Raw genomic sequence first — 41,223 nt, forward strand, 5'->3', positions numbered from 1 at the left:
AAGCCCGGGACGACGCTGGAAATGCTGAGGGACGCCTGCGAACGTGGCAAGAGCAAGGACCTGCTTTACCGGTTTCACCCGAAACGCGGCGAGGCAATTTTTGTGCCGCCTGGTACGGTGCATGCGCTGGGACCGGGATTGGTCCTTTTTGAGGCCGAGGAACATTCCGACATGACCTACCGGCTGGACGATTTTGGTCGGGCTGGCCTCGATGGAAAGCCGCGGCCGCTTCATCTGGATAAAGGGTTCGGGGTAATCAGGCCGGATGCGGAGCCATTACGCAATCTGCCGAGAGCTGTGGTTAGTGAGCCTTTTGGTAGCCACAGATATCTTCTGGGTTGTCAATACTTTGCGGTGGAGGAATTAAAGTTACGGATGACAGCGCATTTTAAGTCCTCGCCGGACCGCGTGGAAACCCTATCCATCGTGGCGGGCAGAGGGCGGGTTGAGAGCGCGACAGGATGGCTGGGATACCAGGCAGGGGACACCTGGGTAATCCCACCCGGAGCGGGGCGGTATCGTCTTGCTCCGGTTGAGAAAACGCGCCTCCTCAAATTTTACGTGCCGAACCTTGACAAGGATTTCAGGCGTCCGCTTTCGCGCCGTGGCAAGGCCGCGCAAGTCAGAAAGATTCTCTTCGACTGAAAGAATCATGGGCAGCACAGAGAAATCGCGGGCCTCACTTTACCATCACGTTTACGTGGTCATCATGGCCGGCGGCAGCGGGACTCGGTTCTGGCCGCTGAGCCGCCGCAGGACTCCCAAGCAGTTGTTGAACCTGTTTGGGGACACAACGCTCCTTGAACAGACGGTCGAACGCGTCAAGGGGATTGTGCCGCCGGAGCGGACCTATATTTTTGCCAATGATATGGTGCGATCCGAAATAGTGCGACTGCTGCCGCATATTCCGGAACGCCAGATCATTGCAGAACCGGCGCAGCGCAACACAGCGCCCACCATCGGCCTGGCCGCCTATGAGATTCTGCGCCGTGACCCGGAAGGCATCATGGTGATATTGCCTGCCGACCACGTGATCCGCAAGCCGGGAGCATTCCGGGCGGCGCTGAAAGCGGGCTGTCGCTGGGCCGCGACGGAAGGCCGCTCGGTGGTCCTGGGAATTCAACCTACGCGCCCGGAAACGGGATACGGGTACATCCGGCTGGGTGGGCTGGCAGAGAACACGGGACAAGAAAAGATCTTTCGCGTGGAAGCCTTCACGGAGAAGCCCGGACTCACGGCCGCTAGACGCTATGTGGCCTCTAAACGCTACTTGTGGAATGCCGGGATGTTCATCTGGAGGGCATCAACGCTCCTTACCCATCTCCGTAGATTTCAGCCGGCGATGGCGGCGAGTCTGGACCGGATCGCCGCGAGAGGAGGCATCGACGGCCCACAAGCACTGAAGCGCCTGTTTCCAAGGCTTGAGAAGATCTCCATTGATTATGCCTTGATGGAAAAGATCGACAACGTATTCGCCGTGGCGGCCGACATGGGCTGGAGTGACGTGGGAAGCTGGGCCGTGGCCTACGACCTGCACGCGAAGGACAGTGACGGGAACGTGCGGCCGGAAGGTTCACTTTGCCTCGATTCCAGAGGAAACATGGTGGTAAACGGCGGGAAATTTGTTGTGACCATCGGCGTGGAAAACCTGGTGATTGTTGAGACAGGCGAAGCGCTGCTAATCTGCGCGCGTGAGCAATCCCAGAAAGTGGGCAAGGCCGTCCAGGAACTCGAACGACAGGGCAGAAAGAATCTGCTGTAGCGCGGAGGTTGTTCTGACCAGAGAGGCTGACCAGATCAAATTCGGGACGGACGGCTGGCGCGGAATTATTGGCGACACATTTACTTTCGAAAACGTGCGCCGTGTGGCGACGGCTGTCGCCCGCTATGTTTGTCAGGAAGGACGGCCTGAGCGCGGCCTGATAGTTGGCTATGACGCACGCTTTCTTTCGCCCGAAGCCGCTCATGTGGCCGCTCACCAGGTCGCGGCGCAAGGGATTCCGGTGCTGCTGGCTGACCGCGTGACTCCGACCCCCGCCGTCAGTTACGCCGTGGTGGCACGGAAGACTGCGGGCGCCCTGATGGTGACGGCGAGTCACAATCCATACGTATGGAATGGAATCAAGCTCAAAGCTCCTTACGGGGGATCAGCCTCTCCGGAGATCATGCAACGGGTTGAGACCTGCGTGCCTGCGGACGACCCGGCGAGGGAGGGGAGTTCAAATAAAGGCGCCGCCAATGTCAAAACGGCCGATCTGGTCAGCCCCTACCTTGACCGTATTAGAACTCTGGTTTCGCTAGATCGCATTCGCGAGAGCGGCAGAAGGTTCGTGATCGATCCGATGTATGGTGCAGCGCGCGGATGCCTGGCGCGGTTGTTTGAAGAGGCCGGCATCAGGTTCATCGAGATCCACGGTGAGCACAATCCGCTGTTTCCTGGAATCAACCCCGAGCCGATTGATCCGCACCTGGCCGACTTGAGCCAGGCCGTTGTGAAAAGCAAATCAGATGCCGGTTTCGCTACGGACGGCGACGCCGATCGCATTGGGGCCGTTGACGCCCAGGGAAACACCGTGGATTCGCACAAGGTGTTTTCTATTTTGCTCAGGCATCTGGTTGCGGAACGCGGGCTGAAAGGTGAAGTGGTCAAAACGGTCTCGACCACCGAGATGGTTGCCAAGATTGCGTCAAAATATGGCCTGCCGCTCCACGTTACTCCCATCGGTTTCAAATACGTCTGTGACCTGATGCTGGCGCGGGACATTCTGATTGGCGGCGAGGAGAGCGGAGGCATTGCGGTCCGCGGACATCTGCCGGAGCGCGATGGCATCCTGAATTCACTTTACCTAGCGGACATCATCGCGCAGCGGGGGAAAAACCTGGGTGAACTGGTCCAGGAACTTCAGGGCGAATTCGGCCCGCACTATTACCGACGCCTGGATCTCGAAATTGACAAGAAAGCGGCGCAGCGCGTGGTGGAGCGGGTACGGCAGGGCAAGCTGAGCTCTGTAGCGAATTTCAAAGTGCTTTCCCTGGATGACCGGGACGGCGTCAAAATGATTCTGGGGAATTCTGAGTGGGTGCTGGTTCGGACCTCCGGGACGGAAAACGTTCTTCGCCTTTACGCCGAGGCGCCTTCGAAGGAGCAGGTGACGGCCCTTCTGGACGCCATCGCGGAGTTTGCGCGCCAGCAATCTCACTAACGGGGAAGTCCGGAAAAGTTGACCATGGATGAAGCTAAGCGTGCCAAAGCGTATCATCGCGCCGGGCGCATTCTGGGGATTGCGGGATTCGCGCTCGATGTTGCGTTGCTGGCTGCTCTGCTTTTTGCTGGCTGGACGATCGGCCTGCGAACCTTCGCGGAAAGCGTGACGCCGCACCCTGCCCTTGCCTTGTTGGTTTACTTCATCCTGTTCGGCCTGATCGTTCAATTACCCGGCGTTCCCCTGAGCTACGCGAAAGGCTACCGGCTGGAGCACCGTTACGGCCTGTCAAACCAGACCCTCTGGAGCTGGGTGAAGGACGAGATAAAGGGCCTGGCAGTGGGAGGCGCGCTGGGCCTGCTCGGAGTTGAATTCGTATACTGGACCATGAGGGATTGGCCGGCCGCGTGGTGGGTGATTTCGGCCACGGCCTTCATTGCGTTTTTCGTCCTGCTGGCCAATCTGGCTCCGGTGCTCCTGTTTCCCATATTTTTCAAGTTCAAGCCGGTGGAAGATGAGAATTTGACCGGACGGCTGCTGGAGCTTTCGCGCCGCGCGGACACACGGGTGCGCGGGGTGTTCGAATGGAAGCTAAGCGAGAAGAGCAAGAAGGCCAACGCCGCGCTGGTAGGGCTGGGGAATACGCGACGCATCATCCTGTCTGACACGCTGCTGGAAAAATTCAGCGCGGACGAAGTTGAAGCCGTTCTTGCACACGAATTCGGGCACCACGTTCGCCACCACATCCTTCGCATGATCCTCGTCCAGGCGCTGACGACATATCTTGGCTTCTATCTAGCCGATGTCTGCCTGCTGGCGTGGGGGAAGACGCTGGGTTTCACGGGCGTGGCGGACTTTGCAAACCTGCCGCTCCTGATTCTGGTTAGCATGGGGCTTTCCTTGCTTCTTCTTCCGTGCGTCAACAGCCACTCGCGCTGGCTGGAAAGGCAAGCGGATGATTACGCGTTGAAGGCCATTCCAAGCACAATGGCATTCATCACCAGCATGGAAAAACTTGCGGAAATCAATCTGGCGGAGCGCCGGCCGGCCGCCTGGATCGAATTCATATTCCATTCCCACCCATCCATTGAAAAGCGCATCGCATACGCCCGAAGCGCTGCGGCTTAGTCGGGACTTCAGTGTCCGCTTCCTCGTCTGGGCGCTTCCGGGAGTATTCCGATAAAGTTTGGAAAACACCCTGCAGTCTCGGAGCGTTCACGCCTTGGGCTGGGGTTGAGGTAATGACTTCCAGATTGCATCCAGAACGCCATTCACAAATTCCACGGAGTCTTCGCTGGCGAAGCGGCGGGCGAGTTCAAGAGCTTCATTGATGACGACCGTGCCCGGAGTTTCCGGGTGGTGAAGTATTTCATGGAGGGCCATCCGGAGAATATTGCGGTCGATTGCGGGCATACGATCTGTTCGCCAGTGCTCGGCATGCTGGGTGATGGTGCGGTCGAGTGTTGAAACTTCGAGGACAGTCCCTTCGAACAGGCTGCGTGCAAAGTTGTCAACGTCTGGCGCGAGATTGCGCCCCTGCAGGAAAGTCTGCACAACATAGGCAGGAGCGTGCTTGCCGACCTCCCACTGAAAAAGCATCTGGAGGGCTAATTCACGAGATTTTGTTCTAGAACCCATCGATAATTTGGGTCTCCGCGCGCTCCGGTGCGACGGTGCAATCTGCCTACTCGCCCGTGAATTTCGCCAGGCGTTTTTCCAGAAATGCGCGCGTTCCTTCTTTCATATCGGTCGTCGCACAGCAGAGTCCGAAAAGGCTGGCCTCGAGTTGCTCTGCCTCTGCTTCTGCCATTTCCAACCCGCGGTTGACAGCTTCAATAGCATAACGGACAGCGATGGGGCCGTTGGCCAGAATTCTCTGGAGCAGATTCTCAGAGGCCGATATCAGCTCAGTTGAGTTTACCACCTTGTTCACGAGCCCGATCAGCCAGGCTTCCTGGGCGCCGATGGGCTCGCCCGAAAGAATCAACTCGAGGGCCCGGCCCTTACCCACCAGGCGCGGCAGGCGTTGCGTTCCGGCGTAGCCGGGAATGATTCCCAGCCTGACCTCCGGCTGGCCGAAGCGCGCGTTCTCTGATGCAATCCGGAAGGTGCATGCCATGGCGAGTTCGCAGCCGCCGCCCAGCGCGAAGCCGTTCACGGCGGCGACAACGGGTTTTCCCAGGCTTTCAATCCTATTCATAAGCGCCTGTCCTTCGAGTGCCTTCTTGCGCGCTTCGATTGGAGTGAGTGCCGCCAGCTCACTGATGTCCGCGCCAGCCACGAAGGCTTTTTTGCCCACGCCGGTCAGGATGACGCCGCGCGCCTCAGGCTCCCTGGCAATCCGGTCAATGCAGTCACTGAGCTCGTGAATGGCTTTGTGGTTGAGAGCGTTGAGCTTTTGCGGCCGGTTAATCGTCACATAGGCGATTGCAGCCCGCGTTTCAAAAAGCAACGTTTCGTAACCCATCCTGGCATACTCCTGAAGATCACAACAACTGTTCGCGGTTTGCAGGGATCATTCGGCGCGGAAGCATGCACTATGCACACCTGACCGATTCCATTCATGTCTATGATAGCAGGAAGACGTGGAGGCTGATCGGCGCTAAATTGACAGAACAGCATCGCTTTGTTAGATTTTCAAAGGGTCCACAATGACAGCTTTAGACAAAAAACCTGCCATCGATGCCACCCCGCGAGTTGTTTAGCTTCCTGTCTGCCAGAGGCAATCACTGACAAGATGACCCAAGCACGTTATATTCGCAATTTTTCGATTGTCGCCCACATTGACCACGGCAAATCCACGCTTGCCGACCGATTACTGGAGTTGACGGGGACGGTTGCTAAGCGGGACATGGAAGCTCAGTTGCTCGACTCGATGGACCTGGAACGAGAGCGGGGCATCACCATCAAGGCCCATTCGGTGCGGCTGAACTACAGGGCGCGGGACGGAAACGAGTATCAGTTAAATCTGATCGATACTCCCGGACATGTCGACTTTTCCTACGAAGTGTCCAGAAGCCTGTCCGCATGCGAAGGGGCATTGCTGGTGATTGACGCCTCCCAGGGAGTTGAGGCCCAGACACTGGCCAACGCGCAGCTCGCGATGAATAACAATCTGGAAATCGTGCCGGTTATCAATAAGATTGACCTGCCCGGAGCAAACATCGAGGAAACCCGGCGGCAGATTGAGCAGACGCTGGCCATCGACTCGAGCGAGGCCCTCCTGATCAGCGCCAAGCAGGGCACTGGGGTCGAGGAAGTGCTGGAAGCAATTGTGGCGAAAATCCCCGCGCCGGCGGGATCTCCGGAAGCTCCTTTGCAGGCCTTGATTTTTGATTCCTGGTTTGACAGCTACCGAGGTGTAGTGGTGCTGGCGCGGGTGGTGCAGGGGACCGTTGTGCCTGGCATGAAGGTCCGCCTCTGGTCCAACAGCCAAACCTATACGGTGGAGCAATTGGGGATCTTGACGCCTTCCGCGGTCCCCGTAGAAAGCTTGCAGGCCGGCGAAGTGGGTTTTGTGATTGCCAACATCAAGCGCGTGTCTGACACGAAGATCGGCGACACGATCACCCAGGACGATCGCCCCGCAGCGGAACCGCTTCCCGGATTCGAGGACATTAAGCCTATGGTGTTCGCGGGGCTTTATCCGGTGGAATCCAGCGAATACGAGTCCCTGCGAGATGCGCTTGAAAAACTGCGATTGAACGATTCATCTCTCTTCTACGAGCCGGAAAACTCCGCGGCGCTCGGTTTCGGCTTCCGGTGCGGCTTCCTGGGCCTGCTCCACATGGAGATTGTCCAGGAACGCTTGGAGCGGGAATTCAAGCTGAACCTGATCACCACGGCGCCGGGCGTCCGCTATCGCGTTACAACAAAAGATGGGAATGTCCATGAAATCGATAACCCCACGCGGTTTCCCGAGCCTAACGAAATTTCCAAAATCGAAGAACCCGTCATTACTGCGATGATCTTGACCCACGACGACTACCTGGGCGGCATTCTGGCGCTGGCGGAGGAAAAACGCGGAATCCAGAAAGGCTTTGAGTACGTCGCGCAGAAGCGCGTGCTGCTGACGTATGAGCTGCCTTTGAACGAAGTTGTCCTGGATTTTTATGACCGGCTCAAATCTGTTTCGCGCGGCTATGCCTCGCTCGATTACCATTTTTCGGGATACTGGGATTCCAATCTGGTTAAAGTTGACCTGCTGGTGGCTGGCGAGCCGGTCGATGCGCTCTCGTTTGTCTGCCATCGCGATCACGCCCAGCCACGGGCGCGCACACTCTGTGAGCGAATGCGAAAACTGATCCCTCGCCAGCTTTTCGAAGTAGCCATACAGGCTTCCATCGGCTCCAAGATTATCGCCCGTGAAAACGTTCCCGCCATGCGAAAGAACGTGCTGGCCAAGTGCTACGGCGGTGACATCACGCGCAAGCGCAAGCTCCTCGAAAAGCAGAAAGAAGGGAAGCGCCGTATGAAGCGCGTCGGTAAAGTGGACATCCCTCAGGAAGCTTTCCTTGCGGTCCTGCGCGTCAATGAATAGAATCTTCCTGCTTAACCTCATGCGAGGTCCCGGTGCTCACAAGTATCTTTAGAGGCCCCGACGGCGTTCGGTCGGGCTGGCGGCTGCTGATTTTTATTGCTCTGGCAGCGGTTCCTTTCGTCACCATCCAAGTTCTGTTGGCGGCTGGCGGATTTCGGCCGGATATTGTACACGAGCTGCCGCCGACGGTGATTCTGGTGGGCGAAGGCCTGGAGTTTCTTTGCCCACTTTTTGCGGCCTGGGTGATGAGCCACTTGGAGGACAGGGCGTTCAGTGATTATGGATTGCCAGGTCGGGGAGCCTTTGGACGCAACTTCTGGGTGGGGGCGGGCATCGGGCTGATCGCTTTGTCGGTCCTGCTGGTCGGAATTCGGGTCGGCCACGGTTTTTATTTCGGCAGCGTTGCCCTCCACGCGCGTGGAGCGTTTTACTTCGGCGTGATGTGGGCCGTCGCATTTCTTGTGGTTGGCTTCGCGGAAGAATTTTTGTTTCGCGGCTATGCGCTGACTACACTTACTGACGGAATCGGGTTCTGGCCTGCGGCGATCGTGCTCTCGGCTATATTTGGCGCTGTCCACCTTTCAAATCTTCGCGAGAACCCGACGGGAGCTCTATCGGCCGGGCTGGTCGGACTGCTGTTCTGCTTCAGCCTTCACCGAACAGGGAGCCTGTGGTTTGCGATCGGGTTCCACGCCGCCTGGGATTATGGCCAGAGCTTTATCTATTCGGTCCCGAACAGCGGTGTGCTGGCCCAGGGACACTTGCTGAATTCTCACTTGAATTCCGGTGCTCCGGCCTGGCTGACGGGCGGGGCTGTGGGGCCTGAAGGTAGCGTGTTCGTCTTCATCGTACTGGCGATGATATTCATTCTGATCGACCGGATGTATCCTGAAGTCAGGTTTCCCTCGCGTGTTGTCGCCGCTGAGCAGATTCCGCCAGGGGCAGGCGCGGTTTCAAGCGTGCCCGAGACTGCCCCAGGGAGGGACTGAATGGAACTGAAAATCGTAAAGATCGACAAGCCTGGCGACATGAACTTTATCCTCGGGCAGTCCCACTTTATTAAAACCGTCGAGGACCTGTATGAGGCGCTTGTCCAGACAGTCCCTGAAATTAAGTTCGGTATCGGATTCTGCGAGTCGTCCGGCCCGGCGCTGGTGCGCTGGGCGGGCAACGACCTGAACCTGGTCCGGCTGGCCCAGGAGAACGCCTTTGCCCTTTCCTGCGGGCATTCGTTCATCATCTTCATGGAAAAGGCTTACCCCATCAACATCCTCAATGTGGTGAAGAACGTGCCTGAGGTCTGCCGGATTTTTTGTGCTACTGCGAATCCCGTAGAAGTGATTGTGGCTGAAACAGAGCAGGGGCGCGGCATTCTGGGCGTGATCGACGGCGCCAAGCCCAAGGGCATCGAAACCGAAGCCGACATCAAGGCGCGCAAAGAATTTCTGCGGAAGATTGGCTACAAGTTGTAGGTCTCCAAGGGAATTCTGAGATTGCCGGAGCGTACCTGCGATGTCCCTGCCGGCCTGATCGTTTTGAGCCCTATTTTCTCTTCTCGCTTACCGTCGCTCCAAGCTCTCCACCCGCCAGACGAATTGATAGCTGATCTCCAACGTTAACAGCGGCGGCGTCGCGGACGATCCTGTTTTCGGTGTCGCGCGTAATCGAATAGCCGCGGTTCAGGATGGTGAGCGGGCTGCGCTCTTCAAGCAGTGAGTGATAATGTTCCAGAAGGTGGCGGCGCTCAGTAACGATTCGGCCTATCCTGCCTTGAAGTTCCATGTCTCGTTGATGAACTGACGCAAGCCGCAGCCGCAGCGTTCCACGGAGGTTATTGCGCAGAACGCCGGAGGAAGCGTCCATCCAGGCAATCTGACTGGCGTGCAACCGCTCTCCGATCATCATGCTCAGTTCAGTTTCCACCCTGCCCAGCCGGGATTTGCTCCGCTGGATTTCGATCCATCGGATTTCCAGCAGCCGCGTGGGCTCGAATCGAAGCAGGCGGGCTGTGAGTTCGAGGAACTGCCCCCGCGCCGCCTCCAGCCTGCCGCGAAGCGACCGTTCCATTTCACCCAGGAACTCATCGATCCGCTGGCTGCGTTCCTGGACCCGCGCTGGGAATTGTTGGATCGCGCGGTGCATGCGAAGCTCTGCCAATTCGCCCCGCGCTTCGGAAATCCTGAGCCGGATGTTCTGGGACATGTGTCGAACGCGATTTGCAAGCTCAAGTATAAAATCTTCTCTGCGGTGGACCACCATTTCAGCGGCGGCAGAGGGCGTGGGCGCGCGCAGATCGGCGACGAAATCGGAAATGGTGAAGTCGGTTTCGTGCCCGACAGCAGAAATGACCGGGACCTTTGAAGCGGCAATGGCGCGTGCAACGATCTCCTCATTAAAGGGCCACAGATCTTCCATCGATCCCCCGCCGCGGCCGACGATGAGCACCTCAACCAGGGGATGCTGGTTGAAGTATTCGATACCTTCCACGATCTCTCCCGCTGCAGGCGCACCCTGGACCGCTGCCGGGTAAAGGAAAATGCTCATGTTCGGGAAACGGCGCTTGAGCACACGCAGGATATCGCGAATCGCTGCGCCGCTGGGCGACGTTACAATACCAATGGCCCGCGGGAGCACAGGCAGGGGCTTTTTACGAGCCTGGTCGAAAATCCCCTCGGCGGCCAACCGCTGCCTCAGTTGCTCAAAGGCAAGCTGAAGGGCTCCCACGCCCGCCGGTTCAAGATATTCGACAGAGAGTTGATATTCGCCGCGTGCCTCATAAACGCCCAGGTGTCCTCTGGCAATGACGGCAAGGCCATCCTGCGGCCTAAATTTGAGATAACGCGCCTGGTTCCGAAAACATACGGCTTTGAGCTGCGCGGACGCATCTTTCAAGGTGAAGTAGCAGTGCCCTGATGGGGCTGCCCGGAAATTTGACACCTCACCCGTAACCCAAACGTCTGGATAGCTCGTCTCGAGCAGGTTTTTGACCGCAAAACTGAGCTCTGCGACGGTATAAATCTTCCTCTGCGGCACCAGGTTCAGCGGGATTTGGCTCATCTTCTCCTCGGGCGGGGGTTGTTCCTATGCTAATGACGCATGAAACGGGAAATCAACCACAAGATCAAAGTGACCACCGCACTCACTAGAATGCAGGTGGTCAACGGGAAATAAAAGCTTGTGTGCTTGCCCTTGTAACGGAAGTCGCCTGGAAGGTGCCCAAGTCCAAGCGCGGAAAACTTTGGGGCCAGCATGAACAGCAGCCCAAGGACAACAAGCACGCCGCCCAGGATCACCAGCGCTTTTCCAATGTCGCCAGGGAGTCCAGAGTTCATCGCGGTCCTGCACAGAAAGGGCTAGTCTTTCTCGGCTTCTTCGCCTTCCTGCAAGAACAGGCTGGCGGCGCCGAAGACGCCCACGTCCTTTTGGAGCTTGGCGGGCAACACGGGCGTATTTTTTGCCTGACGATTAACAGTGTAATGGGGAATCGTTTTACGGATCATATCGAACAGTGGCTTGCCGATTCGGGAAACTCCTCCCCCGATGACTATGGCGTCGGGATCCAGCAGGGTGATCATCGACGCCAGCCACACTCCGAGGAGATAGCCTGTCTCTTCGACGATCGCCTTGGCCACTCCATCGCCTGTAGCGGCGCACTCCGCGATTATTTCCGGCGTAAGCCGGCGGAGATCGTTCTGGGTCCGTTCGCGCAGCAGGCTCTGGACCGTATGTTCCTGCTCCAGTCTCACGATGGTCCGCCGGACGATGGCAGGACCAGCCGTGAGCGCCTCAACATCACCCGGAGTCCCGCAACCGCAGATATACGGGCTGCGGTAGTCAATGGTGACGTGGCCTCCCTCCGCAGCAAAGCCATTCTTGCCGTGATAGATCTTCTTGTTGATGATGATTCCAGTACCCACACCGGTTGAAACAGTGACGTAAAAGACGTCGGTATACCCAACTGCAGCCCCGAACAACACCTCTGCCAATCCTGCGGCGTTCGCATCGTTTTCAAGGCGGGTAGGGACCTGGAATTCCTTCTCCACGCGTTCGGCAACAGGGATATTGACCCAGCCAGGCAGATTGGGGGGGTTAATCACCATTCCAGTGCGCGGGTTCAGCGGGCCAGGGCAACAGATCCCGATTCCTTTGATGTGATCGGGGCCGCCTGCCTGATTGAGCAGCCGCTTAATGAGGGTTAGTACCTGGCTGAAGCTGACCTCGAACCCGTCGCCGGCCTTGGTAGGGAGAGTAACCGCTCTGGCGAGCCGACACTTCCTGTCCACCAAACCCCCAGCGACTTTTGTTCCGCCAATATCAATTCCAATGATCATCTTGTCCATAGAGGAGAACCCCGAAATGGCGACTGAAGTAACACGCCTTTTAGTATTCGCTGCTCCATTGTACCTCATCCTAAACCAGTGGTGTATCGAGGGTTGGGAGCAAAATCCAGAGCCAGGCGCCTGGGGGCCAGCGTCTGCAACTCCGTGTGGTCCAAGCGGGACTGCCGCCTTACGCTGGCTCGTTGCTTGCAGTAAAACGACACGGTGACGGAATTTTTGATCTGCCGGTTGCACTATAGTAGGGATGCCTCTCGAGGATATGCATGGGCGGCTTTATTGCTTGGGAGCATTAACCGGCCGGCAGGGATTTCAGTATTGGACGCTGAGTAATTAACTACCGAAAAAATAGGGAAGATAACCTATTGTGCAGTTCCTAAACCTCCGGTAACATGCGGGGCATACGACTGGCTTTCAGCTTCGCGTTGACCGATGGTAACTGGGTCCACCGGATGATGCGGACGAATCAAAGCTCTGGGATGCAGGGGGGATTCCGAGAGATTATTCTCTTACTCTATACAGCGACGGGCTGCGCATCGCCATCAGTGGGAATTGTGGCAGCGCCAAAACGGAAGCTCACTCGCCGAAGAGCTACGTACGTTTCGGAATGGAGGGATACTGGCATGATCTTCAAACAGGCGTCCGACACAAAAGAGGTTGACCGCCCTTGGCAGGCGGATATTGACCGATTGCAGCAAACTCTTCAGGAAGTGCTCTCAACCGTATCGAGCATCCCGAGCGTGGAACTTTCAGGAGGAACGCCTGATTCTCACACCTCCGAAAGTGTACATCCCCCGCCGGATTGCACGACCCTTAAGGACCGCATCCGCGATGACCTTGAGACGTTTGCCACCACGACTGCCGCTGAAATGGCCCGCCTGGCGGAAAGGCAGACTCGCCTTGCCCTGGAGGCAATCCGTTCCGAGGCAAGCGGGCAGGTGGACCAGGTGGCGAGGGAGCTTCGAGAGAAACTGGAGGGACAGTTCGAGCCGGGTCATTTTGACCTCGGCATTACGCAGCAAACGCAGGACCGCGTTGCCGAACTCGTTCAGAGACGGACCGACGAGTTTGCCCGCTGGGTCTGGCTGATGTGCAAGGGGACCGGGACCTCTATCCCGGTGCAGATCGAGAAACTGATGGAACCTTATGTCGAGGAAGCGACGGGCCGATTTCTGGAATCCTTTCGGCAGCGGTTTGACACCCAGCTTTCAGAACTGGGGCAGAAAGCGCAGGAACGGCTTCAGGCGCCTTCGAGCCTGCTGGAACAGCGGATCAATGAGCTGGAACAGACTGCCAACACGATCTGCCAGCAAAGCGCCGAATCGATTGCTGGAGCGGCGGCGGGCCGCGTGAATAGCATGGCTAACGACGCTGCAAATAACTTTGAAAAGAGAATACGGGAACAGTTGGAAGGTGATCTTCTCGAATTCCGGGGCCGGTTGGAAAAAACGGCGGAGTCCTTGCAGCAAAGCATGCAGATGAGAGAGGAGCAGAAGACCAACGATCTTGATGGAAGGATTGCGAACCTGGAAGCCGAGATTGAAAACAAGGTCTTATTTCAAATCGGAGGGCGCATCGAACAGACTGCGGCCAACGCGATCGAATCCTCTATTCAGCACCTGCACCAGCAGGCGGGTGACACTCTCGATCATTCCAAAGAGGAACTGAAAAGTTTTTTGCAATCACAGATGGAGGAGGCTCGTGCGACCATTCATCAACTGGCCGAGTCTGTGAATGAGAAGCTGTCGCAGGAAGCGGAGCAACGGACCGATCTTCTCAAAAAATTGGACCAGGAGATCGCCGGTATGCGGGACAGAAATATCGCTGTCTCGAAGGACCAGCTTTCTGCAATGGTCCAGGTCACTTTGGAAATGATGAAAGATCGGATCACTCAGATTTCCACCGAGCAAGTCGAAGAAATAGACAAGTTACTCCGCGGATGCCGGGAGAAAGAAACCTCACAGTACGAATCGCAATTGCGGGAAATCAAGGACAGTTGGCAGGAAAACCTTTTACAGCGTCTTCAGGGGGAGGCCGAGGGGGCGGCCGCTAAAGTTGCGGCTGAGGTTAAGGCCAATGCGGAGTCAGTAATGCAGGAATTCTCGGATAAAGTTGACGCATCCGCGTTGCTGCTCAGAAGTGAGACGGTCCAGGCAACGGCGCGGATTGAATCGACGGTCAAGAATTCAGTTGATGCTTACGAAAAGCAAATTGCCGACATTGCCGACGGCCGGCTCGAAGAGCACCGCCGGGTCATCCGCAAGAGCCTGTCCGACCTGCAGGCGCGTCTGGAGAGGTCTGCTCAAATCCTGCGGCAAGAAATTGCCGGCCCACTTGGATCTGAGGCAAAGGAGCCATCGTCGCCTGAAGGGACCGAACCGCCGAAGGCGCAGTCCGCTTTCTGAGGGTTGGCGGCGGCCCGTTTCGCGGCAATGGTTTGGTGCCGTATCATCAGGCTTATCGGTTTCAGGGCTTGATCGGCAGGCGGCCTTCGCCCTCTGATTTGTCGTGTTTCTGGACTGTACTTTGTTACCGACGTTCTTTTCAGAAGTCGCGTTCGCGGGTGCGCCGGCGCCGAGCCGTCTTTTTCCCAGTGCCGACTTATGCCGGAAGCTGGAGTTAATCCTGGTCAATCGCTTCCGCGACGCGGCGGGCTGAGCGCGTTCCGGCTTCCTGGCCCCAGTTCAAGTTGTCTGCGTAGGCTCCCGCGAAATGGACACGGCCAACCGGCTCGATGATGCTGGGCCAAATCTTCATCAGTTCACCAGGAGAGTATGAGACCGTTTCGCACGCCATGGCCCAGGGATCCTTGGCCCAGTTGTGTACGATAAGCTTCTCGATTTCTCCTGATCTTCCTGGATACAGATTGTTGAAGGCGGTAAGAGCGCCCTCGCGCGAGGTGCTTGCTTCAGCCCAGCCCATTAGCGCCGTGCGGGTGGTATGAACTTCTTCCGCGATCCGCCAGAGCAGTTCCAGGCTGGGGTCGGGAGTTTCCCAGTTAATGCTGCGGCCGTCGTTTTCCCAGAACGGCGTTTTCGCCTGAAAGACCAGGCGCGCTACGGAATAATAAGGCACACGATTGATCGCGAATGTTTTCGATTCGGGCCAGGCTGGCTTGACGGGAATAATCCGGAGCATCACTGCTGACATGCAGCAGACCAGGTAATCGCCCTCCATTTGTTTTTCCTGGTCGGACTCTCGGAACGTGACACGCACTCCTTTGTCGCTGTGCTCGATTCCAGTGAGCGGCGCATTCAGCCGGACGCGATCGCCAAGCTTTGAGGCAAGCGTATCGGGCATCACCTGATTGCCGCCTTTCAGACGGTAAACGTCGGGCGGGGCCAGAGGCACGCCGCGTAAATTCAAGATTGCGGCATGCCAGATGAAATGAAGGGCCGAGGCATTGGTGTCCCCGATAGTGCGAATTGCCTGGTCCGAGGCGCCATTTTCCCGAAGCAGGTCTCCCAGCTTTGTCTGGTCCAGGTGATTCAGTCCCGCTTCGTAAGGCTTGTACTCGTCTTTGAATTTCTCGAGATATGGGCGAAAGTACAGCATTGGGAGGTTCCACCATGCGTTCGTTGCAAGGAAGTCAACTTCTCGCTGGTTGAATCCCATTTTGCTGAGGAAGGCGCGGGCATGGAGGTCCTCCTCCGTGCGAAACTTGCCCTCAATAAACCGAACCAGGCCCATGCGTCGAGGGTAGTAAAGATAGGGCAGGTCAAACTCTTTCACGTACCCCCAGTAAAGGTCGTAACCTGGTTTTGTGAATTGTTCGGCGCCAAGATCCGCATAAAGGCCATCGGAAAGCCCCTCATGAAGAGTACGAACATGCCCGCCGGCGCGCCCGGCCGCTTCAAGAACAACGACATCATGACCTCGTTTCATCAACTCGTAACCGCATGACAGTCCGGTGATTCCGCCTCCCGCGATAACGACTTTTTTCGGCCGCGCCGTTTGAGGACGAGCAGCACTGAGTGGCGCTGCCAATCCCCCGGCGAGGACCGTTGCGCCCATCTTGAGTACGTCGCGGCGATGAATAGTGTGCGGCGAAGATGACTCCGCCGTGCGGGAATGGAGTTGATTCAGCCGGGTGCTGCCAGAGCGTTCCGCGTTTGCATCCCGATCTTCAGTAGCCATCAAGGTTCTCCTTAAGAACTTTGGCGGTCCGTTTAGCGTCCATCCAAGCCAATTCGGCCCGAGTTCGTTTTGTTTCCTTCAGCGTGCGAAAGCTTCTTCTTTATATCCAAATTCTGTGTTCGTCAAGGCAAGAAATGAGATCCTCCACCCAAACGAGGGGCGAAGACAGTGGGCTGGCTGGTATTCAGCCGGTCCGTTGTAGCAGTCCCAAGCAGTTACAGTGCAGGATTGGACACCGTGAGCGGTATAAGCTTGAGTTTTTAGGGCAGCTTGGTGGCGGGTCCGGATTTCCAGACCGCGCCTACTGGTCGGCGAGCGCCAAGGCCGTTTGGAGGAATTGCTGCCGAGCCTGGGCTGAGAGCACCGTCGGCGCGTTCGCGGCAGGCTTCCGAGCGGGCGCCGCGGCCAACGCTTGTTCAATTCGTGACACGTTCAACGCCCCTCGTGGACCGTTTTGGAGAAATTCGTTGAGCGTCTCACGCACCTTGTCAATCTGTCCAGTTTGATAGTAAAGCACCCCGAGTGCAGAATATCCGGCCGGCCATTCAGGAAGCAGTTCAACTGACCTCTTCAAATAGCTTTCAGCCCGTCCGAATTGTCCCTCCACGGCGGCAAGGACGCCTATGCTCCAGAAAAGTTCACCCGAATCCGGAATGCGGGCAAGTCCCTGCTCAAGCGTCTGACGTGCCTGCTGGTTGTCACCGGAACGCAGATAGGCCAAGGCGAGCGAAAGGTAGTTCTGATCTCTGTCTGGATTTTCGATCGTTAATTGCTGAAAAATCTTGATGGCCTCCTGGGTATTCCCGAGGTGGGCGTTTACGTCGCCTCCTTGGCACGGTGCTCTGCGAGCAACGCGATTCCCAAATTATAATTGGCGTCGCGGTTCGATGGGTTGAGGCCCAACGTGGCGCGAAACTCATTTTCTGCTTCCTTGAACTTGTGCTCCAGCAGGTAAGTGTTGCCGAGGTTGTTATGGATTTCGGCCGAGCGTGGTGCAAATCGCAGCGCTTTCTTGAATGAATCGGCAGAGAGCTCATACTTCTTTTCGCTTCCATAAATCAATCCGAGCAGATTGAGCCCCGCTGCACTTTGCGGCTGGAGTTTCAACCCTTCAACCGTCTTCTCACGCGCCTGCTCAAATGAACCCGCATCCAGCAATTCCCCAGCCTGCTTGAACAATGTAGATGCCGGCGCGACCGAACCCGAGAGACCTGTAGCCTGTGTTGATGCGCACAGGCAGATTGTGGCGGAAGTCGCGAAAGCGAAGCCTAGCGTCAGCATGCCAATTCGATTGTAAGAGGACCGCATCAGCCACAGTGTAACCCAAAAAAAGATGCCAGACCACGTGGCGAAGTGGCGCCTGGTACGCCACCTGCCAAATCCATGAGAGCACCGTGGCGATAGTGCCTTTTGATTAAGCGCGCGGTTTTTTGCTTGGACATATGACTTAAAAGAAAGGAAGAGAAACCAAACAAAATGCTTGACAAGGCTCAAGTGGCATGATATTTATGCTTTCGTAATTGGCAGTTCGTCTGTAATCTTCATAAGCGTCGAGTGGCGGGCGGGTGTTTGGAAGGGCCTTTGTGCCGGGCCCTTGTGGGCATCTAACCACGCCCTTTGCTGTGCTCGTTCGGGCAGAAGGGGCTGGAAGAGGTATTAGGGGCATCAACTGGGGGGCATAAGTTTTTGCCTCAATTTGTGAGCCTTGGACGGCACTTTGCGGGCGTTTTTGTATCATCGGGTCTAATCTCTAACAGCGTGCTGGGTTCTCAATATCAAGAGATCGCAGCATGCCCCAGTAGTGGGCGAGCAAACCAAAATTAGCCAATCGCTGATGGAAGTCGTACGGGGCCGGCCATGCTTTATGGCTATCGCTGGTGGTGAGCAGTATTGCCCTGCATCGGCGGGTCGCGAGAGTGTAGGAGGGAGGAAATGAAAGGACGATCTTGTGTTTTTCGTAGCCTTCTTTTTTCAGTTTCCATTGTTCTCGGCGTGCTCATCAGTTCGCCGCTTCTTGCCCAGGTGGACATGGGGTCCATCCAAGGGACAGTCCTGGATCAGTCGGGAGCTGTGATTCCAAACGCCAAGGTTAGCCTGACGAATCAAGCGACAAACCTGACTGTCGCAACCCAGTCAAACGCCTCTGGCGCCTACATCTTCACACCTATCAGAATTGGAAATTACACCATCGCTGCAGAAGCCCCTGGCTTTGCCAAATCTGTTCAGGCGAACCTCACCTTAAATGTGCAGCAGCAACTCGTCGTCAACCTCACGCTCAAGCCCGGCGCGGTGACGCAAACGATTGAGGTGACGGGTGCTCCGCCGGCGCTGCAAACACAGAATGCCTCCGTCGGCCAGGTGGTCGACAGCCGGAGCGTGAATAACCTGCCGCTGAATGGCCGGAATTTTACTTTCCTTGCGCAAATTGTCGCGGGAGTTAATATTCCCCAGGCTGATACACGCGGCAATGCCGCATCGGGCGCTTTTTCGGCGAATGGCGAGCGCCCCTCTCAGAATGACTATCTCCTCGATGGAATTGACAACAATTCGAACACGATTGACTTTCTGAACGGCACCAATTATGTCGTTCTTCCTCCAATTGACGCGGTCCAGGAATTCAAGGTACAGACCAGCAACTATAGTGCTGAGATAGGCCGGGCAGGCGGCGCGGTGCTCAACGCCACTATCAAATCCGGGTCCAATCAGCTCCACGGCGACGCATGGGAGTTCCTCCGGAACGATAAGTTTGACGCTGCGGACTTCTTTGAAAATGCCGGGGGCGTCAAAAAGGGCGAGTACCGGCAGAACCAGTTTGGATTCACCCTTGGCGGGCCCATTGTGATCCCGCATGTCGTCAACGGTCGGGACAAGCTCTTCTTCTTCGGTGACTATGAAGCCTTGCGCCGGATCCAGGGAAGCGTCTTCACGAATTCAGTTCCGACCGACCTTGAACGAGGCAGTGGATTCACAAACCTCGCAGAGTTGATCACCGATCAGGGCGGGAACAGCCCGTCTACGGACTCACTAGGGCGGACTATTGCCTTTGGAACAGTTCTCGATCCCGCCACCACCCGCCCCGTGACTTGTGGTTCGGTTGACACCGTGACGGGTTTGACGCCGCCAAGCGCAAAGTCTGCCGATCCGTGTTATCAGACGGCCCCCGGTACGCAAATTGGGTATGTCGCCGATCCCTTCTATACGGGCGGGAGCGTTGCGGGGATCACCGACTTCTCCGGTCGCTGCACCACCGTGCAGAGCTGTCAGCTCAACCAGCTACCTGCCGGCCGTATCGATCCCAATGCGACCAAGATTCTTGGTCTATTTCCCGCCGCGCAACTGCCCGGCATCGTTTCAAACAACACAACGAACCCACCTCTCACCGAAACCCGCGATGCCTTTGATGGCCGGATTGACTGGAACTTGAGCAACAAGGACCAGATATTCACTCGAGCCAGTTTCGTGAATGATCCCGAGTTTATTCCCGGGCCATTCCAAGGGGTTGCGGATGGCGGCGCGTTCCAGCAGGGCCCTCAAACCGCCATGTCCATCCAGGTCGCCCTGGGCTGGACCAAAACGCTGACCCCTACGGCTGTAAACGAAGTGCGCGTGGGAGAAACCTATCTCCATACGACGCGCTTCGGCCCCGTCGGCGACCAATTGGGGATTCCAGAGCAATTTGGGATTCAAGACGTGCCGCAGGTTCCGGAGAACGGTGGTCTGCCGGCCATCGTCATTGACGGCCTGAGCTCCCTGGGGACCAATGCATTTCTACCTTCAGATGAAGTGAGCCAGACCACCCAGGTGGCCGACAACTTCACCAAAGTATACGGAAAGCACACCTACAAAATGGGCTTCGAATTCCAGCACATTAAATTCTCCACGCTTCAGCCGTCCTTTTCGCACGGTGAATTCGACTATGACGGAGGTTTCGTGGGTAATAACGGAATTGCGCAATTCCTCCTGACACCCATCACCACAACCGTTCCCAACGGGGTTGATTATCTCGGCGGCGCCAGTGAGGTTCAAACCTCGAACATCGCCCTCGTAGACGACCTCCACAATTACTATGCTGCCTACTTCAATGACGACTGGAAACTGACCAAGAAGCTGACGCTGAACCTTGGTCTGCGTTGGGAGCATTTCGGCCTGCCCCTCGAAAATCACGGACGGCAGGCAAACTTCGTTCCCGGCACTCCGGGCAGCGGGGCGGAGTACCTGATTCCGGACAGTGAAATCAACAGAAATTTCCAGCTTTCTCCAAGCGTTTACAGTTTGTTTGCGGCGGATGGCATCGCTATCAAATTCGATAAGAATTGGGCCCTTGGTGATGCCCAGAATCTTAACTTTGCTCCGCGATTTGGCCTTGCCTATCAGGTCTCGCAAAAACTGGTGATGCGCGCAGGGTTCGGGGTATTCTTTGGCGGATTTGAGAATCAGAATGGTAACAATCAAGGGAACAGTTATCCCTACCAGTTTGGCTTCAATTACTTCCCACAGAACTCCCACACGCCTACACGGGTAACTAATGTAAGTGCGCCAGGCTGTGCCAACGTCTACACTATTGAGCTGGGCTTCAGTTGCACGCCGCTCGATGCCGCTCTGGTCGACGCTGGTGGCATTGGGTGGACAGGCCTGCAGCACAACTTCCAGACGCCTTACACTGAAGGCTGGAACATGACACTCGAGTACGCCTTTACACCCAGCCTCACGTTGACTGCGGGTTATGTGGGCAATACAACCCGCCACCTGGAAATTTTCAAAGGCGCAAACAACGTCACTCAGATACTTCCGCCGGACGCTGACACCAGCGGGCCTGGCGCCCCAGTCTTATTCCCAGACCTCGGGGGAGGTATCACCTACCAAACCACTGATGGGAACAGTTATTACAATGGCCTTCAGACCACCCTCGAGAAGCGCTTCGCGGGTGGTTTGAATTTTCTAACCACCTACACATGGTCCCGCTGCCGGAGCGATGGAGGAGACCTTCTAAACGGAGGGTCCATCGGGTCGTATCGGGCCGTCGATATACCGGGGGCTGGAATTCAGGCCGACTACGGCGATTGCGACTTCGATATCCGCCACGTAATACACCTTAGTGGTGGATACGACCTTCCTTTTGGCAAAGGCAGGCATTTTATGACGAATGCCAGCCGAGGCGTGGATTTGCTTCTCGGTGGCTGGAGCACGCAGTGGTTATCCGCTATTCAAGGCGGCCAGCCGATCACCCTCGGGTGTGACACGGGCACGGCGGCTGGCGTCAACTGTTACGACTACATCATTCCAGGAGTGGACAGGCACGGCTCAGGAGCTCCTGACAATTTCCTGAATGCCGCTGCTTTTACCCAGCCTTGTCCCCCTCCTGGATTTGAACAACCTGCCAGATGTGTCGCAGGAGTAAGCGGTCTAGGCTTGCTGGGCGGAACCGCTTCACAGGTTTCGGGACCTGGAATTATCACTTGGGATTTCTCGATGTTTAAGAATATCCCGCTGACCGAGCGCTTCCATCTGCAATTCCGCAGCGAGTTCTTCAACATCCTCAACCACCCCACATTTAACGCGCCGGGTTTTGGTGGCAACGGAGTCCGCTCTATATCCGGATCCACCGATTTCCTGGATGCCAACTTCGGCAGAATTGGATCAACGCGCTTCCCGTTCAAAGACCCGCGGCAGATCCAGTTTGCCCTGAAGCTCTATTTCTAAACTTTGCGTGGCGCGCCGGGCCTTCGGCGCGCCACTTTTACCAAGTTGCCGTTTTGCTTCAATCTGGCACGCCCAGTGCCTGTTGGGAAATCAGCAATACCGCTGGGTGCTAAAATCGACTGCAGGTCAAATCCACTCCCGAGCACCGACCGATGTTAGAATCCTCAGATGACCCCCTGGAAGCGTTGGATTGCCGCACCGTTCGCTCTTGCTGCGGCGCTCTCTCTGCCGCTCGCGAGGAGCAGGGCAGACTCGCCTCGCGATGGCGGTCTCGAGTCCCAGGTCCAACTTGCAGCTTCCTATTACAACTCCGGCCGGTTCAAGGAGGCAGCGCAGGTGCTCGAAGCGCTGCTCAAGCACGCCCCTGCAAGCTTCGAAGCTGAGGAGCTTTTGGGACTTGCCTATTCCGCCGAATCCCGGGACCAGGATGCCTACCCTCACTTTGATAAGGCGGTTCGGTTGAAGCCGGATTCCGCGCCCGCGCGTTCCAATCTCGCCGTCAACCTGGCGCGCCTGGGAAAGAACGAGCTTGCCGAAGCTGAGTTCAAGAGAGCTATCAAGGCGGAGCCTGGCAATTTCAGCGCCAATCACGACCTTGGCGAGTTTTACGCCCGTTCTGGTAAAGCGAGGGAGGCCATTCCTTATTTGCGCAGAGCACAAAAGGTCCAGCCTTCTTCGTACGGAAACGGTTATGACCTGGCCCTGGCTTATGTGGAGGCCGGAATGTGGGTCGATGCGCGTCAGCAGATGCAAGATCTCCTGAAGGTTCACGATACGGCGGATCTGCACGACCTGCTGGGCGAGGTTGAGGAGCGGAGCGGAAACTATGTGGCAGCGGCAAACGAGTACCAGCAGGCCGCACACATGGATCCCAGCGAATCGAATATTTTTGACTGGGGGAGTGAACTCCTGTTGCATCAGACCTTGAATCCGGCCGTTGAAGTGTTTTCGGAGGGCGCTAAGCGTTATCCGGGTTCTTCGCGGCTCGCGGTCGGACTGGGCCTTGCCCTTTACTGGAGCGGTCGATATGACGACGCTGTCAAAGCTCTTCTTCGCGCAACCGATCTGTCTCCTTCCGACCCGCGCCCCTATTTTTTTCTGAGCAAGGCATACCAACATTCGCACGGCCAGGCCGATGACGTGATCCACCGGTTTCAACGTCTGGCGCAACTCCGGCCACAAGATGGCCGGGCGGCTTACTATTACGCGATGAGCTTGTGGAAAGGCAAGCAAGGTTCGCCTTCCGGCCCCTTTCTCGGCCAGGCGGAGAATCTGCTGAAAAGAGCTATTGAGCTTGAACCGACATTCGCACAGGCCCACCTTGAACTCGCCAATCTCTATTCCCAGCAGCACAAGTATTCAGAGTCGGCATCGGAGTACAAGCGGGCCATTGCGCTGGATCCCAAGCTCGTAGACGCTTACTATCGTCTTGGACAGGCTTACGTACATCTTGGCGAGGCAGATCTCGCGAAGAAAGAGTTCCAAATTCACAAACAGCTATATCAGCAGCATCTGGCCGAATGGGACAATGAACAACAGGAGATCCGGAACTTTGTCTATACCACGCACGAAGATCGTGGCGGTCCCCGAAAATAAGAACGCTGGAGGTAACGGCTTCAGTTCCGAGAGGAATTCTTCAACCTGTTGGACCGCCCCAATCTTGATAGGCCGGTCAGTTCCGTCACATCCTACTGAAGATTACAAAATATGGTGGCAAGCTCGTTTGTAGCGCCCCCGTCCCGGCGGCAATTTTCAGGGCCGGTCCCGCCGGGCGGGACCGGCGCTACGGAAGTCCGTCACTCTATTATGCAATCCTCATTAGGATCAGATCTTGCTTTCACGAAACAGAGCTACGGCTCCACGGCTGATCTGTTTTTGAAGAGGACTCATGAAAACGGAACCCATAAACCGTCGCACTTTTTTGAGCAATTCAAGTGTTCTGCTGGGGAGTGCAATGTTGGCAGGGTCTCCCTCCGTTAGCTCGGCAGCGGTTTCGAGAGACCCGCATGACTATATCGTAACCGAAGGGCACCGGGACATTTGGGAACTTACGGCCCGCCTCAAGCTTCGGGTTGAGTCGCAAAACTCCCCGCTGGCAGATTTTCTTGTTCCGCGCCTGATCGAGGGGGGCGTCAGTGTTTGCATCATGCCTTCGGGTGGCGACTCGCTGCCGGAGAGAAGCTACCTTCAGCCAACACTCGAGGGTGATCTGAGGACCCTCGATATGCTCCTGGTGGGAATCGGAAGAACGGACGGCAAGGCCTCCATCATCAAGGCCAAGTCGGATATCCCCACCAAACCGAACAAGGACCGGGTCCAGTTCATTATTGACCTGGAGGGTGGTGAAGGTCTCGGAACTATTTGCGGCCCCGAACCCGAATTTCTTGCCGGCTACCAGCTAGCTTTGCTCCGCCAGTTCTTCCGGCTCGGCGTGCGGGGTGTGCAACTCACTCACAACGGCCGGAACCAACTCGGAGACGGCGTCGCGGGCGGAAGAATGGGTGGCAGGCTTTCTCCGTTTGGCGTCGAGGTAGTCAAAGAGATGAACAGTCTTGGCATGATGGTTGGCGTCTCACACCTGTCAGTCAACGGCGCGCTCCACGTTGCTGAAATCACTAAGCACCCGATTGTCTCTACTCACCAGAACCTCGCTCAATACGTGAACTCGCACCCACCGGTGGAACTGGTCCCTGAAGAAGTAAAGGCCATCGCGTCCACAGGAGGCGTGGTGGGTATGCGGTACGATGTTGGGCAAGTCCCCTACTCGCTGATGGCGGACGAAATTGAGTTCCTGGCGAAAAGCGTCGGAGTGGAACATATAGGTATCGCCTGGCTCGGGCACGATGTTGGCAACCCTGATCCCTATTATGTGCCTGGGTACACCCAACCCCAGCGCGTTTTTACCGGCCATGAAGCTGAAACTATGCGGCAGCACTGGACCACTTTCATAGGGATCCTTGCAGAGAGGGGATTCACTGAGCAACAGATTGGCCAGATATTGGGTGGCAATTACCTGCGAGTGTGGAGAGAGGTGCTTCCCGACTGACCACATGGCTGACATCGAAACTGAATCCAGGTTACGAGGCTCAGTTCCCTCAAAAAATCAAGCAATTCTGGGAAGTCGAGGAGTTCAAATCAATGTCTTCAAATCAAAAAAAGCCCGCACCGGGAAAGTCGTTGGGAATGGACCAACCGATCTGTCGGCGCGACTTTTTGAATTCGACGCTATTGGCGTCCGGCAGCCTGCTGTTGGGCTCCCTGAGCCCCGCTCAACTTCTTGCCCGCGATGAATGGACTGGCTACGGGGGCGTAGGTGATTACGCCAGCTCCAATGGCAACACCTATGAGGTCATGACCTCTGGCCACCAAATCCGCGACCGTGTGCTTGATTCTTTATCCTCGGACGCGATTGACACGAACGAAATCTTCGATTGTGTTGTGGTCGGAGGAGGGCTGAGCGGGCTGGCGGCAGCTCTATTCCTTCAGAAATACGGGGCCTCGAAGCTCACGTGCCTGGTCCTCGAAAATCATCCTGTTTTTGGTGGCGAAGCGAAACGGAACGAATTCATCGTTGACGGGCAGCGCATCATGGGCCCGCAGGGATCAGATCACTTCCAGGTCCCTTATCCCCATAGCTTCATTGCCAGGTTCTACGACTTGATCGGACTGGACTGGCGCAGCTTCAAATACCAGGAATGGACCAAATCCTGTCCTGAGCTTCCGCTGGGCACGAGCTTTGAGGATGCAAAACCGCCGCTAGCGTTCTATTTCGGAGCGAAATTCGGCAAGGAGCCTGGTGTTTGGTTGATTGATCCCTGGAAAAAGAAGCTTGAGGGCGCGCCAATCCCGGCAAACATGCGCGCGGAGCTCCTTCGTTACAACGGAGCACGGAAAGACGGACCGCCAATTGATTTTCCTGGCGATGAAAAATCGCGACAGCTTGACAGCGTGACGATCCAGCAGCACCTGATGGACACTTATGGCCTGAGTGATAAGACCATCGAAACGTTTATGGCAGAAGAAGGAGGCGGCTTCGGCGGAGGGCCGGATGTGCTCTCCGCCTACTGCCTTTACGCCTTCACAGAGTTGCATCCATTGAATAATGTGGATCAAAATCATTCGTTCCCTGGAGGAAACGCCGGGATTGCGCGGCAAATGATCAAGACGCTGCTCCCGCAATCGATATCCGGCCCTCGCACGCTCGAAGCGGTATGCCGCAATAAAATCAATTTCTCCGCGCTTGACCGGCCGGGGCAGCCTGCGAGAGTTCGTTTGGACAGCACGGTGGTTTGGGTGAAACACGATGGCGACGCTGCCAACTCGAATTTCGTCACGATCGCCTATACGCGAGGCGGCAAGCTTTACCGGCTGAAGGCCCGTTCGGTAGTGATGGCCGGAGGGTGTTGGACCACGAAGCACATTGTGCGCGATCTGCCGCCTCTGCAGCGTCAGGCCTATGATCAGTTTTACCGCTCGCCTTGCATGATGGCAAACATCGCCGTACGCAACTGGCGGTTTCTGTACAAGATGGGTATCTCGGGTTGCCAATGGTTCGAGGGCTTGGGCAGTTTTATGGCGGTCCGCAAAGTTCCCACCTTCTCCACGGACTCTACAACGATTGGTCCAGACTCACCGGTCGTCCTTACCTTGAAGGTCCTCTACCCACACCCCGGCCGGTCGCTCGAGGAACAGGGCAACCTCGGCCGCGCGGAGTTGCTGTCAACCTCGTTCCAGCAATACGAGCAGAGGATTCGCGAACAACTTTCAGATATGTTTTCGCAGACAGGTTTTAATCCGCAAAAGGATATTGCAGGAATCGTCTTGAACCGTTGGGGGCACGCTTACGTCAGCCCGCAGCCAGGATTCTTTTTCGGCCGCGATGGAAAGCCTGCGCCGAGGCAGATCCTCCGCGCGGCTCCGTTTGGCAGAATTGTCTTTGCCAACACTGACCTCTCCGGGGCGCCCGATCATCGCACAGCCATCGGCGAAGCCCACCGGGCCGTCAGCCAACTGCTCGATCAAGTGATTACGGTCTGACGCGGAAAGCGCGGAGTATAAGAATTCGTGCAGTGGCGCGGATCTTTCGGGAGGTCGATTTAGATTTCGCAAACCTCAATGCCCCTGATGGCATACGACTACCGCTTATAGCAACAGGTGCAGCTCTGCTTCCGCATCTGCTGGCGGGCAATCGTCGCGTTGACGACAATGAACAGCGCATTTAGAATCAAACCGGAAGTGCATGTGGGCTGGTGTCCGCCCGGGACTTCAAATCCTGTGGATCTGCCTTTGGTGGATCGGTCGGTTCGATTCCGACACACTTCCGCCAAGCACTTATAGGCGCGCCCAACGGCAGGACGCCAGCCCGCCGCGAGAGACTTCATCCGCATGAGCCCCAGCAAGCCGCCAAAGAAAGAACTATATCAAAGCTGGAAGGAAGCCAAGCGGCGAGCTCGGGAGCGCGCCGGGACGCCTCCGCCCACGCAACGAGAAGAGAGTCGGCGCAAAAAACCTCCCAAACATAAGAAACGTGTCAGTGAAGAAGCGTCAGAGCCAGCGTAAGCGCCTGCTGCGATCCTAATGGATCATTGGCAACGACTCTTCCGTTGGGCAGAGCGCAGACTGGCAAGAGAAGTCCGGCCTTCAGACTAATGGATGTGTTTGGATTTTTTCTTCATGTAATCCATTAATAAATACTGGCCAAGTGTATAAGGAGTAGTGAAGTAGGCCTTTCCGCGGCATATCTCCGTGATTTTCTGCACGAAGTTTACAAGACCATAATCAGAAGCCAGCATAAAGGTATTGATCAGGATTCCGTTCCTGCGGCAGCGAACAACTTCGTGCAGAGTTTCAGAGACGACCAGGGGATCGAGGCCGAAAGCGTTCTTATAAATCCGCCCGTCCTCCAGGGTCAACGCAGAGGGCTTTCCGTCGGTGATCATCACGATCTGGCGCATGTCTTTGCGTTGTCGTGACAAAATGCGCTGTGCGAGTCGCAGGCCTTCACGAGTGTTGGTGTAATAGGGGCCGACCTTCACACGCGCCAGTTGCTGCAGGGGAATTTCCTCTGCCGAATCGTGAAAGAGAACCATGTGAAGGGTGTCGCCTGGAAATTGCGTCCGGATCAGGTGGGTCAGAGCCATGGCTACTTTCTTGGCAGGAGTAAAGCGGTCCTCCCCGTAAAGGATCATGCTGTGGCTGCAGTCAAGCATCAGGACCGTGGCGCAGGAGCTTTGGTATTCGCACTGTCGAACCTGCAAGTCCTGATAGTCCAATTCAAGCGGCACTGTGAGGCCCTTGCGGCCGATGGCCGAAAGGAGCGTGGCGTTCACGTCCAGGTTGAGCGTGTCGCCGAATTCGTAGCGACGGCTTGAGCCGTCAGACTCGATGCCGGTAGCCATCTCACGAGTATCGTGACGGCCAAAGCTTGATTTCCCGAGCGAGCCCAGGAGGTCCTTGAGTGTCTTGAAGCCCAGAAAGTCCAACGCCTTGTCTGTGATTTCGAATCTGGTTTGTCCTTCGCCCTGGCCCATATGGCCCGGGCGGGGCTCGGTGACCGCGCCTTGCTGCGGTTGTTCGATAGAGACATATCCCTCTTCCGCCAATTGCTGGAGCAGTCGGTCAAGGGCCTGCGCCACGGCTGAGTCTTGCGGATTTTCCAGCATATCCTCCAGGAGCTCATCCGAAATCATCCCCTTCTGCTCGAGCGCCTCAAGCAGCGCCTGACGCAGTTGCTCCATGGTTTTTTCGGAATCCATTTCATAGACGCCGTAAAACTGGTTGTAAAAGCCACTATCGAGGAAGAAGTCCTGAAGCATCTGCATCAGGTCCTCCGCACTCAAGCCTTCGAAGGGGTCCGGAATATGTTTTCCATATTTGATGTATTTCATGAACTTGCCCGCCGGGTCCGGCCGGCTAAAGTGCCAGTCACTCTTCCCTGTCAGTTCAAGGAACGGTGGCGGCGCCCAAGCCTTTCGTCTTGTTCGGCGACGGGTTCCGGGGCCCGGTGCTCCACGTGAAAGCCGAGTTCCTCGTTGCGGCTGATTTTCTTCAGCGCATACAGTCCCTCAAGAATGAACTCAGCCGCCGAAACGAGCAAGGCTGGATCGTCCTTGCTCTTCACGCCGAGCTTTTGCGTCGTTTCCAGAAGCCCCTGTATCCTCTTGAATTGCGCATACAGGTCAGCGGTGGAGGCGCTTTCCTCATATTTCAGTGTTCCACCCAGTTCAAACCATTGGACCAGAGAGTGTAGCGGTATGTCGTCAAAGTACTTCTTGAAAACACGAGCGTTGGCCTGCCGGATGACGTCGCGAGCAACATTTTCCGCGCCTCTCAGTTCGCCCTCATATTCGAGCTCGAATTTTCCGGTCAATGAAGTCAGACCGGCATAGATATCAGCAGGGCGGGGCACAGCGATTTTCTCGCCTCGGGTCAGCGCGCGACGCTCGGCATTGGAGATGACGTTCTCGAGGCAGGTAATGGGCATGCGCTGGCTGACGCCGCTGCGCTTGTCGATCTTCTTCTCCTCACGGGCCTCGAAAGCGATGGTCTCAATCAACTCGCGAATAAAATTCGGCACAATCAAACGGAGCGCTCCATCACGTTCGCTCCAGGCCTCCTGTGCCGTAATGGCGATTCCGTGCTCGAGGGTCGTCGGATAGTGAGTTCGAATTTCCGAACCGATCCGGTCTTTTAGCGGTGTAATGATTTTGCCGCGGGCCGTGTAATCTTCGGGATTGGCTGTAAAGACGAGGACCACATCCAGGGGCAGCCGGACGGGATAGCCCTTAATCTGAACATCCCCCTCCTGCATAATGTTGAATAGCCCAACCTGGATTTTTCCGGCCAGATCAGGCAGTTCGTTTATGGCGAAAATACCGCGGTTGGCCCTTGGCAGCAGCCCGTAATGGATGGTCAATTCGCTCGAGAGAGCGTGCCCGCCGCGCGCTGCCTTGATGGGATCGAGGTCTCCAATGATGTCCGCAATCGTGACGTCAGGAGTGGCCAGTTTCTCGACGTAGCGCTGGTCGCGCGGCAAATAGTCGATAGGAACTGCGTCGCCTGCCTTTGCGGCCAGTTCATGGCACGCGCGGCAGATGGGATTCAGCGGATCATCATTGATCTCGCAGCCCGCGATGAACGGTACTTCGTCATCCAGCAGGGAAGCGAGCGATCGCAGAATTCTGCTCTTGGCCTGGCCGCGCAGACCAAGCAGGATGAAATTGTGGCGTGAAAGAATGGCATTTGAAATCTGCGGGATGACCGTGTCTTCAAAACCCACGATGCCCGGGAAAATAGCCTGGCCCGCGCGCAGCATACGGATCAGGTTGGCGCGCATCTCATTCTTCACGCTCTGACTGCGATAGCCGGATCGCTTCAGTTCACCTAAGGTTCTCACTTTTTGCATGGCCCTCTCTCTAATACAGATTATAAGCATGCCGTCCAAACGAACTCAATGAAGTATTCATCGGTCCTAAAGCTCTGGACGCGCCGCCGCCCCGTTTTAACTGCGAAGCGGTACATCCAGTGGATGTTCCGGGGACCATTTCCGTTGCCACGCAATTGGAGGTGTGCTGCGTTCGGCCCGCGGATTTGCGCGGGGCGTAATGTATAATATCGTTTGCAACAGGTTCATGGCCCTTGGCGCGGGACCCATCGGGGCTCCTCACAAAAAGAGAATAACCGGAGTACGAATGACCACCCTGGCAACTCTATCGCCTGAAACGCTGGCAAAGTACGAGCCGGTCATCGGGCTGGAAGTCCACGTTCAGCTCCTTACTCGTTCGAAGATATTTTGTAAATGCTCAACACAGTTCGGAGACCCCCCCAATCAGAACACCTGCCCGGTCTGCCTGGGGTTGCCCGGCGCCCTGCCGGCCCTGAATCGTGAAGCAGCGGCCATGGCTACGAAGGCGGCGCTGGCGCTCAATTGTCGCATCCACCCGCGCTCCCGTTTTGCACGCAAGAACTATTTCTATCCGGACCTCCCCAAGGGATACCAGATTTCGCAATACAGTGAGCCACTTTCGGAAGGGGGCTGGATTGAAATCGAAGTTGGGGGCGAGAAGAAGAGGGTCGGGATCACGCGGGTACACATCGAGGAAGATGCAGGCAAGTCTCTCCATGAAGGCTTCCCGGATTCGAGTGAGAAAACTTATATCGACCTCAACCGTTCAGGCGTGCCGTTAATTGAGATTGTAAGCGAGCCCGATCTGCGCTCACCGGAAGAAGCCTACGATTATCTCACCCGCCTGAAGACCTTGATGCTCTATCTGGAGATATCTGACTGCAACATGGAGGAGGGAAGTCTCCGGGTGGATGCCAACGTCAGCGTCCGCAAGAAGGGTGCGAGATCGTTTGGCATAAAGACCGAAGTAAAGAACCTGAACTCATTCAAGTTTCTGCAAAAGGCGCTGGCGTATGAAGTAGAGCGGCAAGTTGAAGTTCTTGAAAGCGGGGGCGAGATCTTTCAGGAAACCCGCCTTTTCGACAGCCGTGAGCAACGCACCTACGGCATGCGCTCAAAGGAATTTGCGCATGATTACCGGTATTTCCCTGAGCCTGATCTGCTGCCGCTTGTAGTGACGGACGAATGGAAGGAGGATGTCAGGCGATCTCTGCCGGAACTTCCACAAGTGCGAGAATCTCGGTTCCAGACGGAATACGCTTTGCCGCGGCAGGACGCCGCGCTGCTGACTTCATCACGGGCCACGGCAGACTACTTTGAGCGTACCGCGAAGGCCTGTGGGGAGGCCAAACTGGCTGCAAACTGGGTTTTGAATGATTGGAGTTATTTGCTGCAGGAAAGCGGGAAGTCCATTGCGGACAGCCCGGTCACGGCGGAAAACCTGGCACGACTCATCGACCTGGTGGCCAGGGATTCAATCTCAGGGAAGATGGCCAAGGATGTCCTGGCGGAAATGTTCGAGACGGGTAAAACCGCTGAACAGATCGTGAGCGATAGGGGGCTCGAGCAAATTGCTGATCCGGTCAAACTTGCTGAGATAGCACGCGGAATAATTGCCGCCAATCCTAAACAGACTGAACAATACCGGCAAGGCAAAACGGCCACGATCGGATGGTTTGTGGGCCAGATGATGAAGGCCACGCGGGGGCAGGCGCAGCCGCAACTGGTGCAGGACGTCCTTAAGAAAGAGCTTTCCCGATAACGAAGCGCTGCGCCTGGCGCGCGGAACTGAACTTCCCTGACGCTGGCGGGTTAGCGGGCTGCTGTTCCATGCGTTCAAGATCGATTCTTATTTGGGCGATTACGATGGGGCTCGTGGTCCCCTCCGCTCTTGCTGTGGGCCGGGCCGGTGTGTCGCAAGCCAGGAAAACGGGTAGTGCGGCGCGCCAGCATCATCATCGTGACACCCGCACGACCCGCAGCGCTAATACGACGGGCCAAAAAACAACGGTACGCCATTCCAGCGTAAAATGGAGCGCGGCAGCGCAAGAACAGTACGCGGCCGGACAAAAACTGCAGAAGAGTGGGTCGCTGAGCGAGGCCGTGGTTCGCTACAAGAAGGCGATCAGCCTGGAGCCAAATTGGCCGGAGGCACACAACGCCCTGGGCAGTGGGTACGGACAGGAACGCAAGCCAAGCAGCGCCATGCTTGAGTATCTCCGTGCTATCCGTCTTGATCCTGGATATGCCGAGGCGCGCTACAATCTCGGGACCTTGCTTCGAGCGCAGGGAAATCTGAGCGGCGCAGCCCAGCAGTTTGAAAAGGCGCTCCAGATTGACCCGGAGAATGCCGGTGCTCACAATGACCTGGGGCTCACCTACGCACAGCAAGGAAAACTAGACCCGGCAATCCAGGAGTTCAGGTCGGCGGTTCGCCTGGAGCCGGGCTGGGCCATCGCACATGACAATCTGGGTAATGCGCTGGCCATGGCAGGCGATCTGGATGGAGCAATGACCTCGTATCGAAATACCATTGCCCTGAAGCCGGACTGGGCCCAGCCTTATAACAATCTCGGAAACGCGCTGCGGCAGGCTGGCAGCCTCGATGCCGCAGTTGAACAATATCAGAAGGCGCTGGAACTGGACCCCAGGTATGCTGCGGCCTGCAACAACCTGGGTCTTGCCCTGCAACAGGAAGGAAGCGTCGCCGAAGCCCTCAAGCAGTATCAGCGCGCCATCCATTTGAATCCCGATTACTCGACGGCGCACAACAACCTTGCCGCGGCCTATTACCAAATGAAGAACTGGAATGGGGCAATTTTTGAGTACGGAGAAGTTTTGCGTCTCAAACCGAACGATGCCGCTGGGCACTACAACCTCGGATTAGCGCTGAAGGCTGCGGGCGACTGGAAGCAGGCGCAGACGCAGTTCCAGGTTGCTCAAAAGCTTGACCCCGGCAATCAACAATACCGGGCGGCTTATGAATCAATGCTGAATACCGAGGGCACACCGAAAGCAGGCGTGGTGGAATCCGGCGATAAAACAACCTCGAAGGCCCGCGCACGCGAGCCCAAATAAATTGGGGACTTCGTCCATGAGAGGAGTTGAACATGCTGAAAGTTGGTGACAAGGCGCCGGCCTTTTCTCTTCCATCCGATTCCGGGCAGCCAGTCAAGTTGAGCGATTATAAAGGCGCCGCCCTGGTCCTCTTTTTCTTCCCTAAAGCTGATACGCCGGGTTGAACGCGAGAAGCTCACGAGTTTCGTGATGCCAAAAGAGAACTGGACAAGCTCGGCGCGAAGGTCATGGGGATGAGCGCCGATTCCCCGGAAAAGCTGGCCGAATTCAGGGACAAACATCAATTAAATTTCCCCCTTGCGTGCGACGGTGACCATAAGACGCTTCAGGCCTACGGTGTGTGGCAGGAGAAAACCCTTTACGGGAAGAAAAGCCTGGGCATCGTCCGGTCGACTTATATCATCGATCAGCGGGGGAGAGTGAAAACCGTGTTCCCCCGCGTGCAGGTTGACGGGCACATTGGGCAGGTGCTGGCCGCGTTGAAGTTATGAGCCTTCGAAACAAGTTGTCAGACGAGAGCCGAGGCTAAAGACGGACTTCGTTCGTAGCCGAGCGATGGATGATGGCAGTAATATATTTTGATTGACCGGTTGTCCAGGCTTGGAATTTGCGCGTTTTCCTCCACCCATCCATTGGACCCGATAAAGCTGGAGAAGGGCTGAATCTCACTGGGGTCGCGCTCCAGCAGAAATCGTTGGACTCCCAGGTAAGCATCCTCACCCAGCACCACCAGCCTTTCAAGATTGGGGAAAAGGGAAATCTCGTTGCGCAAGTGCCTCGAGCAGTTCCGCATCGCCTTCTCGGGAAGGCGAGGGCCGGAAGCATGGCAGCGGATAATGTCAGTGAGGATAAACCGCTGCTTAAATTCCGCAAAATCGTCTATCCCGAGCAGGTCATAGAGGGCGGTGACAAAACGGTTGGCCCGTCCGCTGTTACGGTAAAAAGAGTTGTCAGGTCTGGCCGTTGAGTGGCGTCCAATAACGGCGGTCCGTATGGTGCTGAGATCGGGGTAGTCCCGCTTGATATAGCTGGCCATGAATTCGCGCGGTGGAAGCAGGATGGTCGAAATGGCGGCGCAATCCCGGCACCCCTCAACCTTGTGAATAACCGCTTCGGTGTCGATGCCCGGGGCTCTGGCTTCCGTCGTAGTGACAACGGGGGCGGCGAGCGCCATTTGCAGGCGGTCTTCCTTAGATGTTCTGATGGGTCCCAGGATCGTGTTGTCGATCAGCCTCACGCGGTCAACGTAGGCTGCGAGCAGTGCAATCGCGCCAGAGGTGACGCGGGGCATTGGCTCAAAGGAAACGGGGTTGACAATCTCGAGGTAGTCAATTTTTATCCGGGGGTCAGCGTCCAACACGCGGCGCATTTCCTCCAGGACTCTGCCCGCGTCCGATTCGCCGGCATGCACCAGATCCTCAGCCGTCCTAAGGCTTCTGGAAAGCGTCAGTGCTGACTGGCGCTGGGATGGTTTGAAATAAGCATTGCGGGAGCTGACGGCCAGCCCGTCTTCGTCCCTCACGATGGGACAAACCACCAGCCGGGTGTTCAGGTTGAGGTCCTCCACCAGGCGACGGATTACAATTGCCTGCTGGAAATCCTTCTGGCCGAAATACGCCATATCCGGCTGCACGATGTTGAATAGCTTCACCACCACCGTTGCAACCCCGCGGAAGTGCCTCGGGCGCGAGTCGCCCTCAAATACCCGCGCCAGAGGGCCTGGCTCCACAAAGGTCTGGAATCCGTCGGGATACATTTCGTCCGCGGATGGAGCGAAGGCAGTGTCGATGTTGTAGGAACTGAGCAACTGGAAATCCTGATCGAGATCGCGCGGATAGCGTTCCAGGTCTTCGCCTGGCCCGAACTGTGCAGGGTTCACAAAAACTGAAACCACCACGACGTCGCATTGCTGCTTTGCCTGGCGCACCAGGCTCATATGTCCCTTGTGCAAAGCGCCCATCGTAGGGACCAGTCCCACAGATTTGCCACGAGACCGGGTTTCTCGCGTCAGGGCCTTCATTTCGCTGACAGAAGTAATCAGGCGCATAAGCGTTTTGAGCGTACCAGCTTCGGGGGTTGACCCACGCAGTCACTGTTCGCACCGATGGCGAATTTCCATATAGGACCCAATGAGGAATGCATAATACCCTGCCGGACTTGCGTAGCGCCGGCATCTTGCCGGCCCAGGAAAGTACCGCCGGGACGGCGGCGCCACGACCGTTGTCCTCTTATTTTGTAATCCCCAGCAGGCCGCTGCCCGTGGTAAGTTATGCACTCTACTCAGGCCCGCGGCTGGCCGAGAAACTCCTTCTCAAACTGCTCCAGGATGGCCAGCGGGCAGTGATAAGACTCTCCGTCGCTCGGGTACCGGCCTTCCACAATGTCATCCTTAAACCTCGAAATGGCCTCGTGCAACGTCTGGCGAAGGTCCGCATAAGGCCGGACAAATTTTGCCGGAGGTTGGAAGGCGAGCCCGGCAAGATCATGGAACACCAGCACCTGACCGTCGCAATCGGGACCTGCCCCGATGCCGATCGTCGGGATGCGAAGCCGGCGCGTGATCATCGCCGCCAGTTCACGCGGGACCGCCTCCAGCACCAGGGCGAAAACGCCGGCATCTTCCAGCGCCTGCGCATCCGCAAAAAGCTCATTGGCCGATTCCAAGGTGCGGCCCTGGACGGCGTATCCACCCAACCGGTTTACCGACTGGGGCGTGAGGCCGATGTGGCCCATGACAGGGATTTCCGCATTCGCCATGCGGCGGACCAGGCGGGCGCGCTTTCTGCCGCCTTCGATCTTAATGGCTTCGGCGCCGCCCTGCTTGATGAAACGCAGACTCGTCCGCAACGTGTCCCTCTCGCCCAGGTGGTAGGAGCCGTAAGGCAGATCTGCTACCAGCAGGGCCCGACGTACGCCCCTGCGCACGGCCCGCAAATGATGAAGCATTTCGTCACTGCTGACGGGCACAGTGGAGTCGTAGCCCAGCACCACCTGGGCCAGCGTGTCGCCAACCAGAAGAACATCAATCCCCGCCTCGTCCACCAGCCGCGCGGTCGGATAGTCATATGCGGTGAGACAGGTGATTTTTTCGCCTCGAAGTTTCCGCTCAAGAATGATCGGAACGGTAACCTTGCTCACAGCCTGTGATTTCGGGTCCATGGCAGTACCTCCTTATCCGAAATTCAACGCTCCGCACAGTGATGTGCATGCGCCTTGGAAACAAAAAACCTCTCGGTCGCAGCCCGGTTTCTCCTGCGCAAGCATTGAGCGGCGCGGGAAACTCCGCATCGGGCTGTCAATGGACCGAGAGGGTCGAAAACGCCTGGATTCCAGTCCGCAGCGCCATCCTGCACAGGGCATCTGCGGCCTGTGTTACAGCCGACGACCGTCTCAGTCCGCAGAAGCGGATCCAAGCGGCAAAAAATACTGCGTGCCCCGGACCGGCTGGGTCAGCCGGTGGAGCAACTGCTTCAAATCTTCGTTCCGGTCGACAAAGTCGATCTCGGACGTTTCAATCACCAGCAGGTTGCTCGATCGATAGCGGAAGAAGAAGTGCTCATAGGCGTTTACAACAGCCTCGAGATACTCTTCTGAGATGCGGCTCTCAAACGGAATTTTCTTCTTCTCAATCCGCTTCTTGAGCATCTCCGGTTTCGCCTGTAAGTATATCACCAGATCGGGGACCGGTACCTGCTCGGCAAAGATCTGATAATACTGCTCGTAAAGTCGCAGTTCCGCATCGCTCAGGTTGAGATAGGCAAAGATTTTGTCCTTCTCAAATATGTAATCGCTTACCACGACGTGATTGGCTGAAGCCGAAACATCAAGCGCGCGAAACTGGCGAAACCGCTCCAGCAGAAAATACATCTGGCTGCTAAACGCTGCACCGGGCTTCTCGCTGTAAAAAGCCTCGAGAAACGGGTTGTCGTCCACATCGCGCATGCGGTCCGCCCGCAGTTGGTTGGCAAGGATGTCCGCGAGGGTGGTTTTCCCAACGCGGACCGGGCCTTCAACCGCGATGAAGCGCGGCCTTTCGTATGCGGGCGATTTAACCACGTGCAATCCCTCGATGAATTCAGGCGGGCCGCTGCTGGCAAACCGGCCATGGCCCGAAACACTTTGCTGATGAAATGGGTCCGTCTATCTTCGATGCCCCAGGCAGACTCTCGCGGCGCTGGCATACTCTCATGGGCCGCTCTCGGCGTCCTGCGGATCGATGCGAATCACCTGGCTGGAGTCTGGCGTTTCATTCAGCATTTCCATCACCGTTCGCTCGGTCACAGGATGCCGGAGGCCGGCATCGAGTTCCCGCAGCGGCGCCAGAACAAATTTTCGCCCGGCCATTCTCTCATGCGGAATAGTCAGGGCCGCCGAACGGACCACGACATTTTCATAGAGCAGGATGTCGATGTCAATCTTGCGCGGCCCCTTGTTGATGGCCCTCCGCCGCCCCAGGTCGCGTTCCACCTTCTGAACAGCCTTCAGCAGTTGCAAAGGCAGAAGCTCTGTTTCAACTTCCGCCGCACAATTTACAAACCACGGTTGCTGCCGGAACTCCACCGGCTCGGTGCGGTAGAACGAGGACACCCGTCGGACCTGGATGCCCGCCGCGCCCAGCGCATCAAGCGCCCCTTTGATATTCCCGGACCGGTCGCCGAGATTGGAGCCCAAAGAAAGAAACACTCGCTTCATGAGTTGGCATTCAGGTTGCGCGCCTGCCTTGCCCTAGGTTTCAAACAATCCCTGCGATCGCCCTGGCATCGGCATTTTCAAGTGCCGATACGCCGGCTCGTTAGCCATGCGCCCGCTCCGTGTCCGGCTGACGAAACCGAGCTGGAGCAGGTAGGGCTCAACCATATCAACCAGGGTGTCTACTTCTTCATTCAAAGTTGCGGCCATCGCCTCCACGCCCACCGGCCCTCCCTTGTAGAGCCGGATGATGGTGGAGAGGAAGTTCCGGTCGAGTTCATCCAGACCCCGTTCATCCACGCCTTCCAGCGTCAGCGCCTGGCAGGCCACTTCCGGCGTGATGGCGCCGTCCGACTTGACGTCAGCATAATCCCGAACGCGTCGCAGCAGGCGGTTGGCGATGCGCGGCGTGCCCCGCGCCCGCTGGGCGATTTCTGTAGCTCCCGCGTCGTCGATGGGGACTTCCAGGATTTGAGCCGAACGCAGGATGATCGTCTTCAGGTCTTCAACAGGGTAAAACTCCAGGTGGAAGAAGAGGCCGAAGCGGTTCCGCAGGGGAGCGGAGAGGCTCCCGGCCCGCGTGGTTGCCCCCACCAGGGTGAATCGCTTCAGCGGAACGTTGATCGTCTTGGCGAACATTCCCTTGTCCACAACGAAGTCAACCTTGAAATCCTCCATCGCAGGGTAGAGGAACTCTTCGATGTTTACCGGCAACCGGTGGATCTCATCGATAAACAGAATGTCACCTTCGCCCAGGTTGGTGAGGATTCCCATCAGATCGCCGGTGCGTTCAAGCGCGGGACCTGAAGTGGTGACAATCTTGGCGCCCATGGAGTTGGCAATGATGTGCGCCAGCGTTGTCTTGCCCAGGCCGGGCGGACCGTAGAGGAGCGTGTGTTCCGCAGACTCCGACCGCTGCCGGGCGGCCTGCAACGCGATGGAGAGCTTTTCGACGATCTTGCGCTGCCCTACGTACTGCTCAAGCGAGGGCGGGCGCAGGGTCTGATTGAAACTCTCTTCGTCCTGCGAAATCAAGTCCGGTGATACGAGTCGAACTCTGGACATGTTCTTATGAGTTTTGCGAGTCTCCCAGCGCGTTTCCAGTCTTTACGATTTCCTGCTTCTGCTCGAACACCTTGCGCAGGAATTCATCAATGGACTTCAGGTTCTTATGACGCGCCAGAATCTCCGCGGCCATTCGCTGGGCCTCAGACCGCGAATACTCCAACTGCTCGAGCACCTGGATGGCTTCCATCTTCAGCTCGGAGGTGGTTTCGGCTTCCACGGAGAGCGGCTGGTTGCCAGGGGCCAGCGCGAATTTCGCCATCTTGCCGCGCAGGTCGGTCACGATGCGCTCCGCGGTTTTCGTGCCGATATAGGGCAGCTTCTTCAGCAGTTCGGTGTCGCCGCGCTCGATGGCCAGGGCAATTTCATTGAGAGGGCGAATCAGGCACTTGAGCGCCCGCATAAAGCCGACGCCCGGCACCTTGGTGAAAGTCTCAAAAAACTCGCGGTCCAGAGGATCGAGAAAACCTACCAGCTTGGGAGTCAGATGTCCGCCCGCCATTCCTCCGTCAATGTAGTAGATGGTGTAAAGCGTCAGAGGATTTTTACGCTCGTGCTCGGGTGCCTGGCGCAGCCGGGCCGCAATGCCCGAAGGCACGAAAATTTCGTAACAGAGCGAGTTGACGCGCACCAGCAGGGCATTGCGCGCGATGCGGTCATAAAGAACTTCGCCGGTGACCTCTGAGATCAGTGACGTGCTCCTGGAATGAACTTTGCCGATTGCGGGAAAATGCCCGGGTAATCAAAAAGTCTTACCGCAGCCGTCCCCCCTTGAGCCGGAGCCCATTGGTCGGGGCGCGAAGCGTATTCATATAGCATAATGCCACGGCCAGCGCGTCAGCCACGTCCGGCGGCCTCGGCGTGGCGTGCAGTGAGAAGTGCTGCTGCACGGCCCTTTGCACCTGAAGCTTTGAGGCGTTTCCGTTGCCGGTGACGGACTGCTTGATTCGCTTGGCGGGCATAGGGAACACCGGCACTCGAGCCAGGCGCACCGCCAGGCAGATGACTCCCCGGGCGTGCCCCATCAGGACCGCGGTCTGCGGGTAATCGGCGTGGCTGTAAACCTCTTCCAGGCAGACGACCTCCGGGCGAAACTCTTCGACGACCTCCTGAATGCCCTTGAACAGCGTCTCCAGACGCAGCGGCAGATTGTTGCCCTGCGCTCGCGGCAGGCGGATGACGCCCGCTTCCACCAGGGCCGTCCCCTGGCGGTGACGCTCGACGATCCCGTAACCGGTGATGTTGAGGCCTGGGTCAATGCCCATCACCCGGATTGAGGCCGTTCCATTTCCCGCCATGCGCTGAATTGTAACACGTTGATGAACTTCAAAAAGCTGAATGTCTCGACCACCACAGCGCAGGGTTCGGCGAACACAAACTCCTGGCGCTCGGAACCATGAGTTGCCGCGCGAAAGAATCGCAGGGGGAAGAATAAGTCGTTACAGGCAGCCGCGAACCGGTGCACGCAACGTCGGGCTCGTTTTTTGACCCTTATTTGTTTTCAATAACATGGCCCGCTTTGTTTTCCGGTTCGTTCCGGTTCGTTTTTTTCACAGCTACGTGTTTTCAATAACTTCTCCGCTTTGTTTTAGGTTCGTTTCCGGTTCGTTTTTTGGCAATTTCCCTTTGTTTCCAACAACCTCTCCGGTTCGTTTTTCAAAAAACGTGATTTTTGTCCCATTTGCCTCAAAACCAGCGCGAAAAATGGCTTTTTGAGGACTACAAAAATTCGCTCGTTACCGACACGCATTCATCACCCGCCACTGCGAAAACCACCGGGCCAACCATGGATCGTGCGCTACAAACACCGCGTTTCATTCCCTGATCCTGCGCCTAAACCTTCGCTGTTGAACAAGGCTACCATAGCTAGCCTACTAAGTCAAGCAAAATCGGCGGGAGTGTCGCTGCAAAGTGAGAAGTTCCGGTATGAGCAAAGTAGAAAGTTCCGCTTTAGGTGGTAGAAGCTTGGGGGATGAGAAAAGAGGAACTGAGGTTGAGTCAGCGGGACCGGGACCGGTTAGTGGTGTTAGAAGGGATCGAGCGAGGGCATTGGAGCCAGCGGGAAGGAGC

Annotated in this window: 30 protein-coding genes, 1 tRNA gene and 2 pseudogenes (1 of these 33 cut by a window edge); 16 read left to right on the forward strand and 17 right to left on the reverse strand. The window is 56.7% G+C overall.

Annotation, left to right across the window (positions count from 1 at the left end):
• The 4 genes in view from VFQ24_05885 to VFQ24_05900 are tightly spaced (at most 24 nt apart) and all read left to right on the forward strand, a layout consistent with a single transcriptional unit that may run on beyond the window.
• Positions 1-645 carry the 3' portion of a type I phosphomannose isomerase catalytic subunit gene (locus tag VFQ24_05885; GenBank protein HET9177873.1) on the forward strand. Its footprint begins 444 nt before the window's first position, so only the last 645 of its 1,089 coding nucleotides appear in the window; its start codon lies off the left edge, out of view; it ends in the stop codon at positions 643-645.
• Between the two features lie 7 nt (positions 646-652).
• Complete coding sequence (locus tag VFQ24_05890) at positions 653-1,762, forward strand: mannose-1-phosphate guanylyltransferase (protein HET9177874.1); 1,110 nt, start codon at positions 653-655, stop codon at positions 1,760-1,762.
• The gene (locus VFQ24_05895; GenBank protein ID HET9177875.1) at positions 1,692-3,203 is read left to right on the forward strand and encodes a phosphoglucomutase/phosphomannomutase family protein; all 1,512 of its coding nucleotides are present in this window, start codon (positions 1,692-1,694) and stop codon (positions 3,201-3,203) included. The genes VFQ24_05890 and VFQ24_05895 overlap by 71 nt, the downstream gene beginning before the upstream one ends.
• 24 nt (positions 3,204-3,227) lie before the next feature.
• Positions 3,228-4,331, forward strand: coding sequence for a M48 family metallopeptidase (locus VFQ24_05900; GenBank protein ID HET9177876.1), 1,104 nt, complete (start codon positions 3,228-3,230; stop codon positions 4,329-4,331).
• Positions 4,332-4,418: 87 nt separating this feature from the next.
• On the opposite strand, the gene nusB is transcribed toward VFQ24_05900, so the two are convergent.
• A complete protein-coding gene (gene nusB, locus VFQ24_05905; GenBank protein HET9177877.1) occupies positions 4,419-4,841 on the reverse strand; it encodes a transcription antitermination factor NusB in 423 nt (140 codons plus the stop codon).
• Between the two features lie 46 nt (positions 4,842-4,887).
• A complete protein-coding gene (locus VFQ24_05910; protein HET9177878.1) occupies positions 4,888-5,670 on the reverse strand; it encodes an enoyl-CoA hydratase-related protein in 783 nt (260 codons plus the stop codon).
• Positions 5,671-5,940: 270 nt separating this feature from the next.
• Between VFQ24_05910 and lepA the strand changes: the two genes are divergently transcribed.
• From lepA to VFQ24_05925, 3 genes are read left to right on the forward strand one after another with little or no spacing between them, the layout of a single operon-like run.
• Positions 5,941-7,743 (forward strand): translation elongation factor 4, encoded by a 1,803-nt coding sequence (lepA, locus tag VFQ24_05915; GenBank protein HET9177879.1) that lies wholly within the window; start codon positions 5,941-5,943, stop codon positions 7,741-7,743.
• Positions 7,744-7,775: 32 nt separating this feature from the next.
• On the forward strand, positions 7,776-8,732 hold the full coding sequence (locus VFQ24_05920; GenBank protein ID HET9177880.1) for a CPBP family intramembrane glutamic endopeptidase: 957 nt from the start codon (positions 7,776-7,778) through the stop codon (positions 8,730-8,732).
• The gene (locus tag VFQ24_05925) at positions 8,733-9,215 is read left to right on the forward strand and encodes an adenosine-specific kinase (GenBank protein ID HET9177881.1); all 483 of its coding nucleotides are present in this window, start codon (positions 8,733-8,735) and stop codon (positions 9,213-9,215) included. It begins immediately after the preceding gene.
• Between the two features lie 70 nt (positions 9,216-9,285).
• Here the strand turns inward: VFQ24_05925 and xseA are convergent, their stop codons facing one another.
• The 3 genes from xseA to VFQ24_05940 are packed head-to-tail and all read right to left on the reverse strand — an operon-like array spanning position 9,286 to position 12,083.
• Positions 9,286-10,800: an exodeoxyribonuclease VII large subunit gene (gene xseA / locus VFQ24_05930; GenBank protein HET9177882.1), complete on the reverse strand. Its 1,515-nt coding sequence runs from the start codon at positions 10,798-10,800 to the stop codon at positions 9,286-9,288.
• A gap of 29 nt (positions 10,801-10,829) precedes the next feature.
• A complete protein-coding gene (locus tag VFQ24_05935) occupies positions 10,830-11,075 on the reverse strand; it encodes a DUF2905 domain-containing protein (GenBank protein HET9177883.1) in 246 nt (81 codons plus the stop codon).
• A 21-nt stretch (positions 11,076-11,096) separates the two neighbouring features.
• The gene (locus tag VFQ24_05940; protein ID HET9177884.1) at positions 11,097-12,083 is read right to left on the reverse strand and encodes an ROK family protein; all 987 of its coding nucleotides are present in this window, start codon (positions 12,081-12,083) and stop codon (positions 11,097-11,099) included.
• A 620-nt stretch (positions 12,084-12,703) separates the two neighbouring features.
• Here VFQ24_05940 and VFQ24_05945 point away from each other — a divergent pair.
• Positions 12,704-14,485, forward strand: coding sequence for a hypothetical protein (locus tag VFQ24_05945; protein HET9177885.1), 1,782 nt, complete (start codon positions 12,704-12,706; stop codon positions 14,483-14,485).
• A 214-nt stretch (positions 14,486-14,699) separates the two neighbouring features.
• On the opposite strand, the gene VFQ24_05950 is transcribed toward VFQ24_05945, so the two are convergent.
• From VFQ24_05950 to VFQ24_05960, 3 genes and pseudogenes are all read right to left on the reverse strand, one after another.
• Positions 14,700-16,217 (reverse strand): FAD-dependent oxidoreductase, encoded by a 1,518-nt coding sequence (locus VFQ24_05950; GenBank protein HET9177886.1) that lies wholly within the window; start codon positions 16,215-16,217, stop codon positions 14,700-14,702.
• 301 nt (positions 16,218-16,518) lie between these two features.
• Positions 16,519-17,010 (reverse strand): annotated as a pseudogene (locus VFQ24_05955) (tetratricopeptide repeat protein).
• Between the two features lie 23 nt (positions 17,011-17,033).
• The gene (locus VFQ24_05960) at positions 17,034-17,525 is read right to left on the reverse strand and encodes a tetratricopeptide repeat protein (protein HET9177887.1); all 492 of its coding nucleotides are present in this window, start codon (positions 17,523-17,525) and stop codon (positions 17,034-17,036) included.
• 624 nt (positions 17,526-18,149) lie between these two features.
• On the opposite strand from VFQ24_05960, the gene VFQ24_05965 reads away from it, so the two are divergent.
• From VFQ24_05965 to VFQ24_05985, 5 genes are all read left to right on the forward strand, one after another.
• A complete protein-coding gene (locus VFQ24_05965) occupies positions 18,150-21,917 on the forward strand; it encodes a carboxypeptidase-like regulatory domain-containing protein (protein ID HET9177888.1) in 3,768 nt (1,255 codons plus the stop codon).
• Positions 21,918-22,085: 168 nt separating this feature from the next.
• Positions 22,086-23,513, forward strand: coding sequence for a tetratricopeptide repeat protein (locus tag VFQ24_05970; protein HET9177889.1), 1,428 nt, complete (start codon positions 22,086-22,088; stop codon positions 23,511-23,513).
• Between the two features lie 292 nt (positions 23,514-23,805).
• Positions 23,806-24,963, forward strand: a complete 1,158-nt coding sequence (locus tag VFQ24_05975) for a membrane dipeptidase (protein ID HET9177890.1) — start codon at positions 23,806-23,808, stop codon at positions 24,961-24,963.
• A 137-nt stretch (positions 24,964-25,100) separates the two neighbouring features.
• Entirely contained in the window at positions 25,101-26,954 is a 1,854-nt protein-coding gene (locus tag VFQ24_05980) for an NAD(P)-binding protein (GenBank protein HET9177891.1), read from the forward strand.
• 194 nt (positions 26,955-27,148) lie between these two features.
• A tRNA-Sec gene (locus VFQ24_05985) sits at positions 27,149-27,243 on the forward strand.
• A 319-nt stretch (positions 27,244-27,562) separates the two neighbouring features.
• Here the strand turns inward: VFQ24_05985 and VFQ24_05990 are convergent.
• Positions 27,563-28,804, reverse strand: coding sequence for a VWA domain-containing protein (locus VFQ24_05990; protein HET9177892.1), 1,242 nt, complete (start codon positions 28,802-28,804; stop codon positions 27,563-27,565).
• 50 nt (positions 28,805-28,854) lie between these two features.
• Positions 28,855-30,321 (reverse strand): magnesium chelatase, encoded by a 1,467-nt coding sequence (locus VFQ24_05995; GenBank protein ID HET9177893.1) that lies wholly within the window; start codon positions 30,319-30,321, stop codon positions 28,855-28,857.
• A gap of 286 nt (positions 30,322-30,607) precedes the next feature.
• Between VFQ24_05995 and gatB the strand changes: the two genes are divergently transcribed.
• The 3 genes from gatB (at position 30,608) to bcp (ending at position 33,890) form a co-directional block, all read left to right on the forward strand.
• Complete coding sequence (gene gatB / locus VFQ24_06000; GenBank protein HET9177894.1) at positions 30,608-32,083, forward strand: Asp-tRNA(Asn)/Glu-tRNA(Gln) amidotransferase subunit GatB; 1,476 nt, start codon at positions 30,608-30,610, stop codon at positions 32,081-32,083.
• Positions 32,084-32,151: 68 nt separating this feature from the next.
• Positions 32,152-33,399, forward strand: coding sequence for a tetratricopeptide repeat protein (locus VFQ24_06005; GenBank protein HET9177895.1), 1,248 nt, complete (start codon positions 32,152-32,154; stop codon positions 33,397-33,399).
• 32 nt (positions 33,400-33,431) lie between these two features.
• Positions 33,432-33,890 (forward strand): thioredoxin-dependent thiol peroxidase, encoded by a 459-nt coding sequence (gene bcp / locus VFQ24_06010; protein HET9177896.1) that lies wholly within the window; start codon positions 33,432-33,434, stop codon positions 33,888-33,890.
• Positions 33,891-34,606: 716 nt separating this feature from the next.
• Here bcp and panC read toward each other — a convergent pair.
• The 7 genes and pseudogenes from panC to ruvC form a co-directional block, all read right to left on the reverse strand.
• Positions 34,607-35,446, reverse strand: a pseudogene (gene panC / locus VFQ24_06015) (pantoate--beta-alanine ligase).
• Positions 35,447-35,679: 233 nt separating this feature from the next.
• Positions 35,680-36,558: a 3-methyl-2-oxobutanoate hydroxymethyltransferase gene (gene panB / locus VFQ24_06020; GenBank protein HET9177897.1), complete on the reverse strand. Its 879-nt coding sequence runs from the start codon at positions 36,556-36,558 to the stop codon at positions 35,680-35,682.
• Positions 36,559-36,789: 231 nt separating this feature from the next.
• A complete protein-coding gene (locus VFQ24_06025) occupies positions 36,790-37,455 on the reverse strand; it encodes a deoxynucleoside kinase (GenBank protein HET9177898.1) in 666 nt (221 codons plus the stop codon).
• Between the two features lie 129 nt (positions 37,456-37,584).
• Complete coding sequence (gene folK / locus VFQ24_06030; protein HET9177899.1) at positions 37,585-38,091, reverse strand: 2-amino-4-hydroxy-6-hydroxymethyldihydropteridine diphosphokinase; 507 nt, start codon at positions 38,089-38,091, stop codon at positions 37,585-37,587.
• A 33-nt stretch (positions 38,092-38,124) separates the two neighbouring features.
• Positions 38,125-39,153 (reverse strand): Holliday junction branch migration DNA helicase RuvB, encoded by a 1,029-nt coding sequence (ruvB, locus tag VFQ24_06035; GenBank protein HET9177900.1) that lies wholly within the window; start codon positions 39,151-39,153, stop codon positions 38,125-38,127.
• A gap of 4 nt (positions 39,154-39,157) precedes the next feature.
• Positions 39,158-39,874, reverse strand: a complete 717-nt coding sequence (gene ruvA / locus VFQ24_06040) for a Holliday junction branch migration protein RuvA (protein HET9177901.1) — start codon at positions 39,872-39,874, stop codon at positions 39,158-39,160.
• 31 nt (positions 39,875-39,905) lie between these two features.
• Positions 39,906-40,451 carry a crossover junction endodeoxyribonuclease RuvC gene (gene ruvC, locus VFQ24_06045; protein HET9177902.1) on the reverse strand — a complete coding sequence of 182 codons (546 nt, stop codon included), beginning with the start codon at positions 40,449-40,451 and terminating at the stop codon, positions 39,906-39,908.
• Positions 40,452-41,223: the final 772 nt, after the last annotated feature.

The organism is Terriglobia bacterium (assembly GCA_035712365.1).
Taxonomy (GTDB): Bacteria; Acidobacteriota; Terriglobia; order UBA7540; family UBA7540; genus SCRD01.

Bases quoted from the DNA above. Each gene is read 5' to 3' on its own strand.
- VFQ24_05890 (HET9177874.1), top strand. From the start codon at position 653: ATGGGCAGCACAGAGAAATCGCGGGCCTCACTTTACCATCACGTTTAC.
- VFQ24_05900 (HET9177876.1), top strand. From the start codon at position 3,228: ATGGATGAAGCTAAGCGTGCCAAAGCGTATCATCGCGCCGGGCGCATT.
- nusB (HET9177877.1), bottom strand. From the start codon at position 4,841: ATGGGTTCTAGAACAAAATCTCGTGAATTAGCCCTCCAGATGCTTTTT.
- VFQ24_05910 (HET9177878.1), bottom strand. From the start codon at position 5,670: ATGGGTTACGAAACGTTGCTTTTTGAAACGCGGGCTGCAATCGCCTAT.
- lepA (HET9177879.1), top strand. From the start codon at position 5,941: ATGACCCAAGCACGTTATATTCGCAATTTTTCGATTGTCGCCCACATT.
- VFQ24_05925 (HET9177881.1), top strand. From the start codon at position 8,733: ATGGAACTGAAAATCGTAAAGATCGACAAGCCTGGCGACATGAACTTT.
- xseA (HET9177882.1), bottom strand. From the start codon at position 10,800: ATGAGCCAAATCCCGCTGAACCTGGTGCCGCAGAGGAAGATTTATACC.
- VFQ24_05935 (HET9177883.1), bottom strand. From the start codon at position 11,075: ATGAACTCTGGACTCCCTGGCGACATTGGAAAAGCGCTGGTGATCCTG.
- VFQ24_05940 (HET9177884.1), bottom strand. From the start codon at position 12,083: ATGGACAAGATGATCATTGGAATTGATATTGGCGGAACAAAAGTCGCT.
- VFQ24_05945 (HET9177885.1), top strand. From the start codon at position 12,704: ATGATCTTCAAACAGGCGTCCGACACAAAAGAGGTTGACCGCCCTTGG.
- VFQ24_05950 (HET9177886.1), bottom strand. From the start codon at position 16,217: ATGGCTACTGAAGATCGGGATGCAAACGCGGAACGCTCTGGCAGCACC.
- VFQ24_05960 (HET9177887.1), bottom strand. From the start codon at position 17,525: ATGCGGTCCTCTTACAATCGAATTGGCATGCTGACGCTAGGCTTCGCT.
- VFQ24_05965 (HET9177888.1), top strand. From the start codon at position 18,150: ATGAAAGGACGATCTTGTGTTTTTCGTAGCCTTCTTTTTTCAGTTTCC.
- VFQ24_05970 (HET9177889.1), top strand. From the start codon at position 22,086: ATGACCCCCTGGAAGCGTTGGATTGCCGCACCGTTCGCTCTTGCTGCG.
- VFQ24_05975 (HET9177890.1), top strand. From the start codon at position 23,806: ATGAAAACGGAACCCATAAACCGTCGCACTTTTTTGAGCAATTCAAGT.
- VFQ24_05980 (HET9177891.1), top strand. From the start codon at position 25,101: ATGGACCAACCGATCTGTCGGCGCGACTTTTTGAATTCGACGCTATTG.
- VFQ24_05990 (HET9177892.1), bottom strand. From the start codon at position 28,804: ATGAAATACATCAAATATGGAAAACATATTCCGGACCCCTTCGAAGGC.
- VFQ24_05995 (HET9177893.1), bottom strand. From the start codon at position 30,321: ATGCAAAAAGTGAGAACCTTAGGTGAACTGAAGCGATCCGGCTATCGC.
- gatB (HET9177894.1), top strand. From the start codon at position 30,608: ATGACCACCCTGGCAACTCTATCGCCTGAAACGCTGGCAAAGTACGAG.
- VFQ24_06005 (HET9177895.1), top strand. From the start codon at position 32,152: ATGCGTTCAAGATCGATTCTTATTTGGGCGATTACGATGGGGCTCGTG.
- panB (HET9177897.1), bottom strand. From the start codon at position 36,558: ATGGACCCGAAATCACAGGCTGTGAGCAAGGTTACCGTTCCGATCATT.
- folK (HET9177899.1), bottom strand. From the start codon at position 38,091: ATGAAGCGAGTGTTTCTTTCTTTGGGCTCCAATCTCGGCGACCGGTCC.
- ruvB (HET9177900.1), bottom strand. From the start codon at position 39,153: ATGTCCAGAGTTCGACTCGTATCACCGGACTTGATTTCGCAGGACGAA.
- ruvC (HET9177902.1), bottom strand. From the start codon at position 40,451: ATGGCGGGAAATGGAACGGCCTCAATCCGGGTGATGGGCATTGACCCA.